A 55,731-nucleotide genomic window follows, 5' to 3' on the forward strand; every position below is an offset into this window, starting at 1 on the left:
CCGACGACCACCGCGCCTGCGCCTGCTGCCGCGAATTCCGCGCCCTACGTGCAGTACCAGCAGCCGCACTACTACCCGCCGGCACCTCCGCCCGCCCCCACGGTGCCCCTGCCCCAGATTCCTGGTGTCCAGATGCCCGTGATCCCGCTGCCGGTATTGCCGCGCCTACCGTTCTGACCGGCCGCGTTCTCACCCGTCGGACAGATACGGAAAGATCGTCGCTCATGGCCACCACTGCGCAATGGATCGAAGGTGCGCGACCGCGCACACTCCCGAATGCGATCGCCCCCGTCCTCGTCGGCACCGGTGCGGCCGTGTCGCTGGACGGAGGAGTGTGGTGGAAGGCACTGCTGGCGTTGGTCGTCTCGTTGGCTCTGATCGTGGGCGTCAACTTCGCCAACGATTATTCCGACGGAATCCGCGGTACCGACGACGATCGAGTCGGGCCCCTGAGACTGGTCGGCTCGAAGGCTGCGTCCGCCGGGGCCGTCAAGAAGGCCGCGATCGGTTGCTTCGCTGTCGGCGCTGTGGCCGGACTGGTCCTGGCTGCGACCAGCGCGTGGTGGCTGATCGTCGTCGGACTGGTCTGCATCGCCGGAGCCTGGTACTACACCGGTGGCTCGAAGCCGTACGGCTACAGCGGTTTCGGCGAGATAGCCGTGTTCGTGTTCTTCGGTCTCGTCGCGGTTCTCGGCACCCAGTTCGTACAGGCCGAGCAGATCGACTGGGCCGGAGTGCTGGCAGCGGTCGCCGTCGGCTCGTTCTCGAGCGCGGTCCTCGTCGCGAACAACCTTCGTGATATCCCCACCGACACCGAATCGGGAAAGCTCACCCTCGCAGTGCGATTGGGCGACGCCCGCACCCGCTACCTGCATCTCGCGCTACTGGTGGTGCCGTTCGCGATGACCGTCGTTCTGATCGCTCGCACCCCGTGGGCACTCGTCGGCCTGCTCGCACTGCCCTTCGCCGCTCGCGCGAACTCCCCGGTACGCAAGGGAGCTCACGGATTCGAGCTGATTCCGGCGCTGCGTGATTCGGGCCTGGCGATGCTCGTCTGGGGCGCGAGCACCGGCGTGGCTTTGGCCTTCGCCTAACGCTTGTCGGGCACCAACGCACCCAGCAGAAAGTTCACGATCGAGATGATGATCGCACCCCAGAACGCGGCGGCGAACCCGACGATCTCGAGACCGTAGCCGGTCTGCGACGACAGCCAGCCCGTCAACAACAGCATCAACGCGTTGATCACGAGAGTGAACAGCCCGAGCGTCAGAATCAGCAACGGCAAGGACAGCAGCTGCACCAGCGGCTTGATGAACGCATTGACGATCGTCAACACCGCCGCGATACCGAGCAGCACCACGATGTCCCACCCGTCGCCGCGCCCCGAACTGGTGACAGTGATGCCATCCACGAATTCTTTGGCAACCCAGATGGCAACGGCGTTGATCACGAGCCGAATCAAGAAGTTCATGGCGCCATCGTAGGGTCGCAGACGGCCGAGAGCTACGACGTCCGAACGAGCGAGACGATCGATCGCAACTGCTGGAGCGAACCATGCTGCTGCACCAGTTCGGTGAACGAAGGATCGGCACCGCGAACCAAACCGAGAAGAATATGTTCGACGCCGATCTCGCGGTCCCGTCGTTCGACGGCTTCCTTCAGCGACAGCTTCAACACGTCCTTCGCCGAAGGGGCGAAAGGGAGATGATGCGGTGACGCCTGTGCGCCCTCCAGCGCACCCGAACCGAGAGCGGAGTCGATCGTCGAGACGACAGCGTCCAGGTCGATTCCCAGGAACCTCAGCGCACGCGCATCCTGAGACTGCACGTTCGCGAGCACTCCGTCGACGGTGAACCCGGCCTCGCCCAGCGCCGTCTTCAATGGCTCGTCGGCGACGGACAGCACGCCGAGAAACAGATGTACAGGCTCCACTCGGGGCGAGTGCAGAGTCCCTGCGTGACCCTGAGCGCTGATGACGACAGATCTGGCCGACTTGGTGAATCGCTCGAACATTGTTGCCTACCTTCCCTTTCCGCCGTGCTTCTTGTGGACGGCCTGCCTGCTGACTCCGAGCGAGTCGGCGATTGCCTGCCAGGCCCAACCGTTGCGTCGAGCGTTCTGGACCTGAACGGCCTCCAGGCGCTCGAGCAACCGCCGAAGAGCGGCTACCGCACGCAGCCCCTCCCCCGGATCGGAACTGGCGGCTGCGGCGGCAAGTGCAGTGGCTTCGGTCATGATGTCAATCTAAGTTGACAGAAGGCAGCTGTCAACCCCAGTTGACGCGTTGGCATACGGTGCAGTCAGCGATCCAAAGCGATGTCGACAGTCACCCGCCCGCGATCGTCGCGGGTCGCCGTCGCCAGGCCGGAGTAGTGAACGCCGCCGAGGTCGACGTCGACGCGACCGCCGTCGTTCGTGAAGTTTCGCCACCAGTTCTTCTTGTCCGGCATGGCCACCCTCACTTTCAGGTGATCACCTTTCCGGCCGATAGCCAGCGGTAGCGAGATCTTCTTGCCGGACCTTCGGCCGGTGTACGTCAGGATCCCCATCGAACGTCCGAGAACCCTGTCGAGCACGGGCGCTTTCATCACGACCATGAAAACCCTGTTGAACGCTGCTGCCGATTTCTGGAAGGTGTTCACTTCGCCTCCTCCGGAGTCCCCCTGCACGTGAGGAAAAGCGTAGCGGCGTTGCTGCCCTACGGCATCGTCACTGCGAGGACACACCGCCCTCCATCGACTCGGCCACTACGTCCAGGGCTTCGAGGACTTGTGTGATTGCGGTAGTCGACCTCGTCGGATGCTCGAACAGGACGGCAGAACTTGTCGGTGGCCGGTTCTACACTTCTCGGCATCGGGTCGAATACGTGTTCGGCCCTTCGTCGCTGGGGGGTGACATGGGGCTACGCGAGTCGACGTGGATGGCTGACGATCACTCTGCTCTCGCCGACGTCCTCGGTGCGCGGAGAAGGATAAACGCTGCTCTCGCATCGGAACTGTCGCTCATGGACGATTACGTTCGCGGCCGAACGGCATGCGCATCCCCGTGGGACACCGGAGTGACAGAAAAGGATCTCTACAGCTCGGCGATCTGCGAGCTGGCAGCGGCTCTGTCGTCCACCTTCGCATCGGTCAACAACAGGGTGCAGATGTGGCGCCGATTGCAGCCGTCGGTGAAGCGTCGATTCGTCGACGGTTCGCTCGACATGGAGCGGGTCAGGACGATTCACGATCACTTGCTCCACGCTCGTCCGAGCACGGTGGTCGACATCGAAGCCGAGGTTCTCAAGGCCGCTGGAGAAATGGCGCCCGGTGCCCTGGGACGCGAGATCGATCGGCTGCTCACCGAGGCCGATCCGGAGTGGGACCGCGACGTGCGCAAGCGTGCCGCGCGCACGGAGAAGAGAATCCGGTTGCGGAGACGAGCACGGGGCCTGTCCAGCCTGACCGCGGTGATGACCGACGGTGAAGCCGACGAACAGATTTCACGAATCGACGCCGTGATCGCGCGACTGCACCCGGAGGACCCTCGATCCCCCGATCAACGACGAGGCGAAGCACACACTGCCTTGATGCGTGGCGAAACACTGGTCTGCCAGTGCGCGACGTGCCTGATCGATCGTGGTGACACCGCCACTCCCGAGTCCGAGGACCCGCAGCCAACTGGCACGACCGACGCTTCGGCCGGCGACACAGCTCACGAGACATCCAGCGCGAGTACTGAATCCGCGCCGCAGGTGCCTGTTGGTCCGATCGGGCAACCGCGACCGGCCACAGCACCACCCGAGAACACAGCACGACCCGACCAGGCGTCGCCGCTCGGTGATAGACCGCGCCCGCGACCGGGAGGAGGGACGCTGATCGAACGTTGGCGGGCCGTCGTCGAGCGCAATCCTCTCGGCGAGCACGCGCTTTACCCCGACGGACACGGAGGCATGACGGTTCCGCCGCCGGGGGCACTGTCCTACAAACCGAGTAGGGCACTCGCGGCGCGGGTACGAGCCGACCATCCGTACTGCCTGCATCCCGGCTGCGACGTGCCTTCGGATCGGTGCGATCTGGACCACATCGTCGAGTTCGACCGGCAGAATCCGAAGCGAGGTGGCTGGACGATCCCGACGAACATCGGCCCGCGCTGTCGGCTCCACCACAACCTGAAAACACGCAAACTCTGGCACACCGAACTGCTGCCGGAGGGGGTGTTGCACATCGTCGATCCACTCGGACGCCACTACTTCACTGCGCCGACTCTGTGATGATTCCATCGCATAGGGTTGGTTCGGTGAGCACCGCGAATCTGACCCGGACCGAAACTCGCAGGCGATCGCGCCACATCAGCGGGGTGAATTATCGCGTTCACCTGGACCTTCTGCGCGCGGAAGACATGGACCTCGACACCTTCGAGACCGTGACGACCATCGAATTCGACGCGACGACCGCTGCGACATGGGTGGATTTCATCGGTGCGACAGTCGACGAAGTCACCGTCAACGGCATCGACGCGGCGGTCGATTACGACGGCTCCCGCATTCAACTGGTCGGGCTCACCGAGCACAACATCGTTCGGATTCGCACGCACGGACGGTACAGCAGGACCGGCGAGGGACTGCACCGATTCGTCGATCCCGTCGACGACAACGTCTATCTCTACACGCAGTACGAACCGGCCGATGCACGCCGGGTGTTCGCGAACTTCGAGCAACCGGATCTCAAAGCCCCCTTCACCCTGACGGTCACGGCTCCGCCGACGTGGATCGTGCTGTCGAACCGCGAGGGAATCACTGCCGACTCGGTCACCACTTTCGTACCGACCCTGCCGATATCGACGTACATCACCGCAGTTGCGGCAGGCCCGTATCACTGCGTCCAATCGTCCTGGACGCGAGGCGAACTCACCGTCCCTCTCGGTGCGTACTGCCGGGCGTCTCTCTCCGAATACTTCGATGCCGAGGACATCTTCGACATCACGAAGCGGGGGCTGGACTTCTTTCACGACAAGTTCGACTACCCGTACCCGTTCGGAAAGTACGACCAGATCTTCGTCCCCGAATACAACCTCGGCGCGATGGAGAATCCCGGCCTCGTCACGTTCACCGAATCGTATGTATTCCGTTCTGCGGCAACCGAAGCCCAGTACGAGGCCCGCGCAAACACGATTCTGCACGAGATGGCGCACATGTGGTTCGGCGACCTCGTCACGATGCAGTGGTGGGACGACCTGTGGCTCAAGGAATCCTTCGCGGACTTCATGGGTGCGTACGCGTCGGCCGAGGCGACCCGATTCACCGATGCCTGGGTCAGTTTCGCCAACCGACGAAAAGCGTGGGCATACCTGCAGGACCAACTGCCGACCACCCACCCTATCGTCGCCGACATCACCGACCTCGAGGCTGCGAAGCTCAACTTCGACGGCATCACCTACGCCAAGGGGGCGAGCGTCCTCAAACAACTCGGAGCGTTCGTGGGTGCAGATGCCTTCTTCGCCGCTTCCCGCAACTACTTTCGCACCCACGCTTTCGGAAACACCACGCTGACGGATCTACTGAGCGAGATGTCCGCGGCGAGCGGGCGCGACCTCGATACCTGGGCTGCAGCATGGCTGCAGACCACCGGCGTCTCGACGCTCAGCTACACCGGCGATGCCGTCGAGCAGACAGACCCGCGGCCTCACCGAATCGCCGTCGGGCTTTACGATCTCGACGAAGCGGGGAATTTGACGAGAACCCACCGCCGAGAACTCGACATCTCCGATGCACGAACGCCGGTCGACTTTCCCCACGCCGCACTGGTGCTGCTCAACGACGATGACCTGACGTACGCCAAGATCCGATTCGACGAGCGCTCGATCACCACCGTGCGGAACCACCTCGATCGCATCGTCGATCCCCTCGCCCGAGGCCTGGTGTGGTCAGCGCTGTGGAACTCCACCCGCGACGCCGAGATGTCCGCACTCGAATACATCGACATCGCAACCAGATTCGCGCCCAACGAGCCCAAGATCGGCCTTCTGTCGGCGGTCACCGCGAACGTGGCGTACGCCCTCGAGCACTACCTCCCGGAGGACCGACGGGACGAACCGACGCGGCAGTGGCTCGAGGCGTCGTGGACGCAACTGCACGCGAGCGAGCCGGGGAGCGACGCCCAGTTGGTGTGGGGGCGAGCCACCGCGGCCGCCGCCCAACTCGACGGTTCCCGCGCAGTCGAACTGCGCGCCCTTCTCGACGGCACAGCGACGGTGCCAGGTCTACGTCTCGATCCCGATCAGCGCTGGTCGTTCTGGTTGGCCCTGGCCGCAACCGGGAACGCGACCGCAGCCGAGCTCGACGCCGAGCTGACCACCGACAACACCTTGTCGGGACGCACCGCACACACCGCGGCATCGACGGCCATACCCGATGCCGAGGTCAAGGCGAGGGCGTGGACTGCCATCACCGAGCGCGACGATGCGTCCAACGACGTTCTCGACGCCTTCATCACCGGTTTCGGGGCCGGGCACCGACCGGATCTGACCCAGCCCTACGGCAATCGTTACTTCGAGACCGTCTCCTCGTTGTGGACCTCGCGCAGCATCGAGATCGCCAGGCGAATCGTGGTCCGTCTGTTCCCGCAGCAGTCGTCGACGGAGGCCGCGGACAGCTGGCTCGCCGAGCACGAGTGGGCACCGGCTGCCCTGCGGCGCTTGGTGATCGAGCAACGAGACCACCTGGCGAGAAGCCTCCGAGTGCAGGCGCGGCTAGGGTGATGGCCATGCCCACCAACGACACTCGCCGCTCGCTTGCCACGTCCGCGCTCGCTGCCGGCGGTCTGCTCGGCGGCTTCGCCGTTGCCCGGCAGTCCCACAATCGTCAGCTCGGCGGAGCGGTGCTCGCAGCCGTCGGGGTGGTATGCACGACCCGTTGGCAGAGATCCTCGGGTTCGGTCCGTGCCGGTGCCTTGCTCGGGACCTACCTCGTCGCGTTCGGTGCCTCGCACCCGCTGGCCAAGAAGATCGGTGCCTGGCCGGCGGTCGCCGCGGTGTCTGCCGCAACTGCAGCGGCATCTATGGCGGTGAGCAAGTAGGTCCGCTCAGAGCACCCCGGTACGAACGAACTGTTCGAGCGCTGCCGTTGGTTCGTCGAGATCCATGCCCTGGTTCGAGACCCATGTGTCGTCGAAATAGGTTTGCGAATACCGATCTCCGCCGTCGCACAGCAGTGTCACCACGCTCCCACTGCGGCCGGCGGCGATCATTTCCGCGATCAATCCGAACGCACCCCAGATGTTGGTTCCCGTCGATCCGCCCACTCGTTTGCCGAGTGCGTCCGAGGTGAATCGTGCGGCGGCCACGGAGGCAGCGTCGGGCACTGCGATCATTCGATCGATCACCTGGCCGACGAACGAGGGTTCGACGCGCGGTCGACCGATGCCCTCTATGCGTGAGGCCCGCCCTGTTTCGTAGCCCGCATCTCCGGACTCGTAGCCGCCGATGAACGCGGAGTTCTCGGGGTCGACCACGGCCAGTTGCGTTGCATGCCTTCGATATCGGATGTAGCGGCCGATGGTGGCACTGGTCCCTCCGGTCCCCGCACCGACGACCACCCAGTCGGGAATGGGGCACTCTTCGAGCCGAAGTTGGTCGAAGATGGATTCGGCGATGTTGTTGTTTCCGCGCCAGTCGGTGGCTCGTTCGGCGTGCGTGAACTGGTCCATGTAGTGGCTATCGGGCTCGGCCGCGAGTCGATGCGCTTCGGTGTACATCTCGCCGGGCTTGTCGACGAAGTGACATCTTCCGCCGTGAGACTCGATGAGTGCGACTTTGGCGGGACTGGTACTGCGTGGCATCACGGCGACGAACTTCAATCCGAGCAGTCCGGCGAAATACGCTTCACTGACGGCAGTGGAGCCCGACGAGGCCTCGATCACCGTGGTGCGTTCGGTGACCCAGCCGTTGCAGATCGCGTACAGGAAGAGCGACCGAGCCAACCGATGCTTCAGGCTGCCGGTGATGTGCGTCGACTCGTCTTTCAGATACAGCGAGATTCCCCAGGCCGCGGGGAGGGGGTATCGCAGCAAGTGCGTGTCGGCGCTGCGCTGGGAATCGGCCTCGATCAACCGGACCGCGTTGTCGACCCACTCCCGGGATCCCGAATGATCGACCGACCTGGTCACTTCTTGCCGTCTTCACCGCGCAGCTTCGACTGCAGGTCCGCGCGCGCGGCGCGCCTGTCCTCGTCGACGGCTGCGATGGACTCGTTGACGCGGATGCGCATGTTCTTGAACAGGAGCAGCGAGAGAGGTAGTGAGATCAGCACCGAGAAAATCGCGGCCACGAGTACCGGGACCTCGACGCCGAAGAGTAAACCGACGCCGACGATGACGGCCGCGATCACGACGACGAGCGCCAGTCGCGCGAAGGTGTAGACACCGAGGTTGACGGCGAGTGACTTCTTCGCCGACCTTCCTGGCGCGGCATTTCCGCTGGTTGAATCGTTGCTCTCGGCATTCGTCGCGTCGCTCACGGGTCCCAATCTACCGGGCTCGGCAGCCACTCCGACCCACCCCCAGCATGACCGATTTGTCCATTACCTCCCCTTTACCAACCTTGTATCAGTCGAGTACCTAGGGGTTCGAGTGCAACCATGGGGATCGAACGCAGCAGACCGATATCTCCGGTTCGACGCATATGCACCGAACCGCATCGTAGGAGGACACGACAAGATGAGCGCACCCACATTTCACAAGGCTCAGGACTCACTGCTCACTCCGGGTCAGGTAGCCGCGCTTTTCCACGTCGACCCCAAGACAGTGACGCGCTGGGCACATGCCGGCCGCCTCGGATCCCTCCGCACTCCGGGCGGGCACCGTCGATTCCGCGAGACCGAGGTCATGCAGTTGCTGACTTCACTGACGACGGAAGCCGGCACACACCACTGATCGGCTGGCTCTGGGGCCGATCCACCCGCAGTATCCGCACCCGTACGAACTCATCGAACATTCTCAGGAATCTTCGACGCTCGACGGGTGCGGAGGTGGTTGCATCACAGCTACTCTCGTAGTAGGAGGTGCGTCGTGATCTATCTTTTGGCGTTGATCGGCTTGGTGGCAGTAATCGTGCTGTTCTGGAAGGCATTCGGACCCAGTACGCAGGCTCCACCCACCCGCACTGTGGGACCCGATGACGATCCCGATTTTCTGTGGCGGATAAACCGTGAGGCTCGCCGCGGAGGGAAAGACGGAACCGAGGCCGGCACCGAACCCAGCGAATAGGTCCGGTGGTTCTCAGTTGCGTTGGGCAGCGGTGGGCGCGTCGGGGAATCCCGCCGCTACCGCCGCCGCGACTTCCAGCAGTGCCTTTCGTGTGCGCCCACGGAGACGATCGAGTTCGATTTCCGCCCCCTCCTCGAGATGCGGGTCGAACGGGATCGTGCGAACCCGAGCGCAACGCTGCTCGAAGTGTTCGACAACTTTCTGCAGGTCGACCTTTCCGGCCCTCTGCCGAACGCCGTTGACGACCGCGACCGATGTGGCGACCAGTTCCCGGTAGCCGTGCGCATCGAGCCAATCCAGCGTTGCCGACGCGCTGCGCACACCATCCACCGACCCCGAGCTGACCACCACCAGAGTGTCGGCTCCCTCGAGAATTCTTTCCATGGCCGAGTGCATCAGACCGGTGCCGCAATCGGTGATGACGATGCTGTAGAACTTCTCCAACAGCGACACCGCGCGATCGTAATCCTCACCGCTGAATGCCTCCGAGGCTGCCGGATCCGAATCGGATGCCAACACCTCCAGTCTATGCACGTTTTGCGACGTGTATGCCCTCACGTCGCTGTAGCGGTCCAGAGACTGTATGTCGCGCAACAGATTACGGACGGTGGAGGTCGTCTCGAGCGGCACCTTCTGACCCAGCGTTCCGCGATCGGGGTTGGCGTCGATCGCGATCACCCGATCACCTCGAATCTCGGCGAACGTCGAGCCGAGGGTGGCCGTCGTCGTGGTCTTGCCGACACCGCCCTTCAGCGACAGCACCGCGACGCGATGGCATCCGACAAGAGGCCGATCCACCTGCGCGGTCAAGGCCGAGCGTCGCTGCTGGGCGGCACTGTTTCCGACATCCACACGACCACCCGTCATCAGATACAACGCCCGACGCCACCCTCCCAGCGGCGGCGCATTCCCCGATCGGACGAGCAACGAACTGCCGAGATCGAGTGAGGAGACCGGCTGCTCCGCCGACCGACTCTGGTCGAAGGCCGCCGGTGCGACCACCATCGCGTCACCCGGGGCTTGCCTGAGCTGCTGGGGCTGACCAGGATGCGGCTGATTCGGATGTTGCCGACCGGGCCACTGGCCGGGCTGAGGTCCCCATTGTGTCTGAGGGGTCCACTGATTCTGGGTATGCCACTGGCCCTCCGCCACCGAGTGCTGCTGCGGATCGCCGTGGTTCTGCGGTGACCAATCGTGTTGCGGCCCAGCTTGATTCTGCGGAGCCAACTGATTTTGCGGAGCCCACTGGTTCTGGGGCCCCGGGTTCTGAGCAGCCCAGTTCTGAGGCACCGAATTCTGAGCAGCCCAGTTCTGCGGAGTCGAGTTCTGAGGCACCGGGCCCGAAGGCACCGGGCCCGAAGGCATCGGGCCTGACGGCATCGGACCCTGCGGCGGGGGTGGTGCCGACGCGACGGGCGGGCTCGCCTCGGGGGGCGTGTGTGGAGGAGTCGGTTTCACGGTCGGCACCACGGGAGCCTTCGGCGCTTGCACCGGTGTCGTCGGTGTTGCCGTCGCGGTCTTGCCTTCCTCGGCCGGGGTCGCGGCGACCCCGGCATCCTTGCCGTCACCTTCTACCGGCCCAGACAGGTCTTTCGGTCGGGAAGCGCGCGGTGCAGGATTCGGCGGAGGTGTCGGCGCGGTCTCGGACTGCGGCGCGGGCGGGCTCGAGATGCTCTCGGGCGGCATGGTGATGGGGGTCGATCGAAAGGGCTCGCGCGGCGGTGTGGGTATGGCCTCCGTCGTCGCTGCGACGGCGATCGGTTCGGACCCCGTGGGCGGCGCTGCATGATCTTCCGGTACATCGTCGTCCAGTGGCCGGACGGGTTGCCAGTTGTCCTCGTGCCGATCGGCCATGACCGATTCCCCCCAGTTCGCGTCCCACATCGAAGATCCGAGCTCGGATGTGTCCCCCATCGAGCCGGATCGGACGCTACCAGCTGGAGGTCCAGCGTGGAGGCTGTGGAACGAGCGAAGGTCAGTTCAGTCCCGCGTAGCTGTGCAGTCCCGAGACCACCATGTTGATGATGAAGAGGTTGAAGAGCATGGCGGTGAATCCGGCGATGTTGATCCACGCTGCGCGGGTGTTGCGCCATCCGGAGGTGGCGCGGGCGTGCAGGTAGGCGGCGTAGATGATCCAGGTGATGAACGACATGGTCTCTTTGGGGTCCCAGCCCCAGAAACGTCCCCATGCGGCTTCGGCCCAGATTGCGCCGAGGATGACGCCTGCTCCAAAGAGCGGGAAGGCGACGATCGTCGTCTTGTAGGCGAGTCGGTCGAGAGCTTGGGCGTCGGGCAGCTTGGAGGCGAATTTGCCCCAGAAACCGACGCTTTCCTCTCCCAGGGGCTGCTTGATGCGAAGCAGGAACAGCAGGCTCGCGACGCCGGAGACCAGCAGGATGCCGCTTCCGACGCTGACGATGGTGACGTGGATGGGCAGCCAGTACGAGCGCAGAGCGGGGACGACCGGTGCGGCGTCGGCGTAGAGCTTGGTGGCGGCGAAGAACATCAGCACGATGATGGGCGCGAGGACGAACACGAGCATCGGGCGCATCGTCTTCTTGCGCAGCACGATCACCGAGGTGAGGGCGGCGGCTGCCGTGGCCATGGTGACGAACTCGTACATGTTGCCGAGCGGGAAGCGGTGGGTGGCGAAGCCGCGGAGTACCACCGAGGCGACGTGCAGGGCGAGGGCTGGGGCGAGCAACGCGAAGCCCATGCCTGCGAGTCGTTCGGACAGCGGTCGCTTCGGTGTTTCGACGACGCGTCCGGGTCGGCTGTCGGCAATGGGGGCACCGGCACCGACGAGTTCCTTGGCTTGTACTGCCGTCGCCTTGGCGGAGGCGTACTGGGCGATGAGCAGGACGAATGCGAGCACGTAGATGGTGAACGCTGATTCGAAGGACCAGTCGCTGTACTGCGAGAGGGTCTCGTTGATCGGCATCGGTCAGTTCTCCTGTTTCGAGGTATCGCCGAGCAGGCGGGTGCACAGGCGGTCGAACTCTTCGCCCCACCCCGCCTGATCGGTGCGTGCAAGTCCGCCGAGGTCTACTACAGTACGTCGTGCCTGGGCGTCGGCGGTGAGTCGGACCCAGATTCTGCGACGTTTGATCACCAGTGAGACGAGCAGTCCGCCCATCATCGTGAGCGCGAAGACGAGTACCCAGGTCTGAGCCGGGTCGTGCGAGACCTGAAGGTTGACGAATTCCTTCGCTCCGTCGAACGTGACGATCGTTCCGTCGCTGAGGGTCGCGGATTCTCCCGGCATCAGGTTGACACGGTCCTGCTTCACGAGTCTGCCCTGGGCGATCATTTCCTGATCGAGCGAGAAGATGGACTGTGGCAGTCCGGTGTCGAGTCCGGTGTCGCCCTTGTAGATGTCGATGGCGACGGCGGGGTCGTTCATGGCGGGGAAGCTCGACGAGAGCAGGCTGCCGTGGAACGACGCCGTCGGCGCGAACAGACCCTCGATGGCGATCTGATTCTTGCGCCGGTCCAGAGGGTCGGGATACAGGCCGCCGGGCGGGTCGACGCGCAGCACTCCGCTGGAGAGGAAGGTCGTGGCGTCCGTCGGCTGCCATTGGATGGTGTCGGTGCGGGTTTCGCCGTTGGGGAACGTCACGGTGAAGGTGGGTGCGTAGCCGTGCCCTTGCAGGTAGACGCGGTCCCCAGCGACGCGCAGCGGGTGGTTGACCTGAAGTTGGTCGTCGCGCCAGACGTTGTTCGTGAGGTCCTGGCCCGCCTGGTACTCGATGTTGGAGGTGAACATCTCGGCCTGGCCGGTGTCGAGGTAGTCGGCGGTGAAGTCCTTGACGCGCACGCACAGTGGCTCGAGGTCGGTGCCGTCGACGAGGTTGCCTGCGCGGAACGAGTCGTAGTTCGCCGGGGTCGAGGTGCAGAAGCCCGGGCCGTCGTCGGCGATGACGATGCGGTTGCCCTCGTAGCCGAGCAGCTTGCCCATGGCGATGGCGGCGAGCAGTCCGACGAGGGAGAGGTGGAAGACGAGGTTGCCGAGTTCGCGGACGTAGCCCTTCTCCGCCGACAGCGTCACTGCTCCGCTGTCCTCGGTTCTCTGGGCCACGCGCCAACCGCGCAACTGAGCGCGCACCTGTGCGGCGATCTCCTCCGGCGTTCCGTCGACGTCGTAGCGGGTGTGGTGCGGCAGGCGGGAGAGGTTACGGGGCGCGCGAACCGGCTTGGTGCGCAGTTGCTTCGCGTGCTCGATGCAGCGCGGCAGGATGCAGCCGATCAGCGAGATGAACAACAGTGCGTAGATCGCGGTGAACCAGAAGCTGCCGAAGACGTCGAACAGTTCCAGCTTGTCCATGATCGGGCCGAGGGTCGGGCGGTTGGCGATGTACTCGTCGACCTTGCCCGCGTTGAGGCTGCGCTGCGGCACCAGGGCACCGGGCACAGCGGCGAAGGCAAGTAGGAACAGCAGAACCAGCGCGGTGCGCATGCTGGTCAGGCCGCGCCAGGTGTTGCGAACCAGGGCCACTCCCCTGCCCAGCACCGATTGCTTGTGCGGCGGCAACGCTTCGGTGCGCTCTTCGGTGTCGGCGGTCATATCGGCAACACCACATCGGAGACGAAGGCGTCGCGCACCCAGCCGACGAACTGATCCCAGGCACCGGTGACCAGTGCAATTCCTACTGCTATCAACATGATTCCGCCGAACACCTGTATCTGTCGTGCATGTGTACGTAGCCAGCCGACGCCTCGCAGCGCGCTGACCGAACCGAACGCGAGGATCACGAACGGTAAGCCGAGACCGAGGCAGTACGCCACGATCAGGACGACGCCGCGCGCTGCCGTCGTACCGTCGGTACCTGCGGCCAACGAGATGACGCCCGCGAGCGTCGGCCCGAGGCACGGGGTCCATCCGAGTGCGAAGACGCCGCCGAGCAGCGGTGCTCCGGCCAGTGAGCCGATCTGTTTCGGCTCGAAGCGCACATCGCGCTGCAGGGCCGGGATCAGTCCGACGAATACCAGGCCCATGGCGATGGTGACGACGCCGCCGATCCGCATGAGCAGTTCGCGGTTGATCGCCAGGACGGAGATCGCTCCGAACACCGACGCGGTGGCGAGAACGAAGACGACGGTGAATCCGAGAACGAACAATCCCGCCGCCCCGGCGACGCGCAATCGACCGCTGCGCACCTTCGTCTGCACAGCTGCCTCGTCGGCGCTGACGGCCGGAGCGTCGGCTCCGACAACTCCGGCGAGGTACGACAGGTAGCCGGGCACCAGGGGCACCACGCAGGGCGACGCGAAGGAGACGAGCCCGGCCAGCACGCAGGCCCCGAGGGCCAGGATCAGTGGCCCGGAGGCCGCAGCTTCCTGGAAACTCGCGCCGATCCCGGCCAGGTGAGTCACGTTCACTGCTGCACTGGCTCCTCGGCTGCCACGCGTTCGACGACGGGTTGCAGGTCCTCGGCGAGCAGCTCACGCAGGAACACTGCTGCGACGCGGTGCTGCCGGTCGAGCACGACGGTCGTCGGAATGACGGAGGTGGGGACGCCGCCGAGCGCGGTCAGGGTGCGCATGGGCGGGTCGTAGATCGAGGAGTAGCTGACGTTGTTGCTGACCACGAAGTCCTGTGCGGCGGTCTGCGACTCGTCGCGCACGTTGATGCCGAGGAACTCGACGCCGAGGGACTTGGTGGCCTCGTAGACGTCTTCGAGGTCGTCGGCCTCACCGCGGCACGGTCCGCACCATTGGCCCCAGACGTTGAGAACCACGACGTCACCGTCGTAGTCCGACAACGAGGTCGTCTTGCCCTCGGTCATCAGATCCGGCCCGGACAGTTCGCCGATGGTGCCGCGTTCGTCGGGCTCGTAGAAGATGTCGGTCTGCCCGCCGGGTGAGACGAACTGGAAAGTGCCGCCCTGCGCCACCGCGTCGGTGCCGGTCGAGCATCCTGCGACAAGAGCGATGGCAGACGCTGCACAGACGGCGAGGAAAAATCTACGCACCGGTGATCCTCGGATCGGATGCTCCCGCGGGCTCGGAGTAGACGAGGTCCACGAGCTGATCGCCCTCGTAGACGAGCGAGGTCAGCGACGCGAGCCCGCACTGACGATTGCGCGGGTCGTGCCAGAGCCGGTCGCCCTGCAGGAACCGGCGCAGCGTCCACACCGGGAGCTGGTGGCTCACGCACACGGCCTCGTGCCCGACGGCTTCGACGCGGGCCGCGTTGACGGCGGCGAGCATGCGGTGCGCGATCTGCAGGTACGGCTCGCCCCAGGAGGGGGTGAACGGGTCGCGCAGCTTCCACCAGTGCCGTGGTCGGCGCAGGGCACCGTCACCGACGGCCACGCGGAGGCCCTCGAATTCGTTGCCTGCTTCGATGAGGTTCTCGTCCTCGGCGATCGACAGACCGTGGGCCGCTGCGATCGGCGCGGCGGTCTGCTGCGCGCGCAGCAGAGGTGATGCCACGACGTGGGTGATGTCGTGGCCTGCGAGCGCATCGGCCACTGCCTTGGCCTGCGACTGGCCGGTCACCGACAGCTTGAAGCCCGGCAACCGCCCGTACAGGATGCCCTTGGGGTTGTGCACCTCGCCGTGCCGGAGGACGTGCACGATGGTGCGCGTCGTCGAGTGCGGATGTGTTGCGGGGGCCTCGGTCACGTCGGGGTCCTGTTTCTCGCTAGTCGGGTGGTGAATCAGTTCGTTGCGGTGGCGGCAGCTGCGGCTTTCGCGGCGGCCGGGGCCGCGTCGGCGATGATCTCGAAGGCTCGGTCGTCGAGGGCAGCGGAGACGAACCAGGCCTCGAATGCACTCGGCGGCGGGTACACCCCGCAGGAGAGGAAGGCGTGGAAGAACGCCGGATATCGCCACGTCTGCGCGGCCTTGGCCTGCGCGTAGTCGGTGACGGGTCCATCGGCGAAGAACACACTCACCATAGTGCCCGCGAACTGCACGTGATGGGTGACGCCTTCGGCGGTGAGGGCGTCGCCGAGCAGTGTTCCGAGTCGCTGCGAGTTGGTCTGCAGCTTCTCGTAGACGGCTGCGTCGGCCAGTTGCAGACTGGTCAGTCCGGCCGCGACGGCGACGGGGTTACCGCTGAGCGTGCCTGCCTGGTACACCGGTCCGGCGGGCGCGAGGTAGGCCATCACGTCCGCTCGACCGCCGAATGCCGCGGCCGGCAATCCGCCGGACATGACCTTGCCGAAGGTGTAGAGGTCGCCTGCGATTCCGTCGATGCCGTACCAGCCGGACGCGCTGACGCGGAAGCCGGTCATCACTTCGTCCATGATCAGCAGTGCGCCGTGCTCGGTCGCGAGGCGGCGCAGTCCCTCGTTGAAGCCGGTGACCGGAGGGATGGCGCCCATGTTTCCTGCGGCTGCCTCGGTGATGATGCACGCGATCTGGCCCGGGTTGGCCTCGAAGGCCGCGGTGACGGCGGCGAGGTCGTTGTAGGGAACGACGATGGTGTCCGACGCCTGTGCGCCGGTGACGCCGGGCGAGGTCGGCAGTCCGAGCGTGGCGAGCCCCGAGCCCGCGTCGGCCAGGAGGGCATCGACGTGGCCGTGGTAGCAGCCCGAGAACTTGACGATCTTGGTGCGGCCGGTGAAGCCGCGAGCCAGACGCACAGCGCTCATGGTGGCCTCTGTGCCCGAATTCACAAGACGAACCTGGTCGACGGGGCCGACGCGACGCACGATTTCCTCGGCGAGTTCGATTTCGCGGAGCGTGGGTGCACCGAACGACAGGCCGGTCGCGGCTGCCTTCTGGACGGCTTCGACGATGGCCGGGTGGGCGTGTCCGTGGATCATCGGACCCCAGGACGAGATGAGGTCGACGTACGAGTTTCCGTCGGCGTCGGTCATGGTGTATCCGCTGGCCTGCGTGATGAAGCGGGGCGTTCCGCCGACCGACGCGAAGGCACGTACCGGCGAGTTGACGCCGCCGGGAATGACCGCGCTCGCGCGGGCGAAGAGTTGGGCCGATACGGGGGCGTCGTTGCCGGGGGAAACAGTCACGACTTCCAGTGTCCCAGGTTCGGTGAAATCACCAACTACAGGGCGTAATAATCCGGAAAGCGGGGGATCGGCCTGTTTCGGTGGTTGAACGGCGAGTGCGCCGGGTAGTCGGTGCCGATGACCAACACCGATGGCGTCAGCAAAGTCGCCGAATTGATGTCCGAAGCCGGGCTCTGCATGTTCACCACCGTCGGCCGAGACGGTCACCTCATCTCGCGCCCGATGGCGCTGCAGGAAGCCGAGTTCGACGGCGACCTGTGGTTCTTCGCCGCTCACGATTCGCGGAAGGTCAGCGACATCGCGGCGAACCCGACCGTCAACGTCTCGTTCCAGTCCGGCGAGGGCTGGGTGTCGCTGTCCGGTACGGCCGCGGTGGTCGACAACACCACCAAGGCCGAGGAACTGTGGAACACCCGAGCGGCCGCGTGGTTCGAGAAGAACCCCGATTCGCGCGAGGTCGACCTGATCCACGTGGCCGCTGAGGGAGCCGAGTACTGGTCCACCCCCGGGTCGAAGGTCTCGAACCTGTTGGCCTACGCCAAGGCCAAGATCACCAACGAGCGACCGGACCTCGGCGAGCACGACGTCGTCGAACTCGAATTACCGCACAATTCGACCGGCTAGTACCGATCGTGCCGGGCTCGCCCCGGACGGCAGCAGCTTCTACCGGTCAGTTCGTGCGGTGGTGTCCGTTGTCCGTGCGTGGGTCGACGGTGTCGCGAACCTTCTCCCCGGTGCTACGCGGGTCGGCGCTGGTGTGCGTGGCGGCATCACGATCAGCGGCGTTTCGTGTCCCGGAGTCGTGCTGGCCGGGGAAGGTCTCGCCGATGTCTGCCCCGCGGTGATGCCCTCGATCGTGATCGTCCGACCGGCCGTCGTTGTCCGTGTGTGCGGCCTTGGCACCCGATCGGTGATCGATGTCCGGATCGAGTTCGTTCGCGCGAGCGAATTCGGCGTCCAGCTCATCGCGCGACTTCGCCGCAACACCCTGATGTGACTGAGCCTGCTGCGCGAGCTTGTCGGCCTCGGCTGCTTTGACATCCGCTTCTGCCTGGGCCCGGCGTGCCTTGGCCTCGCTTTCCCTCGCCAGCAGTTCACGCTCTTCGACGATTGCTGCGTCGTTGGCTGCCTTTTCGCGAATCTCGTTCGCTTCCAACCTCTTACGTTCCTTGCCCTTGCGTGCGACGACGACGGCGAGGGCAACGACGACGAGTACGACTACTACTGCGACGATGATCCATACGGTGGTGCTCATTGGCGGACTCCCATGTTCTCGACTGCCGGACCGGCAGTCGATCTATGCCGGGTACCCGAGTAAAGACTCGACAAACTCACCGAAGGCACCGACCGCCACGGCTTCGAAAGCGCGCAACGGGAGCAGACCCGCCTCCTCCGGGATACACGCGATGAGCCCGACACCCGTCACGAGCGGCAGCTCGTCGAGGTTGACCCGCGCGGCCAGGCTCGGTGCGGCGGGCCACGACCCGATCACCAGACCTGCGCAGTCGACGCCGGCCGCCCGCGCTGCCGCAACGGTCAGAGCACTGTGGTTGAGCGTTCCCAGCTCCGCACCGGCCACGATCACGATCGGCGCAGACATGGCCTTGGCGACGTCGAGCACGGTGAACCCTCCTGCGCCCAAACGCACCGCCACTCCCCCTGCGCCTTCGACCAGCACGAGGTCGTTGGCTGCGTCGAGCTCGCGCACGGCTCCGATCACAGCGTCGAGTTCGAGCATCGGCCGACCCGATCGGCGGGCCGCGACGTCCGGGGCCAGCGGCTCGGGATACCGCGCCAGCTCCACTCCCCGAACGCCCGAAAGGCGTTGCACCACATCGATATCGGCTTCGTCAGGGTAACCGTCTCCGACGCCGGTCTGCGCCGGCTTGCACACAGCGACGGACCGCCCGCCTGCCCGCGCTGCCGCCGCGAGTGCCGCGGTGATCACGGTCTTGCCGACGCCGGTCGACGTTCCGGTCACCAGCAGAACCGTCACCACACAACCGCCGCATTCGACACCGCCGCGAGGACCGACGCGGCACGATCGATGTCGGTGTCGGTGAGATCGGCGCGCGCGGTCAGTCGCAGTCGAGAACCGCCGGCCGGAACCGACGGCGGCCGGAAGCATCCGACGCGGACGCCGAGCTCGAGGCAGTCCGCCGCCGCGCGCACTGCCCGCTGTGCGTCGCCCATGATCACCGGAACGACCGCCGATGTCGTCGGTTCGACGCCTGCTGCGGCGGCGAGTTGTGTTGCACGTATACCGATCGAGTGCACCCGGTCGGGTTCGCCCCGCAGGACGGTCAGCGCGGCCGACGCCGCTCCGACGGAGGCGGGTGCAAGTCCGGTGTCGAACACGAACGTGCGTGCACCGTGCATCACCTGCGTGCGCACCGCTGCCGGCCCGAGCACCACTCCACCCTGCGATCCGAGGGCCTTGGACAGCGTTGCGGTGATCACCAGGTCCGGCGCTCCGGCGAGGCCTGCTTCGTGGACGGCTCCCCTGCCACCGTCCCCGCGTACACCCAATCCGTGCGCCTCGTCGACGACGAGCACCGCGTTCCGTCTCCGGCACACCGCGTACAGCTCGGCCAGAGGCGCGAGATCGCCGTCGGCGCTGAACACCGAATCGGTCACCACGAGGGCCCGCTGTTCGCGACGCTCGCGCAACAGCTGGTCGACGTGGCCGGTATCGCAATGTCGAGCGACGGCCACCCGGGCCCGCGACAGGCGGCAGGCATCGATGAGCGAGGCGTGCGACGCGGCATCGGAGATCACCAGCGCGTCTCGGCCCGCCAGTGCCGTCACGATCCCGAGATTGGCGGTGTAACCGGAGGAGAACACCAGTCCGGCCTCGGCTCCGACGAACTCCGCGAGATCCTCCTCGAGGCGCTCGTGTGCGGTCGTCGTCCCGGTGACCAGCCGCGATCCGGTGGATCCGCCGCCCCATCGGCGCACAGCGGCGCAGGCTCCGTCGATGACGGCCGGATGCCTGGACAGTCCGAGGTAGTCGTTCGACGCCAGATCGAGGATGTCGTCCTCGGCGGTGCGGGCGATGACGATGCGCTCGAGACCGGTCTCGCGTCGGGCGTGCGCGGTGGCGTCGAGCCAGTCCAGAGCGGTCATGGCAGCACCATACTTGAACGCCGTTCAAGTATGGTCGCGCGCCACCGCCACCAGGGCTTCGGCGATGGTAGCCACCTCCGCATCGGTACAGATGAACGGCGGCATCGCGTACACCAGGCGCCCGAACGGACGCAGCCACACTCCCGCGTCGACGGCCGCTGCCGTGGCCCGTGCCATGTCCACCGGACTGTGCATCTCGACGACGCCGATGCCGCCGAGAACGCGAACATCGGCGACTCCCGACAGCGACCGGGCCGGCGCGAGGCCGGCGGCCAGTCCCGACGCCAGAGCGGCGACCTCGGCGCGCCAGTCACGCGAGAGCAACAGTTCCACCGAGGCCACCGCGATCGCGCACGCGAGCGGATTGCCCATGAACGTCGGCCCGTGCATCAGGCCGCCGGCCTCGCCGCCCGAGACCGTCTCGGCCACCTCGGTGGTGCACAGCGTGGCCGCCAGGGTCAGATATCCGCCGGTCAACGCCTTGCCGATGCACATGATGTCCGGCGCGGCGCCGGCGTGGTCGGCTGCGAACAACTCGCCGGTTCGGCCGAAGCCGGTGGCGATCTCGTCGAAGATCAGCAGGAGGCCGTACTCGTCGGCCAGGCGGCGTAGTTCCACGAGGTAGCGCGGGTCGTGGAACCGCATCCCACCGGCGCCCTGCACTATCGGCTCGACGATGATCGCCGCCAGTTCGCTCGCGTGTTCACCGAGTATCTTCTCGAATTCGGCGACGTAGTCGGCGTCGAACTCCACGGGCGGGGCCGGAGCGAACACCTGCTTCGCCAATACATCGGTCCACAGCGTGTGCATCCCGCCGTCCGGGTCGCACACGCTCATCGGAGCGAAGGTGTCTCCGTGGTACCCGCCGCGCCAGGTCAACAGCCGCGTGCGGCCGTTCTCGCCGCGCCCACGCCAGTACTGCAGCGCCATCTTCACCGCGACCTCGACCGAGACCGAGCCGGAATCGGCGAGGAATACCTTGTCGAGCCCGGCGGGGGTGATGTCGACCAGCAACTCGGCCAACCTGGCGGCCGGAGCGTGTGTCAGTCCGCCGAACATGACGTGGCTCATCCGGCCCAGCTGATCGTGCGCGGCGGCGTCGAGCACCGGATGGCGGTAGCCGTGCACTGCCGCCCACCACGAACTCATGCCGTCGATGAGCTGCCGACCGTCGGCCAACGTCAGCCGCACGCCCGACGCACTGTCGACCACCAGCGGCGTCGCACTCGCCGGAAACCGGCTGTAGGGGTGCCAGAGATGGTCGGAGTCGAGTCGACGGACGTCTTCGGAAGTCAGCACGCCAGAGCACACTGCCACAGCACCCGATCGGCCGTCCCGAGACTGGCGAGGTGGCGAAATGTCCGAATCCATTAGCATCGCAGCATGACGACGCGGACCGTGACGAGACTCGTGGGGGTGGTCGTGGCCGCGACGCTGACGCTTGCCGCCTGCGGGGGCACGTCCGCAGCGCCCGTGCCCACCACGACCGTTCCGGACTTCGCCGTCGACACCTCCACCCCCGTCGGTGCCCTCAACGAACGCATCCTGCGATGGATCAACGCCGAGGAGGCACCCGACCCCGCCGAGGTCGACGCCGTCACCGGACCCGAGCTGGCCGAGGCCGTCGCTCCGCTGGGTGGTCTCGCCGGGCCACTCGAACAGCTGCGCGCCGGCGCCCCGAACGTGGCCATGGGGTTCGAGGCCGGTCCCGATTCCGGCGTTCTGCGTTTCACCACCGCAGGCATCCCGGCCACGATCACGACGTCGATCGATGCGGACGGCAGGCTCGACGGCTTCCTGGCCCGGCCGGACACTCCGACGATCTCGTCGTTCGACGATCTCGACGCGGCACTGTCGAAAGTGGCTCCGAACTACTCCTACAGCGCGTCACGGCTCAACGGCGGCGACTGCGAGTCGATCTACTCCACCGATGCGGACTCGGTGCTGCCCCTCGGGTCGGTGTTCAAGCTGTACGTACTCGGCGCTCTCACCGACGAGATCGAGGCAGGCACCGTCCGCTGGGACGAGCAGCTCACCGTTCGCGACGCCACCAAGAGCGCGCCGTCCGGCGAACTGCAGAATCTGCCCGACGGCACGAAGGTGTCGGTCCGCGACGCGGCCGAGAAGATGATCTCGTTGTCCGACAACACCGCAACGGATCTGTTGATGGATCGCCTCGGCCGCGACCGGGTCGAGCGTCAGCTCTCGGTCATGGGTCATCACGATCCGTCGGTGATGACGCCGATGATGGACACTCGGCAGTTCTTCGTCATCGGGTTCGGCAATCCGAACATGCGAGCCGAGTGGTCCGAGGCCGACCCCGACGCCCGGGCCGAGCTGCTCGAGCAGGCAGACGCGAGGCCGCTCGAGATCGACTTCGAGAACTTCGTCGACAACCCGGCGTCGGCCGACGGGGTCGAGTGGTTCGCCAACGCGCAGGACGTCTGTGCCGCGATGGGTTACCTGGCGACGAGTGAGTCGGCCGAGGAGAACCGTCGCATCCTGGCGATCACTCCGGGGGTGCAGCTCGACGCGGCGCTGTGGCCGTATTCGGGGTTCAAGGGCGGCAGCGCTCCCGGCGATCTGGCGGGCGCATTCCTGGCCACCGATGCCGCCGGTCAGGACTGGATCGTCACCGAGCAGTTCCGGGCCGACGGCGCGATCGATCCGATCCCGTCCAGCTACGCGTTCCTCGTCGCCCAGCAGGCTTTCGCACTGCTGAAGTGAGTGGGATTTGTAACATCGGTGTTACTGCTGCATTACACTCGCGGTCGTGGAGGCACAACACGAACCAGCCCAGTACGCGTGGCCGGAGGGCTTCAAGGAGTTCCTGGTCGGTGAGTTCACCGACTTCAGCCCCCTGGTGAACAGGGCTCTGGAGGACAACTGCGCGTCCCTGTTCCACGACGGTCCGTACGCGAAATCGGGCTTCTGGCGCACCGTCCGCGCGGTGTGGAAAGAATTCGTCTGGCCGGTCTGAGATTCCGGCCTTCACGGGCGGCTGCAAAAGGTTACCGTCGAGTATGGCAACCACAACGGATCACCTTCGGAACACTCTGGACGGCCGCTGGCGAGATGTGAAGAACGAGGCGCGCAGGCAGCTTGCCCGCGACGAGTTCCGTCCGCACTACACGCCGAACACCGTCATCGCCCGCACCAAGGCGATGGAACAGCTCAAGCTTCTCGCCGCTGCAGGCGCTGCCGACAACGGCTTCAAGAAGGAACACGGCGGCACCGGTGATGTCGGTGCAGCGGTGACGATGATCGAGATGCTCGCGATGAGCGATCTGTCGCTGATGGTCAAGGCCGGCGTCCAGTGGGGGTTGTTCGGCGGTGCCATCGAGAATCTCGGCACCGAACGCCACCACGAGGCCTACGTCCCCAAGATCATCAGTCTCGACCTGCTCGGCTGTTTCGCCATGACCGAGACCGGACACGGCAGTGACGTGCAGTCGCTCGAGACCACGGCGACGTACGACCCGAAGACCGACGAGTTCGTCATCAACTCCCCCACGCCGTCCTCGCGCAAGGACTACATCGGTGGTGCCGCCGAAACGGCGACGGTCGCCGCGGTGTTCGCCCAACTCATCACCGCAGGCCCGGGCGAGGAGCCCGAGAGCCACGGCGTGCACTGCTTCTTCGTTCCACTGCGCGACGAGAACGGTGACGACCTGCCCGGTGTCACCACCTCGGACTGCCAGTACAAGGGCGGTCTTCCCGGAGTCGACAACGGCCGCCTGATGTTCGATCACGTCCGCATCCCGCGAGACAATCTGCTCAACAAGTACGCCGACGTGTCCGACGACGGTACGTACTCCTCCCCGATCGAGAACAAGTCTCGACGGTTCTTCACGATGCTCGGCACGTTGATCCGCGGACGTGTCACGGTCGGCGGCAGTGCCGCGGCGGCTGCCCGTGTCGCCCTCGACATCGCGACGCGATACGCGTTGCAGCGCAGGCAGTTCTCCGCGCCCGATTCCGATCAGGAGGTCCTGATCATGGACTACCTGGTGCATCAGCGTCGACTGTTCCCACTCATCGCCAAGTCCTACGCCCTGCAGTTCGCGCAGAACGAGCTCGTTTCGAAGATGCACGAGCTGCAGACCTCGGACAATCCCGACGCCGAGGAGCAGCGCGAGCTCGAATCGAGGGCTGCCGGCCTCAAGGCGGCGAACACCTGGCACGCCACCGCCGCGATTCAGGAAGCGCGCGAAGCGTGCGGCGGCGCAGGCTATCTGGCCGAGAACCGGCTGATCTCGCTCAAGGCCGACACGGACGTGTTCACCACGTTCGAGGGCGACAATCATGTGTTGACGCAGCTGGTCGCGAAGGAGCTGCTCACCGCGTACGCCGACGACGTCAAGTCCATGAGCCCGGTCGAATGGGTCAAGTTCGCCGCCGACATGGTGGGCGACCGCGTCGTCAAACGCACTGCGGCCCAAGCGATCATGCAGACCATCCTCGATCGGCGTCAGGACAACGAGGAAGAGGGCTCGCTGTTCAACCGCGGCACCCAGGTCAAGATGTTCGAGGATCGCGAGGAGTACCTGCTCTCCACGGTCGCCCGCCGGCTGCAGTCCAAGTCCAAGGAGACCAGCCCGTTCGAGGCGTTCAACGCGGTGCAGGATCACGTTCTGCATGCCGCGAGCGCGCACATCGATCGGATCATCTTCGAGGCATTCATCGCCGGCATCGAATCGTGCGAGGACTCCACCACCAAGGCTCTGCTCGACGAGGTCTGCGACCTCTACGCGCTGTCGGTGATCGAGGCGGACAAGGCCTGGTTCATCGAACACCGCTATCTGTCCACCGAGCGATCCAAGGCCGTCACCCGCGCCATCAACGAGCGGTGCCGCACCCTGCGTCCGCACGCCGAACTGCTCGTCGACGGCTTCGGAGTGCCCGAGGCGTTGGTCGGTGCTGCGATGCTCGGTGAGCCCGGGGCCGGAACCGAGGAAGAGCCGGCCGCGAACCCCAGTCACGCGCACTGACGCGTAGCCGGGTTCAGCCGGGAGTCACTGCGAAGACCCGGCAGGGACCGCCGGTCGCGCCTGCGTGCTTCGGTGCGCCGACGACGACCGTCGCCCCTGCCGGGGGCACCGCGTCCAGATTTGCCAGTGCCTCGACTCCGTATCGGCCTGCCCCGAGAACCGCTGTGTGAGCCGGGTATTCGCGGTCGTTCATCCGGTCGAGGCTCAGGGTGTCCACTCCGATTCCGACGATGCCCCGCTCGCGTACCAGCAGCTGCGCCGCGTCCGCGCCGAAGCCGGGGGCCGCACGTTCGGCCAGCCTGTTCTGCCAGCCACTGTGCATCACCACCAACGCGCGGTCCGGAATCCGGCCGTGCTCGCGCTCCCACTGCGCGATGTCCTCGCTCGTCACCACGGCCTCGGGGTCGGACGCGGCCCGGGCGGAGATGTCAACCACCACCAGCGGTGCGATCAGATCCTCCAGGGGCAGGATGTCGGCCGTCGCGCCGCCCCGAATGCGGTGCGCCGGGGCATCGATGTGCGTTCCCGTGTGCTCCCAGTACGAGAGTTCGTTCACCAGGAACCCGCCCAGTTCGTAGGCGGCGACCGGCCGCATCGTGAACGGTTCGCTGCCCGGCCACACCGGAAACGTCGGGCTCAGGGTGTGGGTCAGATCGACCAGGCGGCCCGCCGGAATCGCCGAACCGACAACGGGTTCGGCGCGCACCGCCCCGGCCGTCGCAACGGTCAACGCGGCGGCTCCCAACGATCCGAACAGCGCCCTACGGCCGATTCTGCGGTGAACGGTCTCGATGACCTCGGGGCCGCACATCAGTCGGCAGCGGGGGTGACCAGCAGAACCTTGTCGTCCGATCCGTTGTCGGTGGTCAGGAGGAATGCGCCGTCGTCGCCGAAGCTGGTGAGCGAACGCAGTCGACCGTACGTACCCACCAGGGCGTCGGCCTCGTCGACGTATTCCGTGCCGTCCTCGGACAGCTTCAGAAACGTCAGCTTCTCGCCCTGCTGACTCGAGATCACCGCGGCCCCGTTCCAGGAACCCCATCCCGCGCCGTTCGCGAAGGTCAGACCGGGCGTGGCGATGGTGGGACTACCCGAGCTCCACACGGCGGCGAGTGCACCGGGCACGCGGGTCGGATCGGTCATCGGTACCGACTCGTCGTAGATGAACGGGAGTCGATCGGGGCGGTAGCCGTAGTTGCCGCCGGGCACCAGCAGGTTCAACTCGTCGTCTCGGGTCGTGCCCTGCTCCACCTCGTAGATCTGACCGGTGCCGGGTCGAATCGCCAGGCCCTGCACGTTCCGATGTCCCAGAGTGAAGATGCGATCCGGGGCGTCGGCTGCGGCGGTGCCGTCTGCATTGATATGTAACACCTTGCCGCCCAACGAGTTCCGATCCTGCGGAACCGTCGGCGTCGCCGTGTCTCCGGTGCCGACGTACAGGGTGCCGTTGGGATGGGCCAGGATGCGGCAGCCACCGTGACGACCGCCGTCGGCAACGGGAATGTCGTCGACGAGGGTGCCGGTGCGGGTCAGAGCGGTCCACTCCGGATCCACGGTCCACGAGAGCACGGCGATGTGGTTCTCGCTCGCGCCTCCCGCACTTCCGGTTCCGGCGCTACCGGTACCGCCACTACTGCCGCCCTGCACACCCTGGCACGTGTAGATGGTTCTGGATGCGGCGAAATCCGTCGCGAGAGCTATGCCCATCAGGCCCGTCTCGCCGGACGCGTACAGGTCGTCGAGGTCCGCGGCGAGTTCGCGGGTGGCACCGCCGACATCGCGGATCACGAACCGTCCCGAGCGTTCACCCGTCAGCACCGTTCCGTCCGGTGCGACCACCGCATCCCACGGCTTGGCGAGTCCGTCGAGCACGGTGGTGACCGTCAGATCGGGGAGCGGGTCGGCCTGCGCCGTCGCGGTGGTCGTACCGGCAAGCGTCAGGAAGACGCTGGCAGCTATCACTCCGGAACTGGACACCAGCTTGTTCATCCACACTCCTGACGACGATCCGCGACCGGCCCGATATGACCGGTATCACATGATCTTAAACACACTCTTCGGGCAAACCGCCGACTCATGACGCGATTCGGTTCCCGGCAGCAGAACGAATCCCCGGCAATCCTCCGTCCCACGTAGTGGCGGCAACCCCTGGTCAGCCGACCTCGGGGGTGACGAGCAGCACCTGGTCGTCGGAGCCGTTGTCGGTGGTGAGCAGAAAGCGGCCGTCGCTGCCGAAGGGGGTCAGCGACCGCAGCCTGCCGTACGTGCCCTCCAGTGCCTCGGCCTCGGCGACGTACTCGGTTCCGTCGTCCGACAGTGCCAGGAAGACGAGCTTCTCGCCCTGCTGACTCGAGATCACCGCCGCACCGTTCCAGGAACCCCACTGCTCACCGTCGGTGAACGTGACGTCGGGGGTGGCGATGGTGGGATCACCCGAACTCCACACTGCGGGCAGGGCACCGGGAACCCGGTCGGGGTCGGTCATGGGGACCGATTCGTCGTAGACCGACGACCGTCGATCGGGGCGGTAACCGTAGTTGCCGCCCGGCACCAACAGGTTCAGCTCGTCGTCTCGGCTCGTCCCCTGCTCGACCTCGAAGATCTGGTCGGTTCCGGGACGGATCGCCAGTCCCTGCACATTGCGATGACCGAGAGTGAAGATCCGATCCGGGGCATCGGCTGCGGCGGTGCCGTCTGTGTTGACGTGTAACACCTTGCCGCCCAGTGAGTTTCGATCCTGAGGAACAGTGGGGCTCGCCGTGTCCCCGGTGCCGATGTACAGCGTGCCGTCGGGATGGGCCAGGATGCGGCAGCCACCGTGACGCCCGCCGTCGGCAACGGGAATGTCGTCGACGAGGGTGCCTGTGCGCGTGAGGGCCGTCCACTGCGGGTCCACGGTCCACGACATCACGCCGATGTGGTTACCGTCGTCGCCGCGCACACCCTGACAGGTGTAGATCGTTCGCGACGCAGCGAAATCGGTAGCCAGTGCGATCCCCATCAGTCCGGTCTCACCGGCGGCGTAGAGATCGCCGAGGTCCGCATTCAGTTCACGCTGGACTCCGGCCGAGTCGCGGATGACGAACCGGCCGGAGCGCTCCCCCGTCAGCACCGTTCCATCGAGAGCGACCACCACGTCCCACGGTTTGTCGAGGCCATCGAGCACGGTGGTGACCGACAGGTTCGGTAGCGGCCCGGCAGGCGCGGCCGGGGAAGGAGCAGCGTCGGAAGAGCTCTGCGACGCGGTCGCGGACGACTCGCTCGGCTCTGCGCTACTGCCCTGGTCGGTGGTGTCCGCCGAACAGGCCGCCAGCAGGGCGACGCTCATGGCGAGGACGGCTGCGCCGGTGACAGGTTTCTTCACGAGCGCTCCTGACGATGTTCGATGAGTCCCATTTTTCCGGTATCACCGTTTTCGCGACTTCCGAACCACCGACCGAGTGTGTCAGGACACCAATCGATACCCGGCTTCGGCGACTGCGGCGTCCACCGCCGCGGTGTCGAGCGTCGAATCGCTGCTCACCACGACCGCACCGGAATCCACATCGACGTCGACGCCGGTGACTCCCGAGATCTCCGATACCTCTTCCGTCACCGATGCGGCGCAGTGCTCGCACGTCATGCCCTCGACCGAATATGTCGTCTGCATCTTCACTCTTGCCTCTCGAGTCAGGAACGAACCAGGCGCGCGATGGCCTCGGAGGCCTCTTTCACTTTCGCGTCCGCCTCGGGTCCGCCGTGTTTCGCGGCTTCCACCACGCATCCAGCGAGGTGGGCGTCGAGCAGCTTCAACGACACCGACTGCAGAGCTTTGGTCACCGCGGACACCTGGGTGAGAACGTCGATGCAGTAGCGATCGTCTGCGACCATTCTCGATATCCCGGCCACTTGGCCCTCGATACGACGCAATCGCTTCAGCAAGTCGTCCTGCTCGGCGCTGTAGCTGCTCATGTCCGCCATGATACCCCTACCCGGTAGGGGGTGCGCCTCCGGACACGAGTCGCCGGACGCCGTCGACCGTCAACAGTCCGGCCACGATGGCGGCAAGAGCGGCCAGCGCGATCCAGGACCCCGAGTAGAACGTCCCCGAATACGCCGGGGACACCTCCGGAACAGCGGGAAACTGCGTGGTGCGCACCCCGGCGTTCCAGCACTCCACCGCTCCGATCACCGCGAGCAGAGCCAGCACCAACTCCGCCCACCCGAGGGACTTCCTCACAGGTACTCCCGCTTCGCCGTTTCGAGAGCCGCGCGCAGACCGTCGTCGTCCTTCGCCCACGCCTGCACCAGTCCGCCGCCCACCAACCGCAGCCCGATGCCGTGCCGCTTGCGCGGGACGCCCGACAGCTCTCCGAGTACCCGCGCGGTCTCCCACTTCTTCGGCTCGTATTCGCCGTCGGCGTACTCGGCTGGGGGCAGAATGTCGTCGATCTCGTCGAGGTCGACGGTCTCGGTTCCCTGTCGCAGCCGACGGGTGGTGAGTTCGACGCTGACGTGCATCCGCGCGGCGCGGAGCTGGACGTACGTGAAACCGACGAGAATCAGCGAGAAGAGAGCGAGAGCGAACCAGTGGACCACCGGCCCTGATGCGAGCTCGACCGCGAGTACTACGAGGCAGAACACCGGCCCCCAGGCCAGCATCCGCCACCGGCCACCGGGCTCGTGGAAGAGCACGGTCTCGTCGATGGGGGTATCACTGCTCACGGATGAACCACTCCCGTGCCGACGGCCGGTAGACCAGGACCGCTGCGACCACCAGCGCGACGGTGATCACCAGCAGCACGAACGGGAACACCAGCGCGGCGAAGGTCAGCAGCAGCGCGGTGGCTCCGGACAGCGCGACCAGGGCGCGTCGGAACCGGCGGTCTCCGCTCCGGACCGGGCCCGACATCAGGCCGACGGCCAGCCCGACCACACCGAAGATCACGCCGAGTCCACGAAAGACCGTCAGGAAGGAATCGACCTGTTCGTCCGTCGCACCGCCGGTGGTGAACGACGCGCGGATCTGGTCGGCGGGGAGCGTCAGGGCGATCATGCACACGACGATCAGCAGCACCGCGGAGGTCAGCCACAGCCAGTAGGCGGCGGAAACCACTCGGGGCCGGACGATCGGTGTGTCGGTGTCTGCGCTCACGCCAGACATCCTGCCACCGGGGGTGAGCTGTGCGTTCGGCCGGCAGAGATTTCCGCGCCGACGCGACGTGCTCAGCCTGCAGAAATTCCCAGTGCCATGATCGCGATGGCGGCCGAGACGGCGAGCAGCAGCCCGAGCAGGGCCCAGCCGGGGCGACCGCTCTCGGCGGGACAGGGCTCGCGATCGACGGCCGGTGCTGCGGTCGGCTGCGTGATGCTCGCTGCTGCAGGGGTGTGCTCTGCCATGTCGGTTCCGATCACTCGAGACGATATCGACAGTGATGCTAGTCACACAGCCCGTACCGCAGCCCCGAACACGCCCGAAATTATCGAGTTCTGAAAACTACCGCCGTCCCGAAGCGACGAAGTATTCGTTGGATTCCCGACGGTGCATCAGGTAGATCGCCCCGGCGGCCAGCACTCCCTGGCCGATGCCGAGCACACTCATCACGATGTTCATCGCTCCTGCGCTCGACGCAATGGCGAACAGTTCGAGGATCATGGTGAACACGGTGAACGATCCGATGATGGTGAGCAGCATGCGCGCCCACATCTTGCCTGCGCGCATCCGCTTGACCCAGAACAGGAACAGCGCCCCGAAACCGAGTACGACGAACACCGTGACGACGAGCATCACCGTCACCATCGACTGCGTGGACTCCACCGTCATGTCGGCGGCTGCGTCCTGCGCTGCGAGGTCGTCGAGCAGGGACTGCGCGAATTCCTCGCGCGCCCCGAACAGCGTCCACACCGAGAACAGCGCCGAGAGCGCCCCGATCAGCGCCACTCCCCACCACAGGTGGCGTGCGGTCTCTACGTCGACGGGCGCCGGACGCGGGGTCGGCTCGAGCTCCGGTCCTGTCTGCGGGAACCCGTGCTCGAGCTCCCAGCGCTGCCAATCCGGCTGCGGCGGTGGGTTACCCGGCCTGTTGCTGTCTGGGTTGGTGCCGTCCGGGTTGTTGTTCGGAGGAAATTCGTTCACAACCAGCCCGCCACTTCGGTAGCCCAATAGGTCAGTACGACATCGGCACCGGCGCGTCGAATGCCGACGAGCGATTCCAGCACCGCCGCGTCGCGGTCGATCCACCCGTTCTGAGCGGCGGCGGTGATCATGGCATATTCCCCGGAGATCTGATACGCCGCAACCGGAACCGGTGACATCTCGGCGACGTCGCGAAGAATATCGAGGTACGACATCGCCGGCTTGACCATCACCATGTCGGCACCCTCGGCGAGATCGAGCTCCACCTCGTGGGTGGCCTCGCGGCGGTTCGCCGCGTCCTGCTGGTACGTCCGGCGATCGCCCTGCAACGAGGACCCCACTGCTTCGCGGAACGGGCCGTAGAAGGCCGAGGCGTACTTGGCCGAATACGCCAGCTGACCGACCTCGACGTGGCCTGCAGCGTCGAGTCCGGCGCGGATGGCCCCGACCTGCCCGTCCATCATTCCGCTCGGTCCCAGCAGGTGCGCACCGGAATCCGCTTGTGCGACGGCCATGTCGACGTACCGCAACAGGGTGGCGTCGTTGTCGATGGAACCGTTCTCCCCCAGGACTCCGCAGTGCCCGTGGGAGGTGAACTCGTCCAGGCAGGTATCGGCCATGATGACCGTCGAATCCCCGAGGTCGGCCTTCAGCCGCGCCAGGCCGCGATTGAGGATTCCGTCCGGGTCGGTTGCCCCCGAGCCGGTTTCGTCCTTGTCCTCGGGTCTCGGTACTCCGAACAGCATGACGCCGCCGACGCCGGCCGAGACGGCCTCCTCGGCGGCAGCACTGAGCGAATCCAGCGTGTGCTGAAACACTCCCGGCATCGAGCCGATGGCCCGCGGCTCGGTGATGCCGTCGGCCACGAACATCGGCAGCACCAGATGCCGTGCCTCGAGCGAGGTCTCGGCCACGAGTCGACGCAGTGCCGGGGTGCGGCGCAGGCGTCGGGGACGGTCGGTGGGGAACAAGCGAACTCCTTACGGACCGGGTGTGCTGAGCGTGAGATCGGCGGCCGAGTTACCGGCGGCGCGACTTCTTGCGCGGCGGGGGCAGTGCGCCCTCGGCCCGCAGGCGGGCCGCGTGCTCGGCGAGAGCCTCGACCAGCGGTCCGACCTGTGCCGACTCGGGCTGCACATCCACGCGCAGACCGAATTCGACGGCCGTCTCGGCGGTCTTGGGGCCGATGCACGCCACCAGGGTGCGAGCGTGCGGCTTTCCGGCGATGCCGACCAGGTTCCGGACGGTGGAGCTCGACGTGAAGCACACTGCGTCGAAGCCGCCGGTCTTGATCATCTCGCGGGTCTCGGCGGGGGGCGGTGCCGCCCGAACGGTGCGGTAGGCCGTGACGTCGTCGATCTCCCAGCCGCGTTCGCGCAGCCCCTCGGCGAGCGTTTCGGTGGCGATGTCGGCGCGCGGCAGAAGGACTCGGTTGACCGGGTCGAAGACCTCGTCGTACGGCGGGAAGTCCTCGAGCAGTCCGAGCGAGCTCTGCTCACCCGATGGCACGAGTTCGGGGTTGATGCCGAACGAGCGCACCTTCGCCGCGGTTGCCTCACCGACACAGGCGATCTTGACGCCGGAGAACGCGCGAGCGTCCAGGCCGAACTCCTCGAACTTTTCCCACACGGCGCGAACGGCGTTGGTCGAGGTGAAGACGACCCACTGGTAGCGACCGTCGACCAGGCCCTTGACGGAGCGTTCCATCTGGGCCGGGCTGCGCGGGGGCTCGACGGCGATGGTCGGAACCTCGATGGGGATGGCACCGTGGGTGACGAGGCGATCGCTCATCTCCCCTGCCTGATCCTTGGTGCGAGGCACCAGCACGGTCCAGCCGTACAGGGCGCGAGATTCCCACCAGGACATCTTGTTTCGACCCGAGACGACCTTGCCGACAGTGACGACGAGGGATCCGACGAGCTCGGATCCGGCGTCGTTGAGGGTGGCGAGGGTGGCCTCGACGGTGCGTTGCTGACGGGTGGTGCCGCGGACGGTGATGGCCGCGGGTGTCTGCGGTGCCAGGCCGTGTTCGACGAGGGCACTGGCGGTTTCGGCCAGGTGACCCGATGTCGCGTGCAGTACCAGCGGGCCGGGGGCCGCGGCAAGAGCTGCCCAGTCGACCTCGCCTCGGACGTCGGCCTCGGTGTGACCCGAGCCGAGTGCCATTCCGGCGTAGCTGGGCACGGCCGATCCTGCGGGCAGGCCGGGGAGCACCTCGAACGGCACGTGCGTGCGTGCGACGGCGCCGACCTCGGCGATCACCGAGTCGGTCGTGAGCGGATCACCGGAGACCAGGCGAACCACGTCGTGGCCGTTCTTGGCTTCGGCGAGAAGGGTTTTGGCGACCTCGGCCGGTTCGCCGAGTGCCGGACGAACCTCGACACCGTTCTCGCCCGTCTCCGGGTCACGCGGAACGTCGGCACCGACAAGGGCGGTGACGCCCTTGTCGACGTCGGGATCGGTGAATGCGAGCTCGGCCGCTCCGAGCACTTCCCGTGCCCGGACCGTGAGCAGAGCCGGGTCACCCGGCCCGGATCCCACGAACAGGATCCGTCCGTTGGTGTTCTTGCGGACTGGGCTCATCGGTTGTTCTCCAGTGCTGTCTTGTGTGGGTACTGCAGTTCTATCGGGGTTGCGGTGCCCCGTTTCGGAATCAGTCGAGCGGTGGCGATCGACTCTCTTCGCACCACGGGACGGGTCGCCTTGCGTTTGGCGCGTCCGCGGACGGGTGCCGTTATGGCCCTAGACATGAGATCCACCCCGTAGACGAGAATCGGCCTGTGCCGGTTCGGTGACCGAAACGAGTTCGCGCGCACCGAGATCGAGCAGTTCGCGGGCCAATTCCCGGCCCAGCTCCTCGGCTCGCTCGGGTGATCCGACGATCGACGCGCGGATGGTGTCGCTGCCGTCGATGGCGGCGACGCAGCCTCGCAGGGACAGTTCGTCGAAGATTCGGCCGTCCTCGTCGATGGATTCGACGACCTCGGCGATCGCGCCGACCGGGGCGGTGCAGCCGGCTTCGAGTTCGGCGAGCAGTCCGCGTTCGGCTGCTACCGCGGCGCGTGAGTGCGCGTCGTCGAGGGTGGCGATGGCCGCCGCGAGATCGGTGTCCTCGACGCGGCATTCGACGGCGAGCGCACCCTGGGCAGGTGCCGGAAGCAACTGAACCGGGTCGAGTGCTTCGGTGACCACGTCCAGTCGGCCGATGCGGGCCAGTCCGGCGCGGGCGACGATGACGGCGTCGAGCTCGCCCGACGCCACCTTTCCGATCCGCGTGTCGAGGTTGCCGCGCAACGGCTGAACGTCCAATCCCTGTCCGAGAGCGCGCAATTGAGCGATACGACGCGGGGCTGACGTGCCGACCTTCGCGTCGGCGGGCAGTTCACCGAGTACCAGTCCGTCACGGGCCACCAGGGCGTCGCGCGGGTCCTCGCGAGCCGGGATGGCGGCGATGGTGAACCGGTCGTCGGCCGCGGTCGGCAGATCCTTGTACGAGTGCACCGCGATGTCGACGGTGCCGTCGGCCAATGCCTCACGCAGCGCCGCGGTGAAGACGCCGACGCCGATCGTCTGCACGGGAGCAGAAGACAGGTCGCCTGCGGTCTTGACGATCACCAGTTCCGCTTCGACTCCGGCTGCCGCGAGGGCCACCCGAACCGTGTCGGCCTGGGTGGTCGCGAGAAGGCTTCCGCGAGTACCGATCTTGACGACGGCGGTCATTCGGCACGCTCCTGACCGGTGGTTCCGCCGGGGTAGGAGTCCGAGCGTAGATCGGTGCGGCTGGCGGTGAAATCGTCCACCAGTTCCAGCGAGCCGATCTCCATGGGTGTGGCGACGGCATCGACCGAGCCGGGGCTCAGCTCGAACAACTCGCGCAGCGCAGCGGCATAGGAATCTCCACCCGGTGTGCTGGCGAGCTGCTTGACCCGCACGGTGGGCGAATGCAGCAGCTTGTCCACGACGCGGCGCACGGTGCGCGCCACCTCGTCGCGCTGCGGCGAGTCGAGCCCTGGCAGTCGCGATTCGAGACGGAGCAGCTCTCCCTCGACCACCTCGGCAGCGCGCTGGCGCAGCGCCGTGACGGTGGGGGTGACCTCGGCAAGTCGTTGTCCGGCAAGGTAACCCGAGAGTTCACTGGATACGATCTCGCGGGCGGCCGACGCGTCGTTGGCTGCGGCACCGGCAGCAGGATCGCGCTGCAGGGACTCCATGTCGAAGACGGTGACGCCCGGCAGACCCGACACCGCGGCGTCGACGTCGCGCGGCAGACCGAGGTCGCAGATCACCAACGGTCGATCCGAGCCGCGGCGGGCGAGCGCGAGGTGGGCGTCGGCGATGGAGACCACGGCCCCCACCGCTCCGGTACAGGTGAGGAGGATGTCGGCCTCGGCGACTGCGTCGGCCAGGTCCTCGATGGCGACCGAGGTTGCTGCGATCCCGTTGGAGACGGCGTTCTCGGCCAGGTGGTCGGCTCGCTCGCGGGTGCGGTTGACCACGGTCAGCGCGCCGATGCCTGCGCGGCCGAGGTGGGCGACGGCGAGGCCGCCCATCGCTCCGGCTCCGAGGACGACGGCCTTGCGGCCGGCGAGGGAGCCGTCGAACTTGTCGGCGGCGCGGTCGAGGGCGACCGAGACCACCGAGGCTCCGGCGGCGTCGATGCCGGTTTCGCTGTGCACGCGCTTGCCCACGCGCAGGGCCTGCTGAGCCAGTTCGTGCATCACGCGGCCCGAGGCCTGCTGGCCGTCCGAGGCGGCGTAGGCCGAACGGATCTGGCCGAGGATCTGCTGCTCGCCGATGACCATCGAGTCGAGGCCACTGGCCACGGCGAAGAGGTGCTCGACGGCGGCTTCGCTGTAGCGGACGTACGCGTGCTTGGTCAGGTCCGCGATCTCGAGCCCTGAGTGTTCGCCGAGAACTTCGCCGACGGCGGTCAGCGCGCCGTGGAAGGCGTCGACGACGGCGTAGATCTCGACCCGGTTGCAGGTGGACACCACCATGACCTCGGAGATGCTTCCGCTGGCCATCAGCTTGTCGGTCAGTTTCGGGCGATCGGTGTCCGTGATGGCGACACGCTCGAGAACTGCGACGGGAGCGCTACGGTGCGAAATCCCGACGAGAAGGACACTCACGGTGCAATCACCGATCCGTTTCTTGTCGAACTGTTGACTGGGCTTGGATTGCCGGCGATGCGCGGGCCGTGACTGCGGCCGAGGCGTGCCGTTGACGTGAGCGGGGGCGGCGATACCGGCTGCGGCCGGGGGGCGGTGACGATGGCCGGACCGTCGATGTCGGTCGGTCCCGAGACGTTGCGGGAGCTGTTGAAGGAGAGCACCTGCATCTCCACTGCCAGGTCCACGCGCCGCACCTCGACATGCTCGGGGACGTCGAGAACCATCGGCGAGAAGCTCAGGATGGATTCGACGCCACCGGAGACGAGTTGCTCGGCGACGCTGTGCACGGATTCGTCGGGGGTGGCGATGACGCCGATGGTGGCTTCGAGTTCACGGCAGGCGACCACGAGTTCGTCGACGTGCCGGACGGTCAGTCCGTCGATGTCGATGCCGACGCGCGCCGGGTCGTTGTCGAACAGTCCGACCATCGTGAAGCCGCGTCGGGCGAATCCGCCGTAGCCGGCCAGCGCCTGTCCGAGGTTGCCGACTCCGGCCAGGACGACGCGATGGCCGCGATCGAGTCCGAGTGCGCTGTCGATCTTGGCGCGCAGGCGCGCCACGTCGTAGCCGACTCCGCGAACGCCGTTGGGGCCGAGAAAGGACAGATCCTTGCGGAGTTTGGCCGATCCGACGCCTGCTGCGGTGGCCAGTTCTTCACTGGAGACGATGAGAACGCCCTCGTCTGCGAGGATGGAGAGGACCCGCAGGTACGTCGCCAGACGGGTGACCGTAGCCTGAGGGATGACCCGCTCTACGCCGCTGGGCGACGGGCGCTCTTCGGTCACGTCTGGGGCTCCTCGTCCGAACGGCGTCGATGCCGGTCTTCACGCTGATCCTGCGTTCGTGTCTATTTCACGGACGCTGTTCACACCACGGTAACTGCTTGTGAACGAATGAACAAAGTTGCGCACACCGGCCCTCACCTGCACACGCGAGAGCAATCACACGTTCTTAGGGTGCCCTGCCCGGGTGAGATCGGCTCGCAACCGCGGCACGTCTACCTCCCAGTAACTGTGTTCGATGCCGTCGAGGAGCACCACGGGCACTCGATCCCCGTACTCCGCACGCAGGTCAGGCGATTCCGCTGCCGCCTCGTCGACGTCGACGACGGTGACCGGCACGTCGAATTCGCGGCACACCTCGCTCAACACCTCGAACGCGTGCGTGCAGGAATGGCAGCCTGCGCGGGTGAGAAGAGCCACGCCGGTGGGAGTTGTCTGCATGAATCCACTGTGACACGAGCTCGGCGGAGACGAAGGTCACAGTCCCCGGTCCGATTCGGGGGCCGAACGACGGGCGCGCAGTACTGCCCTTCGCCTGTCGTCCGGACGACCCCGACTAGGCTTGCGGCGAGCGACTCGACTGGGAGGTGGACATGGTGAGCGACGGGGGAACAGACCTGCCGATCGAGAACACGCCCGATATCGACATGGTCGATACCAACGATCCGAGCGAGGACAAGCAGTTCAAACGCCGCATCCGCAGGATTCGCAATCCATTCGGCCCGACCGACGCCGAGGTCCGCGCCAACGTGGCAGGCCAGGCCAGTGCCGATGCCGCCCTGGCGTTGCAGATCGAATCCGAGGCGGCCGTTCCGCGGGATCTGACTGCTGCCGCCTTCTTCGACGTGGACAACACGATGGTGCAGGGCGCGTCGATCATTCACTTCGCTCGCGGGTTGGCCGCGCGCAAGTACTTCACCAGCGGCGATCTGGCCCAATTCGCTTGGCAGCAGGTCAAATTCAGGGTCAGCGGCAAGGAGAACAGCGAGGACGTGGCCAGCGGCCGCGAGAAGGCGCTCTCGTTCATCACCGGCCGTCCCACCTCGGAGCTGACCCGGCTCGGCGAGGAGATCTACGACGAGTTGATCGCGGACAAGATCTGGGCCGGTACCCGGGCTCTCGCGCAGATGCACCTCGACGCCGGTCAGCAGGTCTGGCTGGTGACGGCCACTCCTCTCGAACTGGCCCAGATCATCGCCAAGCGCCTCGGCTTGACCGGGGCACTCGGAACGGTCGCCGAGAGCAAGGACGGGGTGTTCACCGGCCGTCTCGTCGGCGACATCCTGCACGGCATCGGTAAGGCGCACGCGGTGCGTTCGCTGGCGGTGCGCGAAGGTCTCAACCTCAAGCGCTGCACCGCGTACTCGGACAGCCACAACGACGTGCCGATGCTCTCCCTGGTCGGCACCGCCGTGGCGATCAACCCCGATACCGACCTGCGTGAGCTGGCCAAGAACCGGGGTTGGGAGATCCGCGACTACCGCACCGGACGCAAGGCAGCCAAGATCGGAGTGCCCACGGCGTTGGCCCTGGGAGCGGTGGGCGGTGGGCTCGCCGCGGTGATCGGCCGTCGCAAGTCCTGATCCATCCCGGTGACGACAGTCAGAGCGTGAGCTGCATCAGCGTCAGGTCCAGCCAGCGACCGAACTTCACACCCACCTGCGGCATCTGCCCGACGGTGACGAACCCGAGTTTCTCGTGCAGTGCGATCGAGGTGGTGTTCTCGGATTCGATGAACCCGACGAGCACGTGCACCTCGCTCGCCTGCGCCCGCTCGATCAGTTCGCTCAGGAGCGCACTGGCCAGTCCGCGACGGTAGAAGTCTCGGTGGATGTACACCGAGTGTTCCACCGAATGCCGATAGCCGCTCTTGACCCGCCACTGCCCGTACGACGCGTATCCGGCCACCCGTCCGTCGACCTCTGCGGTGAGGACCGGGTATCCAGCGGCGATCCGGCCCTCGAACCAGGCCGTGCGATCGGCGAGATCGACCTGTTCCTCGTCCCAGATGGCGGTGGTGTTGGCGACCGCATCGTTGTGTATGTCGAGAATCTCGGGTAGATCGGCAGCGGTGGTGTCGCGGATATGCACTGGCACAGGGTAACCCGAGCGTCTAACCCAGGAAGACGTTGCGCCTCTTGGCAAGCAGTCGATACAGCGTGTGCTGGATGGTCTCGCGGACGTGGTCGGTCAACTCGAACAGCACCATCGGATCCTCGAACGCGGTGGAGTCGTACCCGTCGGTGGGGATCGGTTTGCCGAATTCGATGTACCACTTGGACGGCATCGGAATCAGACCGAGCGGACCGAGGTGCGGGAAGAAGGGCGTGACCGGAAAGTAGGGCATTCCCATCAGTCGGGCCAGCGGTGCGATGTCGCCGATCTTGGGGTAGATCTCCTCGGAGCCGACGATGGAGCACGGGATGATCGGCACACCCGTCCGCAGTGCAGCCGAGACGAATCCGCCGCGGCCGAATCGCTGCAACTTGTAGCGCTCACTGAACGGTTTGCCGATGCCCTTGAACCCCTCGGGGAACACCGCGGCGACCTCGCCGGTACGCAGCAGACGCTCGGCGTCGGGGTTGCAGGCCAGCGTGTGCCCGGCCTTGCGGGCGATCGTGCCGACACCGGGCATCTCGAATGCCATGTCGGCGGCCAACATTCGCAGAGGCCGGTGTGCCGGGTGGTGATCGCGCACGGCGACCGACGCCATCAACGCATCGACGGGCACCACGCCTGCATGGTTGGCAACGACCAGTGCGCCGCCGTCGGACGGAATGTTCTCGATGCCTTTGACCTCGACGCGAAACCACTTGTCGAACAGCGGCCGCAGCAACGGAAGCCAGATCGCGTCGGCGAAGTGCGGGTCGTAGCCGAACTCGTCGACGCTGTAGTCACCGGCCAGCCGCCTGCGTACGAACTCGGCGACCGAGGAGATCTGGTCGACGATCGTGGACTTGGTGTCGTCGATCATCGACAGCAGTGGAGCCGGTATCGACGGCGTCACAGCCGACGCGGCGGCAGGCGCCGGGTCCAGCAACGGCGTCGGCTCTCGGGGATCGGTGTAGGCGGAGGGGTGCCGCTCACGCGAGCCCGCAGCCGCTCGGGCCGAGCGTCCCGAGGTGCCGCCGTGCAATGGAATCACTTTGGCCACTTCGCTCACCCGTCCCCTCCCGAACTACGCACCGCTCCGGAACGCGGCAGTGCTGCCAGTGCACGCGCCGTGGACGCGCCTGTCTCGACGGCCGAGACCAGTCGATCCTCGACGCTGTCCACCCATTCGGTTCTGATGACCGGCCGCAGCGCTGCGCCTCGGACGAAGTCGTCGAACGCCTGAACCGTGGTCCACCGCGGCTCGAATCCCAGGACGGACCGCATGCGGGTGGTGTCGAGTCCGCAGCCGAAGTGGAAGTAGTCGAGTTGCTCGGTGGTGAACTCGCGCATCATGCCGCCCATCAGCGCGCGGCCGACGCTCTTGAAGAGCGGGAACGGTACCGGCACCTGAACGCGGCCGGCTCGGCGAATCGCCTGGGAGAGCATGATCGTGCCGTCGGCTCCGATGTTGAACGTGCCCGCCGACCCGCCGAGAGTGGCGCGCTCGAGGGCAGCCAGGGCGTCCTCTTCGTGCAGCAACTGCATGCGGGCGTCGCGACCGACGATGCTGGGGATCAGCGGCGAGGTCATGTAGCGCGAGATGGTGCCGTTCAGTCGCGGACCGATCAGCGGTGCCATGCGCAGGATCGACACCGCGATGTCCGGTCGTCGACGGCCGAGGCCGCGTAGGTATCCCTCGATGTCGATCGTGTCCCGCGCGTACGCACCGCTCGGGGGGCGTCGGGCACTCATCTCCTCGGTGAATTGCACGGGGTCCTTCGCGCTGCAGCCGTACACCGAGGACGACGAACGCAGCACGACCCTCTCGACGGTCGGTGACTTCTGGCAGACCGCGAACAGCTGCATCGCGCCGATGACGTTGAGGTCCTTCATCGTCGCGCGGCCACCGGATTTCGGAGGCTTGGCGACGGTCGCTGCGTGCACGACGGTATCGACGCCTGCATTGCGAATCACTTTGCCGATCAGCGGATTACGAATGTCGGCGCGGACGAATTCCGCGCGGCCCATCCGGCGCAGCAGATCCTTGCTCGGAGACACGGCGTCGACGGCGATGACGCGCTCGATGTTCGGATTCTGGGCCAGCCTGGTGACGAGGTAACCGCCGAGGAATCGACTCGCTCCGGTCACGAGGACCACTCGGGGCGCGGTCGATCCACGATCGCTCGGACTCACTGCGCACCCCCAACGTCGGTTCCGCTGCAAAGCCTACTGGATCAGTAGGTGTCCGGGTGGGTGAGAAGCAAAGCCCGTTCTTCGAACGGAAGAAGCCCGCCACCGACGGTGACGGGCTTCTTCGTGAAGCAGATGACGGCAGGCTTATTTGCCGAGTTTCCTGCGCTGCACGCGGGTACGACGAAGCAGCTTGCGGTGCTTCTTCTTCGACATGCGCTTGCGACGCTTCTTGATCACTGAACCCATGCGGGTGTCCTCACGTTCTTCTCTAGCGTTTTCGCGCACGCCGTTTGCGTACGCCTACCTGACAACCAAGCCCTGGGGCTGCGGTCACCGAGCTGGCGCTGGGGCCACGTACTCGCCCACGGCTACACACCGGCTGGCTGGCACGACGAGCGCCAATCCTACCGGTGTGAACCAGGACTTACGAAACCGGCCCCACGTGCACTACTAGCCTGCGTCGAAGTACGAGGTCTCGAGATAGTCGTGGACCGCCTTGGCGTGCACACGAAAAGATCGACCCACTCGTACAGCGGGCAATTCTCCGCCGTGCACCAGCCGGTACACGGTCATTTTCGAAACCCTCATCAGGGTCGCCACTTCGGCGACCGTGAGGAACTGCGTTCCGGCCAGAGCCGGTTGACCGTCCGGGGACGAACCCTTGGACGGCTTGTTTATAGACGCCATCAATCCACATACCTCCGGCACGTCTCATGCGGCAGGCTTCCCCTCCTGCCGAACAGACACGCACGTGCTGCCCCCGAGCCTATAGGGACAGATGGGGTTACTGCGACGGGAGTGGGGAAAAGATTTTTTATTCTGCTGTGATGCCCATCTCAACGGATCGGGCATTCGCGGCACCGAGGGCATCGAAAAACGCTGCTCGGAGGCCGTTTCTTTCCAGTTCGCGCACCGCAGCGGCGGTGGTTCCGCCCGGAGAAGTCACGGCGTATCGGAGCTCGCTCGCGCTCTCGTCGGAGCGATCGAGCATCGCCCCCGACCCCACCATCGTCTGAACCACGAGCGCCGACGCCACGTCGCGGCTCAATCCCAGGCCTACTCCCGCGTCGATCATGGCCTCGGCCACCAGGAAGAAATAGGCCGGGCCGGAGCCGGACACGGCCGTCACGGCGTCGAGCTGATTCTCCTTGACCACGACCACCTTGCCGACGGCCGAGAGGATCGAGCGCACCAGTTCGAGGTGCTCGGCGCGGGCGTACTTGCCCGGTGCCAACACGCTGACGCCCTCCCCCACCAACATAGGGGTGTTGGGCATGACCCGAACGACCGGGAAACCGGCGGGGAGCTTGGGCTCGAACTTGGCGGTGGGGACGCCTGCGGCCAGCGAGACGATGAGTTGTTCGCGATCGCCGTCGAGTTCGATCTTCGTGATCTCGTTCAGTGCCGCTTCGACGTCGGCCGGCTTGACCGCCAGCACGATCACGTCGGCACCCTCGGATGCGTCGCCGACGGTGGTGGTCAGTACTCCGAATTCCTCGGCGATCTCCTTGGCGCGGGCCTCGGACTTCTCGGCGACCACCAGATCGCGCACAGCGTGGCCGGACTCGAGGAGTCCCGCAATCAACGCCTCGCCGATCCGTCCGCCGCCGATCACTGCAATTCTCGTCATGGACGCCAAGCCTGCCATGTCAGTTCGAGCGCGGCACCATCGCCAACTGTCTGCTCTGCACCACGACGGCACCGGTCGAATCCAGCACCACGTGGTCCTCCTCGAACCAGGTGCTGCCGATGACGGTGCTGGTCGCCGCCACGCGCAGCCACCCCGGTGCCGGACGGCGTCGCAGGTAGGTCGTCAGCTGCACGGTCGGAGCCCAACCGAACATTCCGCGGTTCATGGTCACCGGAGCCGAGATGTCTCCGGTCATCAGCGCGAACAGCACGGCGGTGTCGACGTCGGCCTCGTCGCCCGCGAAGGGGCGCACCCACAATCGAATCTCCGCCTCGCCCTGCTGACCGGTCAGGAACGACGCCGACGATGCGTCGATACGCATCTCGCAGCCCTTGGCGACGTGCACGATGGACGCCATCGGATGATCGCCTGCCACCGCGAGTGTCTCGGCGGGAGGTTCGACGGCCATCGACGACAACGACGTCGGTGTCTCGTGGTGGGGTTCGTCGGAGTCCGGACGACCGAGGGTCACCACCGCCCGCACGGCAACGCGTCCGGCCTGGGTGAGCTCGACGTCGACGTGGGAGACCTGGCGACCGCGCTTGCGCACGATGGTCGTCAGCGCTACCTCACCGGGATCGGGTGCGGCCAGGTAGCTGACGCTCACTGCGAGCGGCTGGATCTCGGCCTGCTCGGGGTCGGTCCTCACGATCTGCTGACGCGCTGCTGCGGCGCAGACCGCGAGCATCGCGCCGCCGTGCACCTTGGGACCGATGGTCCAGGTGGAGTCGATCGCGCCCGCGAACGATGCGGTGTCGGCGTCGACCTCGAGCGCGGTCAGGGTTGTGGCGGCCTTGAAGGGGCTGGCGGAACTCATTGACGACAACTTACCGGCGGCCTCAGGACAGATGTGCGCGGGAGAACTGCAGTGCTTGTCCGAGCATCGACGATCGTTCGGGGACCGTGCGCGCGTTCTGCGTGTTGATCTCGATCACTGCCTGACCCTCGAAGCCGCGGCGCACCAGTTCGGTGCACACCTCGACACATGGCTGGCTGCCGTGACCGGGGATCAGATGCTCGTCGACCGATGCGCCCCGGCCGTCGGCCAGATGCAGGTGCGCGATGCCCTCGCCCATCCGGTCGAGCATCTCGAGCGCGTCCGAGCCTGCGGTGGCGGTGTGCGAGAGGTCGAGCGTGTAGTGATCGTGGCCGACGTCGGTCGGGTCGTACGACGGCGAGAACGCCGACAGGGCTGCGCCCGGACCACCGCGTCGTTCGAGTCGCTGTGCGGATTTCTCCTTGCGCCCGAAGAAGCGGTCGGCCCGCATCGGGAACATGTTCTCTACGGCGACCACCACGTGGGAGTTCGCTTCGAGTTCGGCGACCTGATCGGCGAAGCCGTCGCTGTACTTGCGCTGCCACCGGAACGGTGGGTGCACCACGACCGTCGCCGAGTCCAGCTTCTCGGCCGCCTCGACCGAACGGGCGAGTTTGGCGACCGGATCCGATCCCCACACTCGCTGCGAGATCAGCAGGCACGGCGCGTGGATGGCCTGCACCGGCACCGAGTACTCCCGCGAGAGCGCGGCCACCGCGTCGACGTCCTGGCTGACCGACTCGGCCCACACCATCAGCTCGATGCCGTCGTACCCGAGCTCCGCCGCGTACCGGAACGCCGCCTCGGTGTTCTGCGGGTAGACCGAGGCCGTGGACAGTCCCACCCGAATTCGCTGCGCACCCATCGGCGTGCCGGCTCAGCCGGTACTGAGCTGGAAGGCGAGCGGACCGAGCGTGACGAAGACACCGACGGCGATCGCGATGACGATCGACATCAGATCGTCGGTGCGCCGCAGAATTCTCACCACTGCGACGAGCCCGACGATGACCAGCACCGACAGCACCAGCGCGACCCACGGCAGCACGTCCCACAGTTGCTCGAAGCCCTTGAACAGCAGCGCGCCGACGGCGATCGACACCACGGCCTGACCGATCAGCACCAGCCATTGCCGGACGGCACCGCCCTTGCCCTTGACGGCCGCTGCCCGTCGATCGGTGCGCGAGGCCGCAGTCGCGCTGTCGGCCTCCGCGTCCGGTGCGTCGTCGGTTGCCGTGTCGGTCTCGACGTCGGTCGCGGTCTTCGGCTCGTCGTCGATCCCCGGCTTCACGAGATCGACGACCTCGGTGGCGGCGGACGTCTCGACCCCCGCCGACTCAGCTGTCGTGTCCTCGACGCGCGCGAGGCGCGGCGACACCACGGTCTTGGTCAGGTCGTCGACGTCGACGACCGCTGCTCGCGGAGCGACATCGGTGTTCGGCTCGGCCACCTCGACCTGCCGCGGTGCGCGGAAGCCAACCGGCTTGCGGGTCCGACCCTGCTCGGCCGGGGTGGATCCGTACGGAAGCCGATCCGACGTCGGCGTCGCAGCCGACGTCGGTGCCACCGGGTGCCTGGCGCGTTCGGTGTCGTCGTGCGAGCGGTTCAGCAGGTCACCGGCAACCGTGGTGGAACCGGACAACAGTTCCGGCTCCGGCTGCTGCTTCTCGCGCTTGCCTGCCGGTTGGAACGGGGTGGGGCGAGTGCTCTGCGGCCGAGCCGGCTGTGGCCGCGAGGAGACGGCGGCGGGTGCAGAGTCCTCGGCCGCATCGTTGCTCTGCGGCGCTGCCGGAGCGACGTCGGACGTCTCCGGCTCGGGCTCGTCGGGGGCCGGGGTCTCGACAACCGGGGCGCTGCGGTTGCCGGGCTCGTCACGAACGACGGGGATCTCACCGGTCAGCTCGGCGACGGAGATGCCGCCCTTGACGCCACGGCGACGGCGACCGCCCGCGCTCAGGTTCGTCTTCTGACCGTTTCGGGCCAAGAGTTCGGCAACCGAGATCTGTCCGGTGTCCTCCGGGTTGGTGTCGCTCATCTCGAACTCCCCACCAGATCGCCGTCGGTTTCGGGGTCCAGCTTCCTCAACATCAAACCTTCCTTCAGCGCCCACGGGCATATCTCGAGTGACTCCGTTGTCGATGCCCGCATGCTCGCCTCCGCGACCAGAGCCCCGGCCGCCAGTTGTGGCGACCCGTCGGCGCTGACACCTACCGATTCTGCACGGTCGGCCGCCATGATCCGCGATACGAACGCTACGAGTTGCCTCGAGGAGTTGACTCGAGCCGCGTCTGCACCGACGTCGAGCACCCCTATTCGCACATGCCCACGGTACTGGGTCTACCGTCGTCGTTTGTGACAGCAGGTCGTGAGCAGCAGCCGTTCGCTGCAGAGGTCGAGATGGATTTCCCTCGAGAATGGGTCGAGTTCCCCGACCCCGACAATTCGGAACACCTCATCGTCGCGGATCTGACGTGGTTGTTGTCCAACTGGACCTGCGTGTTCGGGACTCCGGCATGTCAGGGAACCGTCGAGGGCAGGCCCGACGACGGGTGCTGCTCCCACGGCGCGTTCCTGTCCGACGACGACGACAAGCGCAAGCTCGACGAGTCGGTGAAGTTGCTCACCCCCCAGGACTGGCAGCTCATGGACAAGGGTCTCGGCAAGAAGGGGTACGTCGAATACGACGATCTCGACGACGAGCAGTCACTGCGTACGCGGCGCTACAAGGGTGCCTGCATCTTCCAGAATCGACCCGGGTTCGAGGGCGGAATCGGGTGCGCGCTGCACTCGATGGCACTGCGCAAGGGCATCGAACCGCTCGAGGTCAAACCCGACGTGTGCTGGCAGCTGCCGATCCGGCGTACTCAGGACTGGGTGACGCGGCCGGACGGCTCCGAGATTCTCAAGACCACGATCGGTGAGTACGACCGACGCGGCTGGGGCGAGGGTGGTCTCGATCTGCACTGGTACTGCTCGGGCTCGCCCGACGCGCACGTCGGATCGAAGCAGGTGTTCGAGTCCTACAAGCCGGAGTTGACCGAGCTGCTCGGCAATGCTGCGTACGACGAACTGGCATCGCTGTGCAAGCGTCGCCGGGGTCTCGGTCTGATCGCGGTGCATCCGGCCACTCGTGAGGCGGAGCGGCTGCGCCGCACGTGAGCGAAACTTCGTAGCCCACTACGAATTTCCGCTCACCTGCCGCAGGCTCTACCCCTCGAGCTTGTAGCCCAGTCCGCGCACGGTCACCAGGTGTTCCGGCTTGGCCGGATCGGATTCGATCTTCGAGCGCAGTCGCTTGACGTGCACGTCGAGTGTCTTGGTGTCGCCCACGTAGTCGGCTCCCCACACGCGGTCGATCAACTGCCCGCGGGTCAGCACTCGACCGGAGTTGCGCAGCAGATACTCGAGTAGGTCGAATTCCTTGAGCGGCAACGTGATCTGCTCGGATCCGACCATCACCACGTGGCGTTCGACGTCCATGCGCACCGGTCCGGCTTCGAGCACGCCGGTGTCGACTCCACCGTCGACCTCGGCGTCGGAGCCGCGCCGAAGAACTGCGCGGATGCGGGCGATGAGTTCGCGTGCCGAGTACGGCTTGGTGACATAGTCGTCGGCACCGAGTTCGAGCCCCACGACCTTGTCGATCTCACTGTCGCGTGCGGTCACCATGATGACGGGAACCCCTGAGCGCGAACGCAATTGCTTGCACACGTCGGTTCCGCTCATGCCGGGGAGCATGAGGTCGAGCAACACGATGTCGGCTCCTGCGCGATCGAATTCCGCCAGTGCCGACGGTCCGTCTCCGACGACGGTGGCCTCGAAGCCTTCCTTGCGGAGCAGGAAGGCCAGTGGATCGGCCAACGACTCTTCGTCTTCCACGATCAGAACGTTGGTCACTGATTCTCTCTTTCTGTAACCGAAGCGTCGTCTTCTTCTTCGAAGTACGCAGGGATCTGGAGGGTGAAGGTGGATCCGGTGCCCAGCTTGCTCCACAGCGAGATGCTGCCGTTGTGGTTGGCTGCGACGTGTTTGGCGATGGCCAGGCCGAGGCCCGTGCCACCGGTGGCCCGCGACCGAGCTTTGTCGACGCGGAAGAATCTCTCGAAGACGCGTTCCTGGTCTGCCTTGGCGATGCCGATGCCGCGGTCGGTGACGGCGAACGCCACGTTGTCGCCGCGCAGAGCTCGGCTCACCGAGACGGGCGAGCCGTCCGAGGAGTAGGCGATGGCGTTCTGGATGAGGTTGGCCAGGGCCGTCACCAACAGAGCTTGGTCTCCGAGGACCTCGAGGCCGCTCGGGTGGTCGGTGGTGACGGAGATTCCGGCGTTCTCGGCGGCGAGCTTGGATCGATCCATCGCCTCGTTGACGACAGTGTCGACGTCGACCACCTCGAGGTCGGGTAGCTTCTCGGCTCCCTGGAGTCGCGAGAGCGCGATCAGTTCGGTCACCATGTTGCCGAGCCGTTTGGATTCGGCGACGACCTTGCCGCCGAAGTGCCGGACGGAGTCCGGATCGTCGGCCGATTCGAGCAGCGCCTCGGCCAGCAGGCTCATCGCGCCGACGGGGGTCTTCAGTTCGTGGCTGACGTTGGCGACGAAGTCCCGACGCGTCGCCTCCATCCGGACCTGCTCCGAGTCGTCGTCGGCGAACAGCACCACGAAGCGCTTGTCTTCCTTGCTCAGCAGGCGCGCGACGCAGCGGACGGCGATCTTGTCGCGGCCGGTTCTCGGGTTCTTCGAGCTGAGGTCGACCTCGACGGGGTTTCCGTCGGCCAGGACCTTGAGAACGGTCTCCCAGGCACGATCGTCGATCAGACGGTTACGCACCAATCCCAGCTCCTCGGCGCGCGGGTTGAACAGCACCACGTCGTGAAACTGGTCGACGACGGCGATGCCGCTCTCCGATGCGAGGACGATCAGGTCCAGTACCTGCGACATCGTCAGGCCGGAGCTGGCTCGGCGACGCTCCGAGTGTCGAGTGTTGAGGTACGGGATCAGAACACCGCCGACGAGGTATCCCACGAAGGCCGCGGCGATAGCCAGTAGTACGGCCGATGCGACACTCACACCGGAATCGTACGTTCGATGGACAGCTCACATACGCAGGGTGCAGGCATTTCCCTGGTCGTCATAGTCCCCGTCGGCAGTGTTCTTCGATCGTTCACCTGCAGTTACGACAAAACGTCGGTTTGCGGGAGGTGGCGCTACTTGCCGCCCTGGTTTGCCACGGCAGCTGCGCCTGCGGCCGCTGCTTCCGGATCGAGGTAGGTGCCGCCCGGGTTGGTGGGCTTGAGCTTTCCGTCGACCTCCTCGAGGTCGTACTGCAGCGGAATGCCGGTGGGGATGTTCAGTTCGGCGATGTCCGCGTCGGAGATCTCGTCGAGGTACTTCACGAGAGCGCGCAGCGAGTTGCCGTGCGCGGCGACGAGGACGTTCTTGCCTGCCTTCAGGTCGGCGACGATCGTCTCCTCGAAGTACGGGATCAGGCGCTCGACGACGTCGGCGAGGCACTCGGTCAGCGGAACGCTGTCCAGATCGGCGTAACGCGGATCGGCGTCCTGGCTGTGCTCGCTGCCGATCTCGATGGGCGGCGGCGGGGTGTCGTAGCTACGACGCCACAGCATGAACTGCTCGTTGCCGTACTTGTCCTTGGTCTCGGCCTTGTTCAGTCCCTGCAGTGCGCCGTAGTGCCGTTCGTTCAGACGCCAGTCGCGAACGACGGGTATCCAGTGCCGGTCGGCAGCGTCGAGTGCGAGGTTGGCGGTGCTGATCGCGCGACGCAGCAGCGAGGTGTACAGCAGGTCGGGCAGGATGCCCGCCTCGGCGAGGAGCTGGCCTGCGCGCTTGCCCTCGGCCTCACCCTTCTCGGTCAGTCGCACGTCCACCCAACCGGTGAACTGGTTGGACGCGTTCCATTCGCTCTCGCCGTGACGAAGCAGAATCAAGGTTCCGATACTCATGTGGTCAGTTTCTCATGCTCCGGCTGCGCCGGCCCGCGTACGACGAGCACGCCGACGACGACGATCATCACGACGGCGGTGAGGGTGATCGGGATGGGAATGACGGGGTCGAACAGCACGAGCACGGCACCGGTGGGGACGACGACGTTGACCACTCGATCGGCGTGGGCACGGATAGCGATGAGCCAGACCCCGAACACGAACACCGCGATCGGGATCGTGACCGTGAACGACGCGGCGGTGTCGCCGAGCTTGCTGTGCTCGGTCAGTACGTCGATCTCGACCTCGATGCCGGCCGAGAACGCGCCTGCTGCCGCGAAGATGAAGTAGTGGGCGTAGCCGTAGATCACCGAGTTGCCGAATTTTCCGATCGCTCGGTGATGCGGGGGCCAGAAGTAGATCCACCACAGGCTCGCGGTGACGACGAGAGTGAGGACGGAGATCGAGATCAATGGTGCGAGGGCGGTCTCGTCGTGAATTGCCTCGATGATGGCGTTGGCCGACGCGAGTAGGGATTCGCCGAGCAGAATCAGTGTGAACAGTCCGTAGCGTTCGGTGATGTGGTGCGGATGCCACGGTGTCGTGCCCTGCCGCTCGGCGATCAGCGGTACCGACATCTCGACGCCCGCGAGTACGACGAACACGACGATCGCGGCGGTGCCGTCGAGCAGCAGTACCCAGAGAATCCACAGAACCTGCACTCCCGCAATGCCTATCGCATAGGTCAGCGCGGTCTGTCGGTGGTCGGGGCTTCGCGATGCCCGCAGCCACTGAGTCACCATCGCCACGCGCATCACCACGTACCCGATCACCACGATGGTGAAATCCTGGTCCACGAACGCCGATTCGATTCCTGCGGAGAGCACCAACACCCCGGCCATCTGTACGACGGTCAGCGTCCGATACAGCCAGTCGTCGGTGTCGAAGGACGTCGCGAACCACGTGAAGTTCATCCACGCCCACCAGATCGCGAAGAACACGAGCGCATAGCCGAGCAAACCGTCGGCGATGTGGTTCTCGGTGAGGTCGTGATGGAGTTGAACCGACGCAATGCTGACGGCCACCACGAACACCAGGTCGAAGAACAATTCGAGTGGGCTCGCGGAGCGATGCGGCTCGTTCGGATCACGAGGTCGCATCGGCACCAAACGGGCAGCGGAAGGGTTCACGATCGCAGACTAGGTCATCCCATTCGTGAGCGTTGTCTCGATTGTGTTGCGAGGGTTGATATTGCGGACATTTCGGACATTGTTCGACGCTTCGCCGCCGGGACTGTCGACACCTCACCCCTTTTCCCGACTGCGCGCCGGGGTTCGAGTCCTGGCTGGTGTGTGAGGTCGACAGAAAGGGTGTGAGGTTACCGGCTCACTCCCCCAGGTCCGCCCCGATCGCGCCGATTCGAGCTCTCACACTCTCATCGAGCTCCTCGGTCTCGACGAAATAGCGACGAAACACCGAGCGCATCAATTCGATGACTTCGATATGTTGCCTGATCGCGACAGCCGCCGACCGCTCTTCCCCATCGGCAAGTCGCTTGAACTTTCGACCCAGCTGCTGAGCCGAAGGAAGCGTGCCGAATGCGTCGAAGTCGACGAGAAACTCCGTCCTCTGCAACATGGTATTCAGGTGTCTGAGGTACTCGACGCACGCCCGGTCGCACTGGAACGCCACGTCCTCCGGGATCTCGAGCGCCCCAGTGGCCGCCTGCTCGGACAGGATTCTCCACTGCTGCATCGACGCAGCGAGGCTATCGCTGTTGGTCCCCACGAAATCCCCCTTCAGTCAACTTGCTGCCGGAGGCAGCGACGAGTGGAGTTCGCCCGCGATCCGCATGATTTCCATGCATGGATCACCCTGCGGCTCTTCGGAACCCATTGTGTCGAGGACGAAGTACACCAACCCCTTCTCGACTTCGAAGGCCACGCCACAACTTCTTCCAGCGGGACGATCGGCGCGCAGGAACTCATAGCCGCCTAGTCCGTCGACCCTTGAGAACTGGTTGAAGCGCTCGTTGTTTCGCAGATCGTCCAATGAGTGGAAGCCCGAGAACGCTCCCAGGAAATACCACGACCCCGGATCGGGGTCTGTCCAGATACACGTCTTCCAGTCGGTGGACAACGGCGCGTCTCCGAACAGGTTCGTGCTCTTGCTGTCCACATCCAATCCTGCTGCCTCGATGGCGTCGTTCGGGATGGTGCAGGGATCCCATGGCTCGTCTTCCACCGGTGTCGCGACCGCCGAGCTCGTCGGCTCTGCAACCGGCGCGCTCTCCGTCGCCCCGCCACATCCGCAGACCGACACCATCACGCCGACCAGACCCGCCACCCACCACCGCGTTGCCCTCACCTCTGGTTGGACGCGGCGAATGTCGGTTCGGTTCCGCGACGACCTCACACACCTACTGACGAGTGCGCGCCCCCGCTCACTTCAGAGCAAGGGCGCGCAGTCGTCAGAAAAGGTGTGAGGTCACCATCGAGCAGAGGTCAGCCGCAATTCGACGGAGCCGGCTCCCCTCGGAATCGCGCGTCCACGTAGGCGTAGGCCTCGGGCAGTCCGACGAGCGATCCGCTGAAGTGCTCGGCGAGTGGGTAGGCCCGGAACTGCACCGTTGCGCCCGCTGCGCAGTAGCGGTCGACCGTCTCTTTCACCGGTGCGAAGGGAGTGATGAAGTCGTTGATCCCATGCCAGATGTACACCGGGGCGGTGGGAACGCCCTCGTAGTCCACGAGGCTGTTCTTCTTCAGAACCGCCTGCGCAGAAGGCAGCGAGGCAATGTCGACGTTCGACAGGTCCCGGGCGCTCTTGAACGCTCCGCCGATGATGATGGGACGCCTGCATTCGTTGCTCACGCGATCTCGCAGGGCCAGGCCCGCCGCATTGAGGTTCTCCGAGACGGGGAACTCGGTGGGGTATTCACGTTCGAGTCCGAGGGATGCCGCCAGCGCCATTCCGAAGGCCGGATGCGGAATCGCGCTGTAGCCCAGGTTCTTTGCGATCAAGCCCAGGTCGGCGGGAGTTCCGCCGTGCACACTGGCCACGATGTTCAGCTCCGGCGCGTAGGTGGGTGCCATGGCACCGGCCCACGACGTCGCCAGGGCACCTCCCGAGTAACCCAGCAATGCAACAGGACTGTCCTTCAGCGGCAACTGCTCGAAGTTCTGCACGGCTCGAACCCCGTCGAGCGTCAACCGACCTTCGTATTCGGCAGCGCCGTAGGCACCGGTCGGTCCGAGGTAGTCCGGCACCGCAACCGCCCAACCGCGGGCGACCATACCGAGGTACAGGCTCGGCGCTTCACCGATCTCGTAGGTGAAAAGTCCGTGCGACGGGGCACATTTGACGCCCAGAGCATTGATGACGGCCTGGTAGGACACCAGTGGGGTTCCCGCGCCTCTACCTCGGGGCATCAGCACCGTGGTCACTGCGGCAACCGGTGCACCTGCGGAGTTGGTGGACCGGTACTTCAGTTGCCAGATGTCGGTGTTGGGGTACATCCAGGCGTCCGCACGACGGCTGGCCAGGATGTCACCCGGCGCGTGATCGGCGATGTCGGCCGGTGCCGCATAGAAGACGTCCGGATCGGGGGCCGTCGGCGCGGGAGCCGCCGACGCTGTTGTGCCCGTTGCGAACAGGTACACGCAGAGTGCCACCAGGATGGACCCCAGGGTCGAGAGCTTTCGGATCACGGTGCGCCTTTCGGAGTGAGCAAGATCGAAGATCACGGAACTACGGGAAGAGAGAACTGGTTGATCGGATCCGTCGAGGACACGACGACGTCCGCTGGGCCCGGCCCACCCGCGAAGGACGGATCCGACGCGGTGATCTCGACGGCGATGCGGTGTCCGAGGTCGAATCGATGGACGATGCTCGGTAGCGAGATGGTCACCGGCTCGCCGGATCCGGTGAGTACGGCAGGTGCAACAGTCCGTGGATCGGACTGCGCGCACCGTCGGGTGCTACGTCGAGCACGGTGACGAAGACGGTCGCGGGACCGGACACCGTGGGACTGATGGACAACGTCGGTGCGCCGACGACATCGATGGGTTCGGTCAGTGGCGGGGTCGTCCAATTCGCGGCAGAACCGGGTAACGAGACCCGCGGCACGGGCAACTCGCCCGGGAGATTCGGCAGTCCGAACGTGGTGGGCATCGACGCACCTGCGCCCCGAATCGTCTGTTTCCAAACACCATTCGTCGAATCACCCTCGGACAGCGATCCATTCGACAACTGAAACGTGCGCCGGGCACCTACCGGAAATGTCTCGGATTCGACGTACGCGGGCGACGCGACGCCGCTGTAGGGCACCCAATCTCGGAAATAGGTGAATGCCGGCCCCGGGTCGACGTCACGATCTTTGAGGTGTCGGTCGAGCCAGTTGCCCACCAGTGCCGCTTCGTGCTGAGTGAACGGGTCGGGTGCCTTGATGTCGAACTCTCCCGGATAACCCTTCCGATCGTTGTGTCCCCACGAGTGCCAGATCATGGACGTCTCGACGCCACGCGAACGCAAGGTCTCGTAGGTGGCGGCCGCCTCGTCGAGGCTGAACAGTGAATCCTTCTGGCCCTGCGTGAGCAACACCGGGACATCGACGCGATCGAGGTAGTCCACCGGCGATACGTGACGCATCGCCGCCAGAGTTTCCGGGCCGGGTTCGCGATTGGCAGCGAAGGCGGACGCGGCGTCGCACACCCACTGGGCGTAGTTCGGGCACCCCTGCGCCCGTGCCGGATCGACTGCGTATCCGCCCGGGCCGGTCAGAATTGCGCCCGCCGCCAGAAACGCCGACCCGAACACGCTCTTGACCGGTCCGACGGATCTGCGGCCCGCCCCGTCCGGTGCCATCGACCGCGCCAGATCGTTCCAGGTGATCATCGACGCCACGGTGTCCAATCGTGGATCGACCGATGCCGTGGCCAATCCTGTTGCGCCGGCGTAGGAACCGCCGAGGTAGCCGACGCGCGGGTCACCGGGTCCGTCGAGTCGAACCACGTCGAGTGCCGGAGCGGCCACCGTCCGTGCGGGGTCGGTGAACACTCCGCCGCTCTCGCCTGCGAGGTAGCCGACGAGAGCCGACGCGGCCATTCCGTCGTAATCAGGATCGGCGAAGTAGATCTTGCACGTCGAGCCGCCGAAACCCAGGGCCGAGTAGGACAGCACCACGTAGCCGTGGGTGGCGAATCTGGCAGCGGCACCTGCCTGGTCGTCCTTGGACCCGCCGAAACCGTTGCTGGTCAGAATGGCCGGGGCTCGGTGGTCCGGTCCGAGCCCGGCAGGAACATAGATATCTCCGACGACGGTGCAGTGCTGATCGCGTTCGGGTCCCACTGCGATGTCGAAGTACCGAGTCTGCACCGAGAAGCCGCCGAGCGTCTGCGGTGCCAGGACCGGAAGATCCGCTGCGTATCCGGGCACCGACGCCGCAACCAGAGCTGTCGTCACAGCAGCGACGACAGTTGCCCACCGTCTCATCGGAGGCAGTTGGTCGGCGGCGCGACGCCCCGAAACCTGGTGTCCAGGAATGTCAGTGCGGCGGGAAGCCCCTCGAATGCCGCCTGGATGTGCTGCGGTG

The 55,731-nt window shown here is 65.9% G+C and carries 64 protein-coding genes and 1 pseudogene (1 of these 65 only partly in view); 12 read left to right on the forward strand and 53 right to left on the reverse strand.

Annotated elements, in window-relative coordinates; all coding sequences use genetic code 11:
* Positions 1-224 precede the first annotated feature (224 nt).
* Positions 225-1,094 (forward strand): 1,4-dihydroxy-2-naphthoate polyprenyltransferase, encoded by an 870-nt coding sequence (locus CH276_RS25795; RefSeq protein ID WP_032393912.1) that lies wholly within the window; start codon positions 225-227, stop codon positions 1,092-1,094.
* Here CH276_RS25795 and CH276_RS25800 read toward each other — a convergent pair.
* The 4 genes from CH276_RS25800 to CH276_RS25815 all read right to left on the reverse strand — a co-directional run bounded on the left by CH276_RS25800 (position 1,091) and on the right by CH276_RS25815 (position 2,642).
* Positions 1,091-1,471, reverse strand: coding sequence for a phage holin family protein (locus CH276_RS25800; protein ID WP_032393911.1), 381 nt, complete (start codon positions 1,469-1,471; stop codon positions 1,091-1,093). The two genes, CH276_RS25795 and CH276_RS25800, sit on opposite strands and share 4 nt — an antisense overlap.
* A 32-nt stretch (positions 1,472-1,503) precedes the next feature.
* Complete coding sequence (locus tag CH276_RS25805) at positions 1,504-2,013, reverse strand: Clp protease N-terminal domain-containing protein (protein WP_094629713.1); 510 nt, start codon at positions 2,011-2,013, stop codon at positions 1,504-1,506.
* A 6-nt stretch (positions 2,014-2,019) separates the two neighbouring features.
* Positions 2,020-2,235, reverse strand: coding sequence for a hypothetical protein (locus CH276_RS25810; protein ID WP_032393909.1), 216 nt, complete (start codon positions 2,233-2,235; stop codon positions 2,020-2,022).
* Positions 2,236-2,300: 65 nt separating this feature from the next.
* Positions 2,301-2,642: a nitroreductase/quinone reductase family protein gene (locus tag CH276_RS25815; RefSeq protein WP_045198955.1), complete on the reverse strand. Its 342-nt coding sequence runs from the start codon at positions 2,640-2,642 to the stop codon at positions 2,301-2,303.
* 278 nt (positions 2,643-2,920) lie between these two features.
* On the opposite strand from CH276_RS25815, the gene CH276_RS25820 reads away from it, so the two are divergent.
* Genes CH276_RS25820 through CH276_RS25830 form a run of 3 tightly spaced genes read left to right on the forward strand, consistent with a single transcriptional unit; the run spans position 2,921 to position 7,058 of the window.
* On the forward strand, positions 2,921-4,255 hold the full coding sequence (locus CH276_RS25820) for an HNH endonuclease signature motif containing protein (RefSeq protein ID WP_176459445.1): 1,335 nt from the start codon (positions 2,921-2,923) through the stop codon (positions 4,253-4,255).
* A gap of 26 nt (positions 4,256-4,281) precedes the next feature.
* A complete protein-coding gene (gene pepN / locus CH276_RS25825) occupies positions 4,282-6,741 on the forward strand; it encodes an aminopeptidase N (RefSeq protein WP_176459446.1) in 2,460 nt (819 codons plus the stop codon).
* A 5-nt stretch (positions 6,742-6,746) separates the two neighbouring features.
* A complete protein-coding gene (locus CH276_RS25830) occupies positions 6,747-7,058 on the forward strand; it encodes a hypothetical protein (protein WP_094629786.1) in 312 nt (103 codons plus the stop codon).
* Between the two features lie 6 nt (positions 7,059-7,064).
* Here the strand turns inward: CH276_RS25830 and CH276_RS25835 are convergent, their stop codons facing one another.
* Together CH276_RS25835 and CH276_RS25840 are read right to left on the reverse strand one after the other, a co-directional pair.
* Positions 7,065-8,147, reverse strand: a complete 1,083-nt coding sequence (locus tag CH276_RS25835) for a PLP-dependent cysteine synthase family protein (RefSeq protein WP_094629716.1) — start codon at positions 8,145-8,147, stop codon at positions 7,065-7,067.
* On the reverse strand, positions 8,144-8,497 hold the full coding sequence (locus CH276_RS25840) for a DUF4229 domain-containing protein (protein ID WP_094629787.1): 354 nt from the start codon (positions 8,495-8,497) through the stop codon (positions 8,144-8,146). Before CH276_RS25840 ends, CH276_RS25835 begins: the two co-directional genes overlap by 4 nt.
* 199 nt (positions 8,498-8,696) lie before the next feature.
* Between CH276_RS25840 and CH276_RS25845 the strand changes: the two genes are divergently transcribed.
* Both CH276_RS25845 and CH276_RS25850 read left to right on the forward strand, forming a co-directional pair.
* Positions 8,697-8,912 carry a BldC family transcriptional regulator gene (locus tag CH276_RS25845; RefSeq protein WP_008713732.1) on the forward strand — a complete coding sequence of 72 codons (216 nt, stop codon included), beginning with the start codon at positions 8,697-8,699 and terminating at the stop codon, positions 8,910-8,912.
* Between the two features lie 135 nt (positions 8,913-9,047).
* Entirely contained in the window at positions 9,048-9,245 is a 198-nt protein-coding gene (locus CH276_RS25850; protein ID WP_032393904.1) for a hypothetical protein, read from the forward strand.
* Positions 9,246-9,257: 12 nt separating this feature from the next.
* Here CH276_RS25850 and CH276_RS25855 read toward each other — a convergent pair whose 3' ends face one another.
* The 7 genes from CH276_RS25855 to hemL all read right to left on the reverse strand — a co-directional run bounded on the left by CH276_RS25855 (position 9,258) and on the right by hemL (position 17,227).
* Entirely contained in the window at positions 9,258-10,610 is a 1,353-nt protein-coding gene (locus tag CH276_RS25855; protein ID WP_094629788.1) for a MinD/ParA family ATP-binding protein, read from the reverse strand.
* 610 nt (positions 10,611-11,220) lie between these two features.
* Positions 11,221-12,186, reverse strand: a complete 966-nt coding sequence (gene ccsB / locus CH276_RS25860) for a c-type cytochrome biogenesis protein CcsB (protein ID WP_032393902.1) — start codon at positions 12,184-12,186, stop codon at positions 11,221-11,223.
* Between the two features lie 3 nt (positions 12,187-12,189).
* Complete coding sequence (gene resB, locus CH276_RS25865) at positions 12,190-13,809, reverse strand: cytochrome c biogenesis protein ResB (RefSeq protein WP_094629717.1); 1,620 nt, start codon at positions 13,807-13,809, stop codon at positions 12,190-12,192.
* Positions 13,806-14,624, reverse strand: a complete 819-nt coding sequence (locus CH276_RS25870; RefSeq protein ID WP_032393900.1) for a cytochrome c biogenesis CcdA family protein — start codon at positions 14,622-14,624, stop codon at positions 13,806-13,808. The genes resB and CH276_RS25870 overlap by 4 nt, the downstream gene beginning before the upstream one ends.
* Positions 14,621-15,217: a TlpA disulfide reductase family protein gene (locus tag CH276_RS25875; RefSeq protein ID WP_094629718.1), complete on the reverse strand. Its 597-nt coding sequence runs from the start codon at positions 15,215-15,217 to the stop codon at positions 14,621-14,623. The genes CH276_RS25870 and CH276_RS25875 overlap by 4 nt, the downstream gene beginning before the upstream one ends.
* Entirely contained in the window at positions 15,210-15,872 is a 663-nt protein-coding gene (locus CH276_RS25880) for a histidine phosphatase family protein (RefSeq protein ID WP_032393898.1), read from the reverse strand. The genes CH276_RS25875 and CH276_RS25880 overlap by 8 nt, the downstream gene beginning before the upstream one ends.
* Before the next feature lie 35 nt (positions 15,873-15,907).
* Positions 15,908-17,227: a glutamate-1-semialdehyde 2,1-aminomutase gene (hemL, locus tag CH276_RS25885; RefSeq protein WP_094629719.1), complete on the reverse strand. Its 1,320-nt coding sequence runs from the start codon at positions 17,225-17,227 to the stop codon at positions 15,908-15,910.
* Positions 17,228-17,344: 117 nt separating this feature from the next.
* Here hemL and CH276_RS25890 point away from each other — a divergent pair, with 117 nt between their 5' ends.
* On the forward strand, positions 17,345-17,851 hold the full coding sequence (locus CH276_RS25890; protein ID WP_032394174.1) for a pyridoxamine 5'-phosphate oxidase family protein: 507 nt from the start codon (positions 17,345-17,347) through the stop codon (positions 17,849-17,851).
* A 46-nt stretch (positions 17,852-17,897) separates the two neighbouring features.
* Here CH276_RS25890 and CH276_RS25895 read toward each other — a convergent pair whose 3' ends face one another.
* Genes CH276_RS25895 through CH276_RS25910 form a run of 4 tightly spaced genes read right to left on the reverse strand, consistent with a single transcriptional unit; the run spans position 17,898 to position 21,649 of the window.
* Positions 17,898-18,482, reverse strand: coding sequence for a hypothetical protein (locus tag CH276_RS25895; RefSeq protein ID WP_094629720.1), 585 nt, complete (start codon positions 18,480-18,482; stop codon positions 17,898-17,900).
* Positions 18,483-18,524: 42 nt separating this feature from the next.
* The gene (gene bioD, locus CH276_RS25900; protein ID WP_045200999.1) at positions 18,525-19,223 is read right to left on the reverse strand and encodes a dethiobiotin synthase; all 699 of its coding nucleotides are present in this window, start codon (positions 19,221-19,223) and stop codon (positions 18,525-18,527) included.
* Positions 19,220-20,353, reverse strand: coding sequence for an 8-amino-7-oxononanoate synthase (locus tag CH276_RS25905; RefSeq protein ID WP_094629721.1), 1,134 nt, complete (start codon positions 20,351-20,353; stop codon positions 19,220-19,222). The genes bioD and CH276_RS25905 overlap by 4 nt, the downstream gene beginning before the upstream one ends.
* A gap of 24 nt (positions 20,354-20,377) precedes the next feature.
* The gene (locus CH276_RS25910; RefSeq protein ID WP_441344213.1) at positions 20,378-21,649 is read right to left on the reverse strand and encodes an adenosylmethionine--8-amino-7-oxononanoate transaminase; all 1,272 of its coding nucleotides are present in this window, start codon (positions 21,647-21,649) and stop codon (positions 20,378-20,380) included.
* Between the two features lie 87 nt (positions 21,650-21,736).
* Here CH276_RS25910 and CH276_RS25915 point away from each other — a divergent pair, with 87 nt between their 5' ends.
* From CH276_RS25915 to CH276_RS25925, 3 genes are read left to right on the forward strand one after another with little or no spacing between them, the layout of a single operon-like run.
* The gene (locus CH276_RS25915) at positions 21,737-23,080 is read left to right on the forward strand and encodes a serine hydrolase (protein WP_094629722.1); all 1,344 of its coding nucleotides are present in this window, start codon (positions 21,737-21,739) and stop codon (positions 23,078-23,080) included.
* 46 nt (positions 23,081-23,126) lie between these two features.
* Positions 23,127-23,333 (forward strand): hypothetical protein, encoded by a 207-nt coding sequence (locus CH276_RS25920; RefSeq protein WP_045198931.1) that lies wholly within the window; start codon positions 23,127-23,129, stop codon positions 23,331-23,333.
* Positions 23,334-23,376: 43 nt separating this feature from the next.
* Positions 23,377-25,344 carry an acyl-CoA dehydrogenase family protein gene (locus CH276_RS25925; protein WP_094629723.1) on the forward strand — a complete coding sequence of 656 codons (1,968 nt, stop codon included), beginning with the start codon at positions 23,377-23,379 and terminating at the stop codon, positions 25,342-25,344.
* 13 nt (positions 25,345-25,357) lie between these two features.
* On the opposite strand, the gene CH276_RS25930 is transcribed toward CH276_RS25925, so the two are convergent.
* The 16 genes from CH276_RS25930 to CH276_RS26005 form a co-directional block, all read right to left on the reverse strand.
* Positions 25,358-26,155 (reverse strand): cyclase family protein, encoded by a 798-nt coding sequence (locus tag CH276_RS25930; protein ID WP_094629724.1) that lies wholly within the window; start codon positions 26,153-26,155, stop codon positions 25,358-25,360.
* Entirely contained in the window at positions 26,155-27,333 is a 1,179-nt protein-coding gene (locus tag CH276_RS25935) for a PQQ-dependent sugar dehydrogenase (RefSeq protein ID WP_094629725.1), read from the reverse strand. The genes CH276_RS25930 and CH276_RS25935 overlap by 1 nt, the downstream gene beginning before the upstream one ends.
* Positions 27,334-27,496: 163 nt before the next feature.
* Positions 27,497-28,672 (reverse strand): PQQ-dependent sugar dehydrogenase, encoded by a 1,176-nt coding sequence (locus CH276_RS25940; protein WP_094629791.1) that lies wholly within the window; start codon positions 28,670-28,672, stop codon positions 27,497-27,499.
* A 117-nt stretch (positions 28,673-28,789) separates the two neighbouring features.
* Positions 28,790-28,993, reverse strand: a complete 204-nt coding sequence (locus CH276_RS25945; protein WP_094629792.1) for a heavy-metal-associated domain-containing protein — start codon at positions 28,991-28,993, stop codon at positions 28,790-28,792.
* A gap of 20 nt (positions 28,994-29,013) precedes the next feature.
* A complete protein-coding gene (locus CH276_RS25950) occupies positions 29,014-29,295 on the reverse strand; it encodes a metal-sensitive transcriptional regulator (protein WP_032393890.1) in 282 nt (93 codons plus the stop codon).
* Positions 29,296-29,311: 16 nt separating this feature from the next.
* Positions 29,312-29,563 carry a hypothetical protein gene (locus CH276_RS25955; RefSeq protein ID WP_254924032.1) on the reverse strand — a complete coding sequence of 84 codons (252 nt, stop codon included), beginning with the start codon at positions 29,561-29,563 and terminating at the stop codon, positions 29,312-29,314.
* The gene (locus CH276_RS25960) at positions 29,560-29,985 is read right to left on the reverse strand and encodes a hypothetical protein (protein WP_045200992.1); all 426 of its coding nucleotides are present in this window, start codon (positions 29,983-29,985) and stop codon (positions 29,560-29,562) included. Before CH276_RS25960 ends, CH276_RS25955 begins: the two co-directional genes overlap by 4 nt.
* Positions 29,986-30,037: 52 nt before the next feature.
* The gene (locus CH276_RS25965; protein ID WP_094629727.1) at positions 30,038-30,478 is read right to left on the reverse strand and encodes a hypothetical protein; all 441 of its coding nucleotides are present in this window, start codon (positions 30,476-30,478) and stop codon (positions 30,038-30,040) included.
* A 71-nt stretch (positions 30,479-30,549) separates the two neighbouring features.
* Complete coding sequence (locus CH276_RS28655; RefSeq protein WP_155290783.1) at positions 30,550-30,723, reverse strand: hypothetical protein; 174 nt, start codon at positions 30,721-30,723, stop codon at positions 30,550-30,552.
* Between the two features lie 97 nt (positions 30,724-30,820).
* Positions 30,821-31,459: a hypothetical protein gene (locus CH276_RS25975; protein WP_094629728.1), complete on the reverse strand. Its 639-nt coding sequence runs from the start codon at positions 31,457-31,459 to the stop codon at positions 30,821-30,823.
* Complete coding sequence (gene hemB, locus CH276_RS25980) at positions 31,456-32,430, reverse strand: porphobilinogen synthase (protein ID WP_094629729.1); 975 nt, start codon at positions 32,428-32,430, stop codon at positions 31,456-31,458. Before hemB ends, CH276_RS25975 begins: the two co-directional genes overlap by 4 nt.
* Before the next feature lie 49 nt (positions 32,431-32,479).
* Positions 32,480-34,042, reverse strand: a complete 1,563-nt coding sequence (locus CH276_RS25985; protein ID WP_032393884.1) for a uroporphyrinogen-III synthase — start codon at positions 34,040-34,042, stop codon at positions 32,480-32,482.
* A 159-nt stretch (positions 34,043-34,201) separates the two neighbouring features.
* Positions 34,202-35,179: a hydroxymethylbilane synthase gene (gene hemC / locus CH276_RS25990; RefSeq protein WP_094629730.1), complete on the reverse strand. Its 978-nt coding sequence runs from the start codon at positions 35,177-35,179 to the stop codon at positions 34,202-34,204.
* Positions 35,176-36,588 carry a glutamyl-tRNA reductase gene (locus CH276_RS25995; RefSeq protein WP_032393882.1) on the reverse strand — a complete coding sequence of 471 codons (1,413 nt, stop codon included), beginning with the start codon at positions 36,586-36,588 and terminating at the stop codon, positions 35,176-35,178. Before CH276_RS25995 ends, hemC begins: the two co-directional genes overlap by 4 nt.
* Positions 36,585-37,415 carry a redox-sensing transcriptional repressor Rex gene (locus CH276_RS26000; RefSeq protein ID WP_032393881.1) on the reverse strand — a complete coding sequence of 277 codons (831 nt, stop codon included), beginning with the start codon at positions 37,413-37,415 and terminating at the stop codon, positions 36,585-36,587. The genes CH276_RS25995 and CH276_RS26000 overlap by 4 nt, the downstream gene beginning before the upstream one ends.
* Positions 37,416-37,571: 156 nt before the next feature.
* Complete coding sequence (locus tag CH276_RS26005) at positions 37,572-37,853, reverse strand: glutaredoxin family protein (protein ID WP_032393880.1); 282 nt, start codon at positions 37,851-37,853, stop codon at positions 37,572-37,574.
* Positions 37,854-38,059: 206 nt separating this feature from the next.
* On the opposite strand from CH276_RS26005, the gene CH276_RS26010 reads away from it, so the two are divergent.
* Positions 38,060-38,995, forward strand: a complete 936-nt coding sequence (locus CH276_RS26010; RefSeq protein WP_045200988.1) for an HAD family hydrolase — start codon at positions 38,060-38,062, stop codon at positions 38,993-38,995.
* Between the two features lie 19 nt (positions 38,996-39,014).
* Here CH276_RS26010 and CH276_RS26015 read toward each other — a convergent pair whose 3' ends face one another.
* The 10 genes and pseudogenes from CH276_RS26015 to CH276_RS26060 form a co-directional block, all read right to left on the reverse strand.
* Positions 39,015-39,503: a GNAT family N-acetyltransferase gene (locus tag CH276_RS26015; RefSeq protein WP_032394167.1), complete on the reverse strand. Its 489-nt coding sequence runs from the start codon at positions 39,501-39,503 to the stop codon at positions 39,015-39,017.
* A gap of 22 nt (positions 39,504-39,525) precedes the next feature.
* Entirely contained in the window at positions 39,526-40,575 is a 1,050-nt protein-coding gene (locus CH276_RS26020; protein ID WP_094629731.1) for a lysophospholipid acyltransferase family protein, read from the reverse strand.
* A complete protein-coding gene (locus CH276_RS26025; protein ID WP_254924033.1) occupies positions 40,572-41,699 on the reverse strand; it encodes an NAD-dependent epimerase/dehydratase family protein in 1,128 nt (375 codons plus the stop codon). The genes CH276_RS26020 and CH276_RS26025 overlap by 4 nt, the downstream gene beginning before the upstream one ends.
* Before the next feature lie 144 nt (positions 41,700-41,843).
* The gene (locus tag CH276_RS26030; protein ID WP_003402602.1) at positions 41,844-41,945 is read right to left on the reverse strand and encodes a 30S ribosomal protein bS22; all 102 of its coding nucleotides are present in this window, start codon (positions 41,943-41,945) and stop codon (positions 41,844-41,846) included.
* A gap of 204 nt (positions 41,946-42,149) precedes the next feature.
* On the reverse strand, positions 42,150-42,386 hold the full coding sequence (locus tag CH276_RS26035; RefSeq protein WP_008713658.1) for a helix-turn-helix domain-containing protein: 237 nt from the start codon (positions 42,384-42,386) through the stop codon (positions 42,150-42,152).
* A gap of 127 nt (positions 42,387-42,513) precedes the next feature.
* On the reverse strand, positions 42,514-43,329 hold the full coding sequence (proC, locus tag CH276_RS26040) for a pyrroline-5-carboxylate reductase (protein WP_032394165.1): 816 nt from the start codon (positions 43,327-43,329) through the stop codon (positions 42,514-42,516).
* Between the two features lie 19 nt (positions 43,330-43,348).
* Positions 43,349-44,206: a thioesterase family protein gene (locus CH276_RS26045; protein WP_094629732.1), complete on the reverse strand. Its 858-nt coding sequence runs from the start codon at positions 44,204-44,206 to the stop codon at positions 43,349-43,351.
* A gap of 22 nt (positions 44,207-44,228) precedes the next feature.
* Complete coding sequence (locus CH276_RS26050) at positions 44,229-45,071, reverse strand: sugar phosphate isomerase/epimerase family protein (RefSeq protein ID WP_094629733.1); 843 nt, start codon at positions 45,069-45,071, stop codon at positions 44,229-44,231.
* A 12-nt stretch (positions 45,072-45,083) separates the two neighbouring features.
* Positions 45,084-46,238 carry a hypothetical protein gene (locus CH276_RS26055; RefSeq protein ID WP_045198900.1) on the reverse strand — a complete coding sequence of 385 codons (1,155 nt, stop codon included), beginning with the start codon at positions 46,236-46,238 and terminating at the stop codon, positions 45,084-45,086.
* Positions 46,235-46,489, reverse strand: a pseudogene (locus CH276_RS26060) (Ppx/GppA phosphatase family protein); the annotation flags it as partial. The gene CH276_RS26055 and the pseudogene CH276_RS26060, both read right to left, overlap by 4 nt.
* Before the next feature lie 111 nt (positions 46,490-46,600).
* Here CH276_RS26060 and CH276_RS26065 point away from each other — a divergent pair.
* Positions 46,601-47,362, forward strand: coding sequence for a hypothetical protein (locus CH276_RS26065; RefSeq protein WP_176459459.1), 762 nt, complete (start codon positions 46,601-46,603; stop codon positions 47,360-47,362).
* A gap of 48 nt (positions 47,363-47,410) precedes the next feature.
* Here CH276_RS26065 and CH276_RS26070 read toward each other — a convergent pair whose 3' ends face one another.
* From CH276_RS26070 to CH276_RS26110, 10 genes are all read right to left on the reverse strand, one after another.
* Positions 47,411-48,100 carry a response regulator transcription factor gene (locus CH276_RS26070; RefSeq protein WP_032393874.1) on the reverse strand — a complete coding sequence of 230 codons (690 nt, stop codon included), beginning with the start codon at positions 48,098-48,100 and terminating at the stop codon, positions 47,411-47,413.
* Positions 48,097-49,269 (reverse strand): sensor histidine kinase, encoded by a 1,173-nt coding sequence (locus CH276_RS26075; protein WP_032393873.1) that lies wholly within the window; start codon positions 49,267-49,269, stop codon positions 48,097-48,099. Before CH276_RS26075 ends, CH276_RS26070 begins: the two co-directional genes overlap by 4 nt.
* A 137-nt stretch (positions 49,270-49,406) precedes the next feature.
* A complete protein-coding gene (locus CH276_RS26080; protein WP_094629734.1) occupies positions 49,407-50,162 on the reverse strand; it encodes a phosphoglyceromutase in 756 nt (251 codons plus the stop codon).
* Positions 50,159-51,301, reverse strand: coding sequence for a low temperature requirement protein A (locus tag CH276_RS26085; protein ID WP_094629735.1), 1,143 nt, complete (start codon positions 51,299-51,301; stop codon positions 50,159-50,161). The genes CH276_RS26080 and CH276_RS26085 overlap by 4 nt, the downstream gene beginning before the upstream one ends.
* A gap of 226 nt (positions 51,302-51,527) precedes the next feature.
* Positions 51,528-51,929 carry a hypothetical protein gene (locus CH276_RS26090; protein WP_094629736.1) on the reverse strand — a complete coding sequence of 134 codons (402 nt, stop codon included), beginning with the start codon at positions 51,927-51,929 and terminating at the stop codon, positions 51,528-51,530.
* Positions 51,930-51,944: 15 nt separating this feature from the next.
* A complete protein-coding gene (locus CH276_RS26095) occupies positions 51,945-52,487 on the reverse strand; it encodes a DUF3558 domain-containing protein (protein WP_141214786.1) in 543 nt (180 codons plus the stop codon).
* A gap of 158 nt (positions 52,488-52,645) precedes the next feature.
* On the reverse strand, positions 52,646-53,848 hold the full coding sequence (locus CH276_RS26100; protein ID WP_254924034.1) for a lipase family protein: 1,203 nt from the start codon (positions 53,846-53,848) through the stop codon (positions 52,646-52,648).
* A gap of 32 nt (positions 53,849-53,880) precedes the next feature.
* The gene (locus CH276_RS28660; protein ID WP_176459450.1) at positions 53,881-54,048 is read right to left on the reverse strand and encodes a hypothetical protein; all 168 of its coding nucleotides are present in this window, start codon (positions 54,046-54,048) and stop codon (positions 53,881-53,883) included.
* A complete protein-coding gene (locus CH276_RS26105) occupies positions 54,045-55,601 on the reverse strand; it encodes a CocE/NonD family hydrolase (RefSeq protein WP_176459451.1) in 1,557 nt (518 codons plus the stop codon). Before CH276_RS26105 ends, CH276_RS28660 begins: the two co-directional genes overlap by 4 nt.
* A 26-nt stretch (positions 55,602-55,627) precedes the next feature.
* Positions 55,628-55,731 carry the 3' portion of a lipase family protein gene (locus CH276_RS26110; RefSeq protein WP_094629796.1) on the reverse strand. 1,105 nt of this gene lie beyond the right edge of the window, so the window shows 104 of its 1,209 coding nt (coding positions 1,106-1,209); the start codon falls outside the window, past its right edge — the gene reads right to left on this strand; the stop codon is at positions 55,628-55,630.

The sequence above is a fragment of the Rhodococcus sp. 06-470-2 genome (assembly GCF_002258235.1).
Classification (GTDB): domain Bacteria; phylum Actinomycetota; class Actinomycetes; order Mycobacteriales; family Mycobacteriaceae; genus Rhodococcoides.

What these genes read in the sequence shown, in the direction of transcription:
- CH276_RS25795 (WP_032393912.1), top strand. Translation starts at nt 225, where the DNA reads ATGGCCACCACTGCGCAATGGATCGAAGGTGCGCGACCGCGCACACTC.
- CH276_RS25800 (WP_032393911.1), bottom strand. Translation starts at nt 1,471, where the DNA reads ATGAACTTCTTGATTCGGCTCGTGATCAACGCCGTTGCCATCTGGGTT.
- CH276_RS25805 (WP_094629713.1), bottom strand. Translation starts at nt 2,013, where the DNA reads ATGTTCGAGCGATTCACCAAGTCGGCCAGATCTGTCGTCATCAGCGCT.
- CH276_RS25810 (WP_032393909.1), bottom strand. Translation starts at nt 2,235, where the DNA reads ATGACCGAAGCCACTGCACTTGCCGCCGCAGCCGCCAGTTCCGATCCG.
- CH276_RS25820 (WP_176459445.1), top strand. Translation starts at nt 2,921, where the DNA reads ATGGCTGACGATCACTCTGCTCTCGCCGACGTCCTCGGTGCGCGGAGA.
- CH276_RS25830 (WP_094629786.1), top strand. Translation starts at nt 6,747, where the DNA reads ATGCCCACCAACGACACTCGCCGCTCGCTTGCCACGTCCGCGCTCGCT.
- CH276_RS25845 (WP_008713732.1), top strand. Translation starts at nt 8,697, where the DNA reads ATGAGCGCACCCACATTTCACAAGGCTCAGGACTCACTGCTCACTCCG.
- CH276_RS25855 (WP_094629788.1), bottom strand. Translation starts at nt 10,610, where the DNA reads ATGCCTTCGGGCCCGGTGCCTTCGGGCCCGGTGCCTCAGAACTCGACT.
- ccsB (WP_032393902.1), bottom strand. Translation starts at nt 12,186, where the DNA reads ATGCCGATCAACGAGACCCTCTCGCAGTACAGCGACTGGTCCTTCGAA.
- resB (WP_094629717.1), bottom strand. Translation starts at nt 13,809, where the DNA reads ATGACCGCCGACACCGAAGAGCGCACCGAAGCGTTGCCGCCGCACAAG.
- CH276_RS25890 (WP_032394174.1), top strand. Translation starts at nt 17,345, where the DNA reads ATGACCAACACCGATGGCGTCAGCAAAGTCGCCGAATTGATGTCCGAA.
- CH276_RS25895 (WP_094629720.1), bottom strand. Translation starts at nt 18,482, where the DNA reads ATGAGCACCACCGTATGGATCATCGTCGCAGTAGTAGTCGTACTCGTC.
- CH276_RS25905 (WP_094629721.1), bottom strand. Translation starts at nt 20,353, where the DNA reads ATGACCGCTCTGGACTGGCTCGACGCCACCGCGCACGCCCGACGCGAG.
- CH276_RS25915 (WP_094629722.1), top strand. Translation starts at nt 21,737, where the DNA reads ATGACGACGCGGACCGTGACGAGACTCGTGGGGGTGGTCGTGGCCGCG.
- CH276_RS25925 (WP_094629723.1), top strand. Translation starts at nt 23,377, where the DNA reads ATGGCAACCACAACGGATCACCTTCGGAACACTCTGGACGGCCGCTGG.
- CH276_RS25930 (WP_094629724.1), bottom strand. Translation starts at nt 26,155, where the DNA reads ATGTGCGGCCCCGAGGTCATCGAGACCGTTCACCGCAGAATCGGCCGT.
- CH276_RS25935 (WP_094629725.1), bottom strand. Translation starts at nt 27,333, where the DNA reads ATGAACAAGCTGGTGTCCAGTTCCGGAGTGATAGCTGCCAGCGTCTTC.
- CH276_RS25940 (WP_094629791.1), bottom strand. Translation starts at nt 28,672, where the DNA reads ATGAGCGTCGCCCTGCTGGCGGCCTGTTCGGCGGACACCACCGACCAG.
- CH276_RS25945 (WP_094629792.1), bottom strand. Translation starts at nt 28,993, where the DNA reads ATGCAGACGACATATTCGGTCGAGGGCATGACGTGCGAGCACTGCGCC.
- CH276_RS25950 (WP_032393890.1), bottom strand. Translation starts at nt 29,295, where the DNA reads ATGAGCAGCTACAGCGCCGAGCAGGACGACTTGCTGAAGCGATTGCGT.
- CH276_RS25960 (WP_045200992.1), bottom strand. Translation starts at nt 29,985, where the DNA reads ATGCTGGCCTGGGGGCCGGTGTTCTGCCTCGTAGTACTCGCGGTCGAG.
- CH276_RS28655 (WP_155290783.1), bottom strand. Translation starts at nt 30,723, where the DNA reads ATGGCAGAGCACACCCCTGCAGCAGCGAGCATCACGCAGCCGACCGCA.
- CH276_RS25985 (WP_032393884.1), bottom strand. Translation starts at nt 34,042, where the DNA reads ATGAGCCCAGTCCGCAAGAACACCAACGGACGGATCCTGTTCGTGGGA.
- hemC (WP_094629730.1), bottom strand. Translation starts at nt 35,179, where the DNA reads ATGACCGCCGTCGTCAAGATCGGTACTCGCGGAAGCCTTCTCGCGACC.
- CH276_RS26005 (WP_032393880.1), bottom strand. Translation starts at nt 37,853, where the DNA reads ATGCAGACAACTCCCACCGGCGTGGCTCTTCTCACCCGCGCAGGCTGC.
- CH276_RS26010 (WP_045200988.1), top strand. Translation starts at nt 38,060, where the DNA reads ATGGTCGATACCAACGATCCGAGCGAGGACAAGCAGTTCAAACGCCGC.
- CH276_RS26030 (WP_003402602.1), bottom strand. Translation starts at nt 41,945, where the DNA reads ATGGGTTCAGTGATCAAGAAGCGTCGCAAGCGCATGTCGAAGAAGAAG.
- CH276_RS26035 (WP_008713658.1), bottom strand. Translation starts at nt 42,386, where the DNA reads ATGGCGTCTATAAACAAGCCGTCCAAGGGTTCGTCCCCGGACGGTCAA.
- proC (WP_032394165.1), bottom strand. Translation starts at nt 43,329, where the DNA reads ATGACGAGAATTGCAGTGATCGGCGGCGGACGGATCGGCGAGGCGTTG.
- CH276_RS26045 (WP_094629732.1), bottom strand. Translation starts at nt 44,206, where the DNA reads ATGAGTTCCGCCAGCCCCTTCAAGGCCGCCACAACCCTGACCGCGCTC.
- CH276_RS26050 (WP_094629733.1), bottom strand. Translation starts at nt 45,071, where the DNA reads ATGGGTGCGCAGCGAATTCGGGTGGGACTGTCCACGGCCTCGGTCTAC.
- CH276_RS26055 (WP_045198900.1), bottom strand. Translation starts at nt 46,238, where the DNA reads ATGAGCGACACCAACCCGGAGGACACCGGACAGATCTCGGTTGCCGAA.
- CH276_RS26065 (WP_176459459.1), top strand. Translation starts at nt 46,601, where the DNA reads ATGGATTTCCCTCGAGAATGGGTCGAGTTCCCCGACCCCGACAATTCG.
- CH276_RS26080 (WP_094629734.1), bottom strand. Translation starts at nt 50,162, where the DNA reads ATGAGTATCGGAACCTTGATTCTGCTTCGTCACGGCGAGAGCGAATGG.
- CH276_RS26085 (WP_094629735.1), bottom strand. Translation starts at nt 51,301, where the DNA reads ATGCGACCTCGTGATCCGAACGAGCCGCATCGCTCCGCGAGCCCACTC.